At 71.9% G+C, this 57,671-nt stretch carries 46 protein-coding genes (2 of these 46 cut by a window edge); 8 read left to right on the top strand and 38 right to left on the bottom strand.

Annotated features, from left to right (window positions below):
- The 7 genes from cimA to AB852_RS29380 all read right to left on the bottom strand — a co-directional run.
- A protein-coding gene (gene cimA, locus AB852_RS29405; protein WP_073793264.1) for a citramalate synthase crosses the window boundary here: on the bottom strand, nt 1–903 show its 5' portion. It extends 699 nt beyond the left edge of the window; only the first 903 of its 1,602 coding nucleotides appear in the window; the start codon lies at nt 901–903; the stop codon falls past the left edge of the window.
- 571 nt (nt 904–1,474) lie between these two features.
- Nucleotides 1,475–2,086, bottom strand: coding sequence for a TetR/AcrR family transcriptional regulator (locus AB852_RS29400; protein ID WP_073793263.1), 612 nt, complete (start codon nt 2,084–2,086; stop codon nt 1,475–1,477).
- Nucleotides 2,087–2,512: 426 nt separating this feature from the next.
- Complete coding sequence (locus AB852_RS29395; RefSeq protein ID WP_073793262.1) at nt 2,513–3,598, bottom strand: branched-chain amino acid aminotransferase; 1,086 nt, start codon at nt 3,596–3,598, stop codon at nt 2,513–2,515.
- 354 nt (nt 3,599–3,952) lie between these two features.
- On the bottom strand, nt 3,953–4,993 hold the full coding sequence (locus AB852_RS29390; RefSeq protein ID WP_073793261.1) for a 3-isopropylmalate dehydrogenase: 1,041 nt from the start codon (nt 4,991–4,993) through the stop codon (nt 3,953–3,955).
- A gap of 113 nt (nt 4,994–5,106) precedes the next feature.
- Nucleotides 5,107–5,232, bottom strand: a complete 126-nt coding sequence (locus AB852_RS41420; protein WP_281257849.1) for a hypothetical protein — start codon at nt 5,230–5,232, stop codon at nt 5,107–5,109.
- 416 nt (nt 5,233–5,648) lie between these two features.
- The gene (locus AB852_RS29385) at nt 5,649–6,152 is read right to left on the bottom strand and encodes a hypothetical protein (protein ID WP_073793260.1); all 504 of its coding nucleotides are present in this window, start codon (nt 6,150–6,152) and stop codon (nt 5,649–5,651) included.
- Nucleotides 6,153–6,539: 387 nt separating this feature from the next.
- Complete coding sequence (locus AB852_RS29380) at nt 6,540–7,148, bottom strand: GNAT family N-acetyltransferase (RefSeq protein WP_073793259.1); 609 nt, start codon at nt 7,146–7,148, stop codon at nt 6,540–6,542.
- 153 nt (nt 7,149–7,301) lie between these two features.
- Between AB852_RS29380 and AB852_RS29375 the strand changes: the two genes are divergently transcribed.
- A complete protein-coding gene (locus AB852_RS29375; RefSeq protein ID WP_073793258.1) occupies nt 7,302–8,003 on the top strand; it encodes a nitroreductase family protein in 702 nt (233 codons plus the stop codon).
- Between the two features lie 173 nt (nt 8,004–8,176).
- Here AB852_RS29375 and pruA read toward each other — a convergent pair whose 3' ends face one another.
- Nucleotides 8,177–9,808, bottom strand: a complete 1,632-nt coding sequence (gene pruA / locus AB852_RS29370; RefSeq protein ID WP_073793257.1) for an L-glutamate gamma-semialdehyde dehydrogenase — start codon at nt 9,806–9,808, stop codon at nt 8,177–8,179.
- Nucleotides 9,809–9,851: 43 nt separating this feature from the next.
- The gene (locus AB852_RS29365; protein ID WP_073793256.1) at nt 9,852–10,778 is read right to left on the bottom strand and encodes a proline dehydrogenase family protein; all 927 of its coding nucleotides are present in this window, start codon (nt 10,776–10,778) and stop codon (nt 9,852–9,854) included.
- 194 nt (nt 10,779–10,972) lie between these two features.
- On the opposite strand from AB852_RS29365, the gene AB852_RS29360 reads away from it, so the two are divergent.
- Nucleotides 10,973–12,238 (top strand): PucR family transcriptional regulator, encoded by a 1,266-nt coding sequence (locus AB852_RS29360; protein ID WP_245876976.1) that lies wholly within the window; start codon nt 10,973–10,975, stop codon nt 12,236–12,238.
- Here AB852_RS29360 and AB852_RS29355 read toward each other — a convergent pair.
- Nucleotides 12,213–13,133, bottom strand: a complete 921-nt coding sequence (locus AB852_RS29355) for an NAD(P)-dependent oxidoreductase (protein ID WP_073793255.1) — start codon at nt 13,131–13,133, stop codon at nt 12,213–12,215. The two genes, AB852_RS29360 and AB852_RS29355, sit on opposite strands and share 26 nt — an antisense overlap.
- 64 nt (nt 13,134–13,197) lie before the next feature.
- On the opposite strand from AB852_RS29355, the gene AB852_RS29350 reads away from it, so the two are divergent.
- A complete protein-coding gene (locus tag AB852_RS29350) occupies nt 13,198–13,614 on the top strand; it encodes a MerR family transcriptional regulator (protein ID WP_073793254.1) in 417 nt (138 codons plus the stop codon).
- 61 nt (nt 13,615–13,675) lie between these two features.
- Here AB852_RS29350 and AB852_RS29345 read toward each other — a convergent pair whose 3' ends face one another.
- Nucleotides 13,676–14,359 (bottom strand): TetR/AcrR family transcriptional regulator, encoded by a 684-nt coding sequence (locus AB852_RS29345; RefSeq protein WP_073793253.1) that lies wholly within the window; start codon nt 14,357–14,359, stop codon nt 13,676–13,678.
- A 118-nt stretch (nt 14,360–14,477) separates the two neighbouring features.
- Between AB852_RS29345 and AB852_RS29340 the strand changes: the two genes are divergently transcribed.
- Nucleotides 14,478–16,061, top strand: a complete 1,584-nt coding sequence (locus tag AB852_RS29340) for an MFS transporter (RefSeq protein ID WP_079185009.1) — start codon at nt 14,478–14,480, stop codon at nt 16,059–16,061.
- An 86-nt stretch (nt 16,062–16,147) separates the two neighbouring features.
- On the opposite strand, the gene serA is transcribed toward AB852_RS29340, so the two are convergent.
- The 6 genes from serA to AB852_RS29310 all read right to left on the bottom strand — a co-directional run bounded on the left by serA (nt 16,148) and on the right by AB852_RS29310 (nt 27,841).
- Nucleotides 16,148–17,752: a phosphoglycerate dehydrogenase gene (serA, locus tag AB852_RS29335; protein WP_073793251.1), complete on the bottom strand. Its 1,605-nt coding sequence runs from the start codon at nt 17,750–17,752 to the stop codon at nt 16,148–16,150.
- Between the two features lie 809 nt (nt 17,753–18,561).
- Complete coding sequence (gene ilvC, locus AB852_RS29330) at nt 18,562–19,560, bottom strand: ketol-acid reductoisomerase (RefSeq protein WP_073793250.1); 999 nt, start codon at nt 19,558–19,560, stop codon at nt 18,562–18,564.
- 273 nt (nt 19,561–19,833) lie between these two features.
- On the bottom strand, nt 19,834–20,358 hold the full coding sequence (gene ilvN / locus AB852_RS29325) for an acetolactate synthase small subunit (protein WP_073793416.1): 525 nt from the start codon (nt 20,356–20,358) through the stop codon (nt 19,834–19,836).
- 39 nt (nt 20,359–20,397) lie between these two features.
- Complete coding sequence (locus tag AB852_RS29320) at nt 20,398–22,266, bottom strand: acetolactate synthase large subunit (protein WP_178391150.1); 1,869 nt, start codon at nt 22,264–22,266, stop codon at nt 20,398–20,400.
- A 246-nt stretch (nt 22,267–22,512) separates the two neighbouring features.
- Nucleotides 22,513–26,280: a putative bifunctional diguanylate cyclase/phosphodiesterase gene (locus AB852_RS41055; protein ID WP_425444193.1), complete on the bottom strand. Its 3,768-nt coding sequence runs from the start codon at nt 26,278–26,280 to the stop codon at nt 22,513–22,515.
- A gap of 583 nt (nt 26,281–26,863) precedes the next feature.
- Complete coding sequence (locus AB852_RS29310) at nt 26,864–27,841, bottom strand: 2-hydroxyacid dehydrogenase (protein ID WP_178391149.1); 978 nt, start codon at nt 27,839–27,841, stop codon at nt 26,864–26,866.
- An 85-nt stretch (nt 27,842–27,926) separates the two neighbouring features.
- On the opposite strand from AB852_RS29310, the gene AB852_RS29305 reads away from it, so the two are divergent.
- Nucleotides 27,927–29,024: an aldo/keto reductase gene (locus AB852_RS29305; RefSeq protein ID WP_073793247.1), complete on the top strand. Its 1,098-nt coding sequence runs from the start codon at nt 27,927–27,929 to the stop codon at nt 29,022–29,024.
- A gap of 290 nt (nt 29,025–29,314) precedes the next feature.
- Entirely contained in the window at nt 29,315–30,469 is a 1,155-nt protein-coding gene (locus AB852_RS29300) for a PQQ-dependent sugar dehydrogenase (RefSeq protein WP_073793246.1), read from the top strand.
- Between the two features lie 32 nt (nt 30,470–30,501).
- On the opposite strand, the gene AB852_RS29295 is transcribed toward AB852_RS29300, so the two are convergent.
- The 15 genes from AB852_RS29295 to AB852_RS29220 all read right to left on the bottom strand — a co-directional run bounded on the left by AB852_RS29295 (nt 30,502) and on the right by AB852_RS29220 (nt 50,814).
- Nucleotides 30,502–30,804: a DUF6191 domain-containing protein gene (locus tag AB852_RS29295; protein WP_073793245.1), complete on the bottom strand. Its 303-nt coding sequence runs from the start codon at nt 30,802–30,804 to the stop codon at nt 30,502–30,504.
- A 133-nt stretch (nt 30,805–30,937) separates the two neighbouring features.
- On the bottom strand, nt 30,938–34,150 hold the full coding sequence (locus tag AB852_RS29285; protein WP_079185008.1) for a helix-turn-helix transcriptional regulator: 3,213 nt from the start codon (nt 34,148–34,150) through the stop codon (nt 30,938–30,940).
- A 227-nt stretch (nt 34,151–34,377) separates the two neighbouring features.
- A complete protein-coding gene (locus tag AB852_RS29280) occupies nt 34,378–34,563 on the bottom strand; it encodes a hypothetical protein (RefSeq protein ID WP_073793244.1) in 186 nt (61 codons plus the stop codon).
- A 547-nt stretch (nt 34,564–35,110) separates the two neighbouring features.
- Nucleotides 35,111–35,800 (bottom strand): hypothetical protein, encoded by a 690-nt coding sequence (locus AB852_RS29275; protein WP_073793243.1) that lies wholly within the window; start codon nt 35,798–35,800, stop codon nt 35,111–35,113.
- Nucleotides 35,801–35,862: 62 nt separating this feature from the next.
- Complete coding sequence (locus tag AB852_RS29270; protein WP_073793242.1) at nt 35,863–36,417, bottom strand: GNAT family N-acetyltransferase; 555 nt, start codon at nt 36,415–36,417, stop codon at nt 35,863–35,865.
- Nucleotides 36,418–36,512: 95 nt separating this feature from the next.
- The gene (locus AB852_RS29265) at nt 36,513–38,747 is read right to left on the bottom strand and encodes an MMPL family transporter (RefSeq protein WP_073793241.1); all 2,235 of its coding nucleotides are present in this window, start codon (nt 38,745–38,747) and stop codon (nt 36,513–36,515) included.
- Nucleotides 38,748–39,085: 338 nt separating this feature from the next.
- Nucleotides 39,086–40,597, bottom strand: a complete 1,512-nt coding sequence (gene gatB / locus AB852_RS29260) for an Asp-tRNA(Asn)/Glu-tRNA(Gln) amidotransferase subunit GatB (RefSeq protein WP_073793240.1) — start codon at nt 40,595–40,597, stop codon at nt 39,086–39,088.
- A gap of 15 nt (nt 40,598–40,612) precedes the next feature.
- Nucleotides 40,613–40,852 (bottom strand): hypothetical protein, encoded by a 240-nt coding sequence (locus AB852_RS29255; RefSeq protein WP_073793239.1) that lies wholly within the window; start codon nt 40,850–40,852, stop codon nt 40,613–40,615.
- Nucleotides 40,849–42,342 carry an Asp-tRNA(Asn)/Glu-tRNA(Gln) amidotransferase subunit GatA gene (gene gatA / locus AB852_RS29250; RefSeq protein WP_073793415.1) on the bottom strand — a complete coding sequence of 498 codons (1,494 nt, stop codon included), beginning with the start codon at nt 42,340–42,342 and terminating at the stop codon, nt 40,849–40,851. The genes AB852_RS29255 and gatA overlap by 4 nt, the downstream gene beginning before the upstream one ends.
- Nucleotides 42,343–42,368: 26 nt before the next feature.
- Nucleotides 42,369–42,665, bottom strand: coding sequence for an Asp-tRNA(Asn)/Glu-tRNA(Gln) amidotransferase subunit GatC (gene gatC, locus AB852_RS29245; RefSeq protein ID WP_073793238.1), 297 nt, complete (start codon nt 42,663–42,665; stop codon nt 42,369–42,371).
- A gap of 627 nt (nt 42,666–43,292) precedes the next feature.
- The gene (locus AB852_RS29240) at nt 43,293–45,485 is read right to left on the bottom strand and encodes a putative bifunctional diguanylate cyclase/phosphodiesterase (RefSeq protein ID WP_073793237.1); all 2,193 of its coding nucleotides are present in this window, start codon (nt 45,483–45,485) and stop codon (nt 43,293–43,295) included.
- A gap of 275 nt (nt 45,486–45,760) precedes the next feature.
- Complete coding sequence (gene ligA, locus AB852_RS29235; protein ID WP_079185007.1) at nt 45,761–48,076, bottom strand: NAD-dependent DNA ligase LigA; 2,316 nt, start codon at nt 48,074–48,076, stop codon at nt 45,761–45,763.
- 17 nt (nt 48,077–48,093) lie between these two features.
- Nucleotides 48,094–49,107, bottom strand: a complete 1,014-nt coding sequence (locus AB852_RS29230; RefSeq protein ID WP_073793236.1) for a methionine synthase — start codon at nt 49,105–49,107, stop codon at nt 48,094–48,096.
- 440 nt (nt 49,108–49,547) lie between these two features.
- Nucleotides 49,548–50,240, bottom strand: a complete 693-nt coding sequence (locus tag AB852_RS29225; RefSeq protein WP_073793235.1) for an SDR family oxidoreductase — start codon at nt 50,238–50,240, stop codon at nt 49,548–49,550.
- A 34-nt stretch (nt 50,241–50,274) separates the two neighbouring features.
- Complete coding sequence (locus AB852_RS29220) at nt 50,275–50,814, bottom strand: LOG family protein (RefSeq protein ID WP_073793234.1); 540 nt, start codon at nt 50,812–50,814, stop codon at nt 50,275–50,277.
- Nucleotides 50,815–50,870: 56 nt separating this feature from the next.
- Here AB852_RS29220 and AB852_RS29215 point away from each other — a divergent pair, with 56 nt between their 5' ends.
- A complete protein-coding gene (locus AB852_RS29215; protein WP_073793233.1) occupies nt 50,871–51,197 on the top strand; it encodes a DUF427 domain-containing protein in 327 nt (108 codons plus the stop codon).
- Nucleotides 51,198–51,224: 27 nt separating this feature from the next.
- Here the strand turns inward: AB852_RS29215 and mnmA are convergent, their stop codons facing one another.
- Nucleotides 51,225–52,349 (bottom strand): tRNA 2-thiouridine(34) synthase MnmA, encoded by a 1,125-nt coding sequence (gene mnmA / locus AB852_RS29210; RefSeq protein ID WP_073793232.1) that lies wholly within the window; start codon nt 52,347–52,349, stop codon nt 51,225–51,227.
- A gap of 61 nt (nt 52,350–52,410) precedes the next feature.
- On the opposite strand from mnmA, the gene AB852_RS29205 reads away from it, so the two are divergent.
- Complete coding sequence (locus AB852_RS29205) at nt 52,411–53,130, top strand: N-acetylmuramoyl-L-alanine amidase (protein ID WP_073793231.1); 720 nt, start codon at nt 52,411–52,413, stop codon at nt 53,128–53,130.
- A gap of 19 nt (nt 53,131–53,149) precedes the next feature.
- On the opposite strand, the gene AB852_RS29200 is transcribed toward AB852_RS29205, so the two are convergent.
- From AB852_RS29200 to AB852_RS29180, 5 genes are all read right to left on the bottom strand, one after another.
- Nucleotides 53,150–54,313 (bottom strand): cysteine desulfurase family protein, encoded by a 1,164-nt coding sequence (locus AB852_RS29200; RefSeq protein WP_073793230.1) that lies wholly within the window; start codon nt 54,311–54,313, stop codon nt 53,150–53,152.
- A 125-nt stretch (nt 54,314–54,438) separates the two neighbouring features.
- Nucleotides 54,439–55,419 carry a helix-turn-helix transcriptional regulator gene (locus AB852_RS29195; protein ID WP_073793414.1) on the bottom strand — a complete coding sequence of 327 codons (981 nt, stop codon included), beginning with the start codon at nt 55,417–55,419 and terminating at the stop codon, nt 54,439–54,441.
- Nucleotides 55,420–55,450: 31 nt separating this feature from the next.
- A complete protein-coding gene (locus AB852_RS29190; protein ID WP_073793229.1) occupies nt 55,451–56,314 on the bottom strand; it encodes a thioesterase family protein in 864 nt (287 codons plus the stop codon).
- A gap of 65 nt (nt 56,315–56,379) precedes the next feature.
- Nucleotides 56,380–57,042, bottom strand: coding sequence for a trimeric intracellular cation channel family protein (locus AB852_RS29185; RefSeq protein WP_073793228.1), 663 nt, complete (start codon nt 57,040–57,042; stop codon nt 56,380–56,382).
- A 592-nt stretch (nt 57,043–57,634) separates the two neighbouring features.
- Nucleotides 57,635–57,671, bottom strand: the end of a protein-coding gene (locus AB852_RS29180) for an ABC transporter ATP-binding protein (RefSeq protein ID WP_073793413.1). 1,175 nt of this gene lie beyond the right edge of the window; only the last 37 of its 1,212 coding nucleotides appear in the window; its start codon lies off the right edge, out of view; it ends in the stop codon at nt 57,635–57,637.

Here is a 57,671-nt window from a genome sequence, read left to right as displayed (position 1 = left end):
CGCGGAGACGCCCACGTACGGCTGATGGGTGGCGGGCGTGAGGTTGACGACCTCAGCGATCGCGTGGGAGACCCGGGTCATCTCCTTGAGCTTGCCCTCGGGCAGCACCTGGCGGCCGTACTTCAGCTCCAGGGCGGCGACCACCGGGAAGAGGTTGGCGTTGCCGACGCGCTCCCCGTAGCCGTTCGCCGTGCACTGCACATGGGTGGCGCCCGCGTCGACGGCGGCGAGGGTGTTGGCGACCGCGCAGCCCGTGTCGTCCTGCGCGTGGATGCCGAGCCGGGCACCGGTGTCGGCGAGGACCGTGGCGACCACGGCGTGGATCTGGGCGGGGAGCATGCCGCCGTTGGTGTCGCACAGGACGACGACGTCCGCGCCCGCGTCGCTCGCGGTGCGGACCACGGCCTTCGCGTACTGCGGGTTGGCACGGTAGCCGTCGAAGAAGTGCTCGCAGTCGATGAACACCCGGCGGCCCTGGGCGACCAGGTGGGAGACGGTGTCGCGGACCATCTCCAGGTTCTCCTCCAGGGTGGTCCGCAGGGCCAGTTCCACATGGCGGTCATGGGCCTTGGCGACCAGCGTGATCACCGGGGCACCGGACTCCAGCAGCGCCCTGACCTGCGGGTCCTCGGATGCCTTGGCTCCGGCGCGGCGGGTCGCGCCGAAGGCGACGAGCTGGGCGCTGCCGAAGGTGATCTCCTGCTGGGCGCGGGCGAAGAACTCGGTGTCGCGGGGGTTGGCACCCGGCCAGCCGCCCTCGATGAACCCCACCCCGAAGTCGTCCAGGTGCCGGGCGATGGCCAGCTTGTCCGCCACCGTGAGGTTGATGCCCTCGCGCTGCGCTCCGTCGCGCAGGGTGGTGTCGAAGACGTGGAAGCTGTCGTCTGTGGGCTGACTGCTCATTGCGGGGTGACTCCTGTCGGGTGCGTGGCTCCGGAATACGTGGCTCCACTTGCCCCCATCCTCGCGTGCTGGTCGCCTCCGGCGGGGTTTGGGTCCCGGAAACGAAAAAACCCCTCGCGGGTGCGAGAGGTCTGCGCGCGGGTCTGGGGCACGGGGCCGCTGACTGCCGGTTGTGCCGGATCAGCGGTCCTGCGGACCGGCGCGCCTGTTGCCGATAATCATGGCGAACGAAAGCACGGGTGGCAGTGTGCCACAGTTCCTGGGCTGCCGTTCCCTGGTCTCACCACCTGGACGGATCGCCTTCGTTGGCGCCTGCGAGGTCCGTCCGGCGGGACGCACTTGTTTGCTGCGCCGTCGCTCGGCGGGTGCGCAGTTCCCCGCGCCCCTTGGGGGCGCTGCCCGCTTACCGTCGTTCTTCGGGTGCGGGCCGGTTCTCGTCTTTTGCGCAGTTCCCCGCGCCCCTTGGGGGGCGCTGCCTGCCTGGTGTTGTCGGTCGGGTGCGGGTGCGCCCTCGTCTGTGCGCAGTTCCCCGCGCCCCTGAGGCGCTGCCCGCTTGCGGTCGCTGTGCGGGTCAGGGGTGGGTGGGGGGCAGGGAGGTGTCCAGGTAGTCCTGGGTGTGGCGTAGGGCGCGGGCGCGGTCCGTGCCGCGCAGGCCGACCGCCACCGGGATGCTGAGCCCGTCGAGGAGGGCCCGCAGCCGCGTGGCGTACCGGTCGATGTCGAGGGAGCGGAAGTCGCCGTGCGAGACGCCTTCGGCGAGCAGGGCGACCAGGTCACGGTGCCAGGCGCTCTCGATGCGGACCTGCCGGTCACGGCTCTCGTCGTCGGCGCTCAGGGACCGGTTCCACACCTCCAGCCACAGCGTCCAGTGCGGGTCGCGGTGACCGTCGGGGAGATACAGGCCCACGAAGGCGTCGAGCCGTTCGCGAGGGGTGCCGGGATCGCTGAGGAGGCGGGCACGTTCGGCGCCGAGACGGCCCTCGCTCCACTCCAGGGTGCGCAGCAGCAGTTCGTCCTTGGTGCGGAAGTAGTACAGGAGGTGGCCGCTGCTCATACCGACCTCGGCACCGAGCGCGGCCATGGTCAGTTTCTCCAGGCCACGCTCGGCGATCATCGTCATGGCGGCGGCCAGTACGTCCTCGCGCGGCGGTGCGTGCTTGCGCGTACGGGCGTGACCGGCCATGTAAGTGCTCCTCGGGTGCTCGGGTCCGGGGTATGGCCCGCGGCAGGGCCGGTCGGAGGGACTGCACCCGCCCCCCGCGAAGATGGTACGGGCGCCCACAAGACCGGAGGCGCCCCAAAGGGGCGCGGGGAACTGCGCAAAGACGAGAACCGGCCCGCACCCGAAGAACGACCACAAGCGGGCGGCACCTCAGGGGCGCGGGGAACTGCGCAAAGACGAGGGCGACCCCGCACCCGAAGAACGACCGCAAGAGCGCAGCATCCAGGGGCGCGGGGAACTGCGCACCCACCGAGCGACGCCACAGGGACAAGCGCGCCCACCCGGACAGACCTGGGAAGCGCAAGCGAAGGCGACCCGCACAGGGACGAGGCGGCCCACCCGGACAGACCCCGAAGCGCAAGCGCGAGCGAAGGCGCCCCGGAGGGACTACCCCAGGTCGTGCATCCATCCGTAGGGGTCCGGGGCCGCCCCGGACTGAAGGGCGAGCAGCGCGCCGCGCAACCGCATCGTGACCTCCCCCGGCTCCCCGGCCCCCTGCGTCCACTCCCCCCGCCGCGACTTGACGGTCCCCACCGGCGTGATCACGGCCGCGGTCCCGCACGCGAAGACCTCCGTGAGCGCGCCGCTCGCAGCGTCCCGCGCCCAGTCCTCCGTGGAGATCCGCCCCTCCTCCGCGTGGTACCCGAGGTCCCGCGCGATGGTGAGCAGCGAGTCGCGGGTGATCCCCGGCAGCAGCGATCCGGTGAGCTCGGGCGTCACGATCCGGTCCCCGTACACGAAGTACAGGTTCATGCCGCCCATCTCCTCGACCCAGCGGTGCTCGACCGCGTCGAGCCAGACCACCTGGTCGCAGCCCTCGGCCGCCGCTTCCTTCTGGGCGACGAGCGACGCCGCGTAGTTGCCGCCGGTCTTGGCGGCGCCGGTGCCGCCCTTGACCGCGCGGACGTAGTCCTCGGAGAGCCACACGGAGACGGGCTTCACACCGCCGGGGAAGTAGGCACCGGCGGGTGAGGCGATGACGATGAAGAGGTACTCGGAGGCGGGCCGCACCCCGAGGCCGACCTCGGTGGCGAACATGAAGGGGCGCAGGTACAGGGACTGCTCCCCGTGGGCCGGCACCCACTCCTTGTCGTGGGTGACGAGCGCGTCGCACGCGGCGATGAACAGATCGGTGGGCAGCTCGGGCATCGCGAGGCGGCGGGCCGAGGTCTGGAACCGCTCGGCGTTGGCCAGCGGCCGGAACGTGGCGACGGTCCCGTCGGGGCGGCGGTACGCCTTGAGGCCCTCGAAGATGGTCTGCGCGTAGTGCAATGTCATGTTCGCGGGGTCGATCGAGAGCGGGGCGTAGGGCACCAGCTCGGCGTCGTGCCAGCCGCGGCCCTCGGTCCACTTGACGGTGACCATGTGGTCGGTGAAGTGGCGGCCGAAGCCGGGGTTGCGCAGGATCGCCTCGCGCTCCTCCTCGGACAGCGGATGCGAGGAGGGCTTCAGCTCGATCGTGGGCGTCGTCATGGGTCGTTGTCCTTCACCGTAGGTTGTGAGGGCCGAGCTCCCGCCTGTCCGTTCGGCTCACGCCCGCGCGTGACGATACTAGGACGTCCGAGCTTCACGGCATACGGGTCGGTACGTGACGTATGCGCGGCCCTGGTTCCGAGTATCGCGCGGTGCGGCCCCGTGACGGGAACGGCCCCGGGATCGATACCGGTACCGGCGGTCCGGCGGGGAGGGGCCGCCGGGCTGTCCGGTCCTGTCCGCGGGTGTCCGCGAGGACAGGAGAAGCCGCCGGGAACCTCACGGTCCGGCGGCTTCCGCCCCGGGGCGGACCCGGGGTTCCGGGGCCTGCCCCGGGACGTGTGACGCGCCGGGTCAGCCGGCTACGCGTGCGGCGAGCGCGTCACCGATCTCGTCGGTGGTGCGGGGGGTGCCGTCGCGCTCGGCGAGGTCGGCGGAGACGGCTTCCTCGATACGCGCGGCCTCGGCCTCCTGGCCGAGGTGGCGCAGCAGGAGGGCGACCGAGAGGATCGTCGCGGTCGGGTCCGCCTTGCCCTGGCCCGCGATGTCGGGCGCGGAGCCGTGGACCGGCTCGAACATCGACGGGAAGGTGCCCGTCGGGTTGATGTTGCCGGAGGCGGCGAGGCCGATCCCGCCGCTGACGGCGGCGGCCAGGTCGGTGAGGATGTCGCCGAAGAGGTTGTCGGTGACGATCACGTCGAAGCGCTCGGGCTGGGTGACGAAGAAGATCGTCGCGGCGTCGACGTGCAGATAGTCGGTGGTGACGTCCGGGTACTCGGCGGCGACCTTGTCGAAGGTGTTCTTCCAGAGGTGACCGGCGTACACGAGGACGTTGTTCTTGTGGACCAGCGTCAGCTTCTTGCGGGGGCGGGCGTTCGCACGCTCGAAGGCGTCACGGACGACGCGCTCCACCCCGTAGGCGGTGTTGAGGCTGACCTCGGTGGCGACCTCGGCGGGCGTACCGGTGCGCAGCGAGCCGCCGTTGCCGGTGTACGGACCCTCGGTGCCCTCACGGACCACGACGAAGTCGATCTCGGGGCGGCCCGCGAGCGGGGTCGCGGTGTTCGGGAAGAGCTTCGAGGGGCGCAGGTTGATGTAGTGGTCGAACGCGAAGCGGAGCTTCAGCAGCAGACCGCGCTCCAGGACGCCGGAGGGCACCGAGGGGTCGCCGATCGCGCCGAGCAGGATCGCGTCGTGCCCCTTCAGGGACTCCAGCTCCGCTTCGGGGAGGGTCTCCCCGGTGCGGTGCCAGCGCTGGGCGCCGAGGTCGTACTCCTTGGTCTCCAGCTTCACATCCTCGGGGAGGACGACTTTGAGGACCTTGAGCCCCTGGGCCACGACCTCCTGGCCGATACCGTCACCGGGGATCACTGCGAGATTGATGCTGCGAGACATGCGCCGCACCCTACTCCCCGTCCCATGTGATGACATGGCATGTCCGTCATTCGGACAGCCCGGTTCGGCGGTCCCGGGCGCGGGTCACGGGGACCCGCGGCGCGCCGGGCGTTTCAGTGTCCGGTGGAGCCGCCGTTGTCGCGGCGGTCCAGCGCGCGCTGGAGGGCGGCGGCGGCGTTCCTGCGCTCGGACTCGTTGGTACGGGGGTGACGGACTCGGCGGACGGTCGTGTCGTTCATGGTGATCTGCTCCTTGGCGTCCGTGAAGCACGGAGAGGGTCGCACGGGAATGAGGAGTCACCGAGATGAGGGCGGGGAGCTGACGCCGCGGGGGTCACCCGCGATGGCGGCGCTCACAACCGCGTCCGCTCGATCGAGCGGTGTGTTCGGCTCCTACAACGCTAAGGGAGGAGCGCGCTTCTGTCCCTACAAGTAGTCGGACTTCCTACTATCTGAGACGGGTTCAGTGTTCTCGCAGGTGGGAGAGGTGTGGGCCCCGCCACATCGGCGCCGGAACGGCGACGCGTGTGCCGCCGCGCCCCCGGATCGAGGGCGCGGCGGCACACGCGTGACGTTCAGTGCGGGCCGCTCCGTGCGGGGCGTGGCGGCCGGGCGGGGCCGGGGTGGCTACCGCGGCCCCGGTGACCGGTGACCGGTCAGTAGGCTTGCAGGAAGTACTTGGTGCGGAAGCCGCTGACCGAGCAGTCGAGGGTGCTCATCGTGCTCGTGTACGTGAAGCCCGAGGGAATGGAGCAGGCCCAGATCCCGGTGGCGGGCGCGCGCAGGAAGTACTTGGTACGGAAACCGCTGACCGAGCAGTCCAGGCTGTTCTGCACACTGCTGTAGGTGAACCCGGTGGGGATCGTGCACGCCCAGAGGCTGTCCGTGGGCGGCTGGACGAAGTACTGGGTCCGGAAGCCGGTCCCTCCGCAGCTCAGGGTGTTCTGGGTGTCGCTGTACGTGTAGCCGGGCGGGATGCTGCAGGACCAGAATCCCGCTGCCGCCCCGGTCGGGCCCGCGGCGGCGGCCGGGCGGCTGTCGGCGGGCCGCTCGGAGGAGGGTGCCGAGGCCGACGCGGCGGTCGGGAACAGCCCGGCGGCCACCATCGCGGCCGCGGCGCCGGAACCGAGCAGGAGCGTGCGGAGTCTCGATCGGATCATGGGTGAGGCACTCCTAGTTGGTCGCACTTCGGACGGAACCAACGGATCGGGCCGCCGGATCGTCCCTCGCTCCGGCGGCCGCAGAACGTGCGTCCGAATGCTCACAGCTGCCCAGGGCGGCCACAAGGGCGGGCCCGGGTGCCAGACCGCTTCCGGCCGTTCTCGGCGACCGGCCGCGCGGGTGTGCGCAGGTGGGACCGGTGCGGGGCGCGGCACCTCGACCCGAACCGCACATCCGCCGGAAGAGGCCCGAAGCGACCGGTGACAGGGCTCTTGCGCGGTGCATGCCGGCGGGGCCGGCGGGCCGGAGCGGTGCACAGGAGTCGTCGGTGGTCACCGGCGGCCCTCACCGACCGCCGGCCCCACCGGCACCTTCCGGGGCGCCTTCTAGATGTCGGCCCCGGGGCGCGGTTCGCGCCACATCGACCACAGCGCGGGTCCGCCGCCCGGCAGCCGCAGTTCCTCGCCGACGGTGAACCCGAAGGGCTCGTAGAAGGGGAGGTTGGCCGCCTTGGAGGACTCCAGCCGGACGGGCATCCCCGCCGCGTCGGCCTTGGCGAGACCCGAGCGCAGCAGCGCGGCCCCCTGTCCCTGGCCCTGGGCGGCGGGGTCGGCGCCGATCACCGCGAGGTACCAGTGCGGTTCCCGGGGCGGGTGCGCGGCGGCGGCCTCGACGGCCTCGCCGAACAGTCCGGCCCGCTCGCCCAGGATGTCCTGGAGTTCCCGCACGGTATCCGCGTCGGGCACGGCCTTGTCCCGCGCCTCGGCCGGCACCCAGAAGGCGGCGGCGGAGCCGGTGAGCTCGCAGACGCCGTTGTGGACGTACTGCCGGGTGAAGAGCGTGGTGAAGTACCGGACCAGCGACTCCTCGCGGGAGGCGTCGTCGGGGAAGAACCAGCGCATCATCGGGTCGTCGTGGAAGGCGCGGGCCAGGGAGCGGCTGATCGGTGCGGCGTCGGCGGCGGCCGCCGTCCTCGGCGTGTTCGTCGTCTGCATGCGTGCATTCTGCATGCAGTTGATCTTCGACGGTGCGGCGGGTCCGGCTCCCCGGTCGCCCGTACCCGTCCCGGCCTCGTCCGGGGGTGGCAGCCCCGGGCTATCCCCGAAGGCTGTCTCCCCCGCCGGGGCCGTGACCGGCAGACTCGGGCCATGACCGATGTGGCACAGCGCTGGAACCCGATCCATGGCGAGCCCTACCGGCCGGTGCCCTACCGGCCGGAGCGGATGCCCGCCGCCGAATCCGTCGCACGCGCCGCCGAGCTGCGGCGGCGGATGGACCAGCGGCGCACGGTACGGCGGTTCGCGCCGGACCCGGTGCCCCCGGAGGTGGTGCGTGACGCGATCGTGTGCGCGGGCACCGCCCCGTCGGGCGCCCATCAGCAGCCGTGGACGTTCGTACTGGTACGCGACCAGGAGGTGCGGCGGCTCATCAGGGACGCCGCCGAGCACGAGGAGCGGGTCTCCTACGACGGGCGGCTCGGTGAGGAGTGGCTCGCGGCGCTGCGCCCGCTGGGCACCGACGGGGTGAAGACGCATCTGACGGACGCGCCCGCGCTGATCGTGGTGTTCCAGCAGCGGTACTGGGTCGGCGCGGACGGCGCCCGGCACAAGCACTACTACGTGGACGAGTCGGTGGGCATCGCCGTGGGGATGCTGCTGACCGCGCTGCATCTGTCGGGGCTGGCGGCGCTGGTGCACACCCCGAGCCCGATGGGTTTCCTGCGGGAGGTGCTGGGCCGTCCGGCCAACGAGAAGGCGTTCGCGGTGATCCCGGTGGGCTATCCCGCCGCCGACTGCGAGGTGCCGGGGCTGGTCCGCAAGTCGCTGGACCAGGTGCTGGTGGAGATCTGAGCGGGCCCGAACATGGAGACCGCCCCGGACCCTGGCTGGGGGGCCGGGGTCCGGGGCGGTGCTTGTGGCCCGCGCGCGGACCGGGGGGTGGTCCGCGCGCGGGCGGGGCGGTGGCTGGGCTGGGAAGGGAGCCACCGCCGGAGGGCGGCCGGGTGAGGACCGCCCTGGTCGGGTCAGCCCATGTGCGGGTAGGTGTAGTCGGTCGGCGGGACCAGGGTCTCCTTGATGGCCCGGGTCAGGGTCCAGCGCTGGAGGTTCTGGGGGGCGCCGGCCTTGTCGTTGGTGCCGGAGGCACGGCCGCCGCCGAAGGGCTGCTGGCCGACGACGGCGCCGGTCGACTTGTCGTTGATGTAGAAGTTGCCCGCGGCGTACCGCAGCTTCTCCATCGTGTGGGCGACGACCGCGCGGTCACCGGCGACGACGGACCCGGTCAGCGCGTAGTCCGAGACGGACTCCATCTGGTCGAGCATCGCGTCGTACCGGTCGTCCTCGTACACATGGACGGCGAGGAACGGGCCGAAGTACTCGGTGGTGAAGACCTCGTTGGCCGGGTCGGAGCACTCGACGACGGTCGGGCGGACGAAGTAGCCCACCGAGTCGTCGTACGTGCCGCCCGCGACGATGGTGCAGGTGTCGTCGGCCTTGGCGCGGTCGATGGCGGCCTTGTTCTTGGCGAAGGACCGCTCGTCGATGACGGCGCCGATGAAGTTCGACAGATCGGTGACGTCACCCATGGCGAGTCCGTCGATCTCCGCCGCGAACTCCTCCTTGAAACCGGAGTTCCAGATCGAGGCGGGGATGTACGCGCGGGAGGTCGCGGAGCACTTCTGGCCCTGGTACTCGAAGGCGCCCCGGGTGAGGGCCGTCTTCAGGATGCCGCGGTCGGCGGTGGGGTGCGCGACGACGAAGTCCTTGCCGCCGGTCTCGCCGACGAGACGCGGGTAGGTGCGGTACTTGCCGATGTTCTCGCCGACCGTCTTCCACAGGTGCTGGAAGGTGGGGGTGGAACCGGTGAAGTGGATGCCCGCGAGGTCCCGGTGGTGCAGGGCGACCTCGGAGACGGCGATGCCGTCGCCGGTGACGAGGTTGATGACGCCCTTGGGCAGCCCGGCCTCCTCCAGCAGACGCATCAGCAGCACGGCGGCGTGGGTCTGGGTCGGGGACGGCTTCCACACCACGACATTGCCCATCAGGGCGGGCGCGGTCGGCAGGTTGCCCGCGATGGCCGTGAAGTTGAACGGCGTGATCGCGTAGACGAAGCCTTCGAGCGGGCGGTGGTCGAGGCGGTTCCACACACCGGGCGAGTTCGCCGGGGGCTGCTCGGCGAGCAGGTCACGGGCGTACTTGACGTTGAAGCGCCAGAAGTCGACGAGCTCGCAGGGGGTGTCGATCTCCGCCTGCTGGACGGTCTTGGACTGCCCGAGCATCGTGGACGCGGCGAGCGTCTCGCGCCAGGGGCCGGCGAGCAGGTCGGCGGCGCGCAGGATGATCGCGGCGCGGTCGTCGAAGGACAGCGCGCGCCAGGCCGGAGCGGCGGCCAGGGCCGCGTCGACGGCGTCCTGGGCGTCCTGCTTCGTGGCGTTGCGGTAGGTGCCGAGGACGGCCTTGTGGTTGTGCGGCTGGACGACCTGGAAGGTGTCACCGCCGCCCATCCGCCGCTCGCCGCCGATGGTCATCGGCAGGTCGACCGGGTTCTCGGCCAGTTCCTTGAGCTTCACTTCGAGGCGGGCGCGCTCCGGGGAGCCGGGCGCGTAGCCGAGCACCGGCTCGTTGACCGGGGCGGGGACCTGGGTCACAGCGTCCATGGGTTCCGTGTCTCCTAAAGGGTCGGGAGGGGTCGGGGAGCGCTCAGCCCTTGGTGAGGATGGAGCGGGCGAAGAACAGCAGGTTCGCGGGCTTCTCCGCGAGACGCCGCATGAAGTAGCCGTACCAGTCGGTTCCGTACGCGGTGTAGACGCGCATGCGGTGTCCCTCGGCGGCCAGCCTCAGGTGTTCCTCGCTGCGGATGCCGTAGAGCATCTGGAACTCGTACTCGTCCAGTTTGCGCCCGGCGCGCCGGGCGAGGTCCTGGGTGATGGAGATCAGGCGCGGGTCGTGGGACCCGATCATCGGGTACCCCTCGCCCTCCATCAGGATGCGCAGGACCCGGACGTACGCCTTGTCGATCTCGGCCTTGTCCTGGTGGGCGACGGTCGCGGGCTCCTTGTAGGCGCCCTTCACGATCCGTACCCGGCAGCCCTCGGCGGCGAGCCGGCGGGCGTCGTCCTCGGTGCGGAAGAGGTACGCCTGGATGACGCAACCGGTCTGCGGGAAGTCCTCACGCAGCGCGGAGTGGATGGCGAACATCGAGTCGAGGGTGGTGTGGTCCTCGGCGTCCAGGGTGACGGTGGTGCCGATCGCGGCGGCGGCTTCGACGACGGGCCGCACATTGGCGAGCGCCAGCTCGTGGCCGCCCTCCAGGGCCTGGCCGAACATGGACAGCTTCACCGACATCTCGGCGCGCTCACCGAGCCCGAGGTCTTCGAGCTGCCCGATCAGCTCCAGATAGGCGTCACGGGCGGCGAAGGACTGCTCGCGGGTGGTGATGTCCTCACCGACGACGTCGAGGGTGACCTCCAGGCCCCGCTCGGCGGCCTCGCGCACGATCGGGATCACCTGGTCGACGGTCTCACCGGCGATGAACCGGGCCACGACCTGCTTGGTGCCCGGTGCCGCCGACACGAAGCGGCGCATCCGGTCGCTGCGCGAAGCGGCGAGAATCACGGGACCCAGCACGGGCCACCTCCACGGAGAGAGACGAACAGACCGTGCCCGGGACGGTCCGGCACGGGGGCTGAACGCTGCGGGTACGGCGGAAGAACCTCCGTGAAACCTAGGGATCGCTCCGATCCTGGGCCATCGACAGCTGTCACGCATCCGTGCCCGCGATCTCAGACATCTGTATGAGGAAGGGGCGGATGTGCCGGATGATGGGAGTCGTGAAGGGCGACATGGACGACCACCAGGAGCTCGTCGACGAGATCTCGGCGCTGCTCGGAGCCCCCGCGACCCTGGAGAACCGGGACTTCCGGCTGATCGCGTTCGGCGCCCACGACAGCGACGACGACAGCGCCATGGACCCGGTCAGGACCCGTTCGATCCTCACCCGGGGTTCCACCGCGGCGGTCCGCGCCTGGTTCGAGGGGTTCGGCATCACCCGGGCGACCGGCCCGGTCCGGATCCCGGCGGCCCCGGAGGCGGGGGTGATGCGCGGCAGGATCTGTCTGCCGGTACGCCATCGGGGTGTCGTCCTCGGCTATGTGTGGCTGCTGGACGACGATCCCGGGCCGTCCGACGCGCGGCTCGCCGCCGCGATGGACGTCGCCGCGCGGATCGGCGTCCTGCTCGCGGACGAGGAACAGGCGGGCGCGGACCTCACCCGTGAGCTGCGGGCCGTGCTGACGGCGGAGCGCGGCTGGCAGCGGGACATGGCCACCTCCGCGCTGCGCACGGCGCTGGGCGCCCGCGCCGACGGGCTGCACACGGTCGTGTGCGTCGCGCCCTGGGCGGCCCCGGACGGCTCCGCACAGCCGCTGCCGTCCGCCCGCTCGCTGCCCGCCGCGACCGCGCTGTGCGCGCTGCCCTGGGGTCCGGACGGCCAGGCACTCGCCGTCCTGGTACGGCTGCGCACCCCCGACGACCCGGGTCCGGCCGTGGCGGTCGCCGCCCGGCTGCGGGACACGGTGGCGGGCCCGCCGCCCGGACGGCGGCCCGCCGCCTCCCGTACCCCGGCGGACGGCGCCCCGATGGCCGGGGTCGGTGACCTCCGCCGTGAGCTGGCGGATCTGGCGACCGCGTGGCAGGAGGCCGCGGCGGCGGCCCGGGCGGCGCTGGCCGAGCCCCGGTTCGGTCCGGTGGCCGAGTGGTCGGCCATCGGCCCGTACCGGCTGCTGACGGCCCTGCCCACCGGTGGCCCCGCCGACCCGGCGGCCCGGGAGCTGCTGACCCCCGCGCACCAGGAACTCGCCCGTACCGCCGAGGTCTATCTGGACCTGTCGGGCCAGGCGGGCCGCACCGCCGCCGAACTCGGCATCCACCGCCAGACCCTGTACTACCGGCTGTCCCGCGTCGAACAGCTCACCGGACTGCGCCTCGACGACGGCGAGGACCGGCTGCTGCTGCACATGGCCCTCAAGGCGGCCCGGCTGGAGCGCACCGGCGGGAGCGCCGTCAGACGGCCGGCAGCGCCTTCTTGAACACCTCGAAGAGGGCCAGGTAGTTCTGCTCGCCATGGCCCTCGGCCACCGCGCGCCGGGCGATGTCCCGCATCAGGAGCGGCTGTTCGGTATGGACGCCCTGCTCCGCGCTGGTGTGGGCGATGTGCTCCAGCGCGTTGAGGTTCATCTCCATGGTGCCGAGGTCACCGGGGTAGTGGGACCGGTCCAGATCGGGCGCCTGGGCGAGCAGGGACGCGGGGTCCACCACTGCGGGCATGAACCAGCCGAGCGCGAGTTCCGCGAACCCGGTGGCCGTGACACCGGCCGAACCGACCAGGGCGGTAGCGTGCAGCCAGCCGTTCATCGTCGCGTACATCATGGTGAGCAGCGCCGCGTTGTGGAGCACCGCGAGGCCCGGGTCGGTACCGAGGTAGCGGGGGTCCCCGAGGGTGGCGAGCGCGTCGCGGTGCCGGTCGAAGGCGTCGCGGGCCCCGCTGTACAGGAACACCGCGCCGGGCTCGCCGACAAGCGGCGGCGGCACCATGATCGCCCCGTCGAGGTAACCGGCGCCGTGCCCGGCGGCCCAGTCGGCGGCGGTACGGGCCTCGTCGGGGGTACCGGAGTTGAGATTGACGAGGAAGCTGTCCGCGAGGACGGCGGCGGCCGGGTCGAGGACGTCGTACAGGGTCGCGTAGTCCTTGAGACAGACGACGGTGACGGGACTGGCGGCCACCGCGTCGGCGGCGGTCGGCGCGCGCCGGGCGCCCCGGGCGACGAGGTCGTCGGCGCGTGTGGGGGTCCGGTTCCAGACGGTGAGGGAGTGGCCCCTGTCGAGCAGGGTTTCGGCGAGCGCGAGGCCCATCGGGCCGAGGCCGATCACGCTGACGGGGCCCGCGGGCTTGCTGTGCTGGGGAGTTGACGTCTGTGAGGTCATGCGTGGCACGCTAGGGTCTGACATCGATGTGAGAGTCAAACCGGACTTGTGTGGTGACCGTCACGTGCGTATGGGGGACTTTTCCCGACGGACCGGAGTGAGCCAGCGACTGCTGCGCTACTACGAGGAACAGGGGCTGCTCACGCCCCGGCGGCTGCCCAGCGGGTACCGCGAGTACGACGAGCCGGACCTCCGTACGGTCCGGGCGATCCGCGTCATGCTGGCCGCCGGGCTCACCACCCGTGTCATCGGTGAGCTGCTGCCATGCACGGTGGACGACGGCGAAGGCCCGGTGGTCGCCTGCTCCGGACTCCTCCCCGATCTGGAGCGGGAGCGCGACCGGCTCGACGACACGATCTCCGACCTGCTGGCCGCGCGCGAGGCGCTGGACTCCCTGATCCAGGTGACACCGGAGCGGGACGAGGCCACCGGCGAGGAGGTCTGCTGGGTGGACACCCCGCGGGAGGTCGCCGTCCCCTGATCCGCCGTCCCGTGAGCCGGTGATCCGGGAGCCGGTGAGTGGTGCTCCGGGAGCGGGAGGGTCAGGCGCCGCCGGTGTCCGTCGTACGCGCGGCGGTGTCCGGGTCGGCGGTGGTGTCCACGTCCGCGAGGGCGCCCGTCCCCGGGTCGGCGGCCGTGTCCGGTACGCCCCCGGCGTCCGTGATGACCCGGCGCAGCCCCTCGGTGAGTTCCTTGGCGCTGGGGGCGGTGGCCGGGTCGAACAGCCACTGCACCAGCAGCCCCTGGAGCAGCGTCACATAGAAGGCGCCCTGGCTGCGGGCCGCCGGGTCGTCGGGGTCGGGTTCCGGGCCGCCGACGAAGAGCGGCATCAGCCCGGTACGCGCGGAGCCCGTGGCGGCGGCGAGGTGTTCCCGTACGCCCGGCAGACCGTCGCCGAGGAACGAGACCTCCAGGCTGAGCCGCCAGATCCGCCGGTCCCGCGAGAACGTGTGGATCACGTTCTCCCAGGTCTTCTCGAAGCGTTCGAGCGAGCCGTCCCCGTCGGGTACGCGGTCCTCCCCCAGCCCCTCGAACGCGTCCCCGACCGCGCCGATCATCGCCACGTACGCCTGTGCCAGCAGGGCGTCCTTGGAACCGTAGTGGTAGCCGATGGACGCCAGATTGGTCCCGGACTCCTTGACGATGTCGCGCGCGGTCGTCCGTGTGAAGCCCTTCTCCAGCAGACAGCGCTTCGCGCCTTCGAGCAGATCCTCACGGTGTCCCATGGCGCGCAGCGTACCCCCGGACGACCGGCATGGACATCCGTCCCATACAAACGTTCCATACGTACGTATTAAACGCTCGTACTAGACAACCGTCTTACACGCTCGTACAGTCCTGCCCATGATGAATCCCGCACCCGGTGCCGCCGGGCCCGGACCCATGTCCGCGCCCCGGGCCGGACGCCGTGAGTGGACCGCGCTGGCGGTCCTGATGCTGCCCCTGCTGCTGGTCTCGATGGATGTGTCCGTGCTCTACTTCGCCGTCCCGGCGATCAGCGCGGACCTCGCCCCGAGCGGCACCCAGCAGCTCTGGATCTTCGACATCTACGCCTTCGTGCTCGCCGGCCTGCTGATGACCATGGGCTCCATCGGTGACCGCATAGGACGCCGCAGGCTGCTGCTGATCGGCGCGGTCGCGTTCGGCGCGGCATCGCTGGCCGCGGCCTACGCGAACAGCGCGGAGATGCTGATCGCCGCCCGCGCGATCCTCGGCATCGGCGGCGCCACCCTCATGCCGTCCACCCTGGCCCTGGTCCGCAGCCTGTTCCGGGACCCGGCCCAGCGCGCCAAGGCCATCGGGGTGTGGTCCGCGGTGATGACCGGCGGGGTCGCGCTCGGCTCGGTGATGAGCGGGGTCCTCGTCGAGTACTTCTGGTGGGGCTCGGTGTTCCTGGTGAACCTGCCCGCCATGGCACTGCTGCTCGTCCTCGCGCCGCTGCTGATCCCCGAGTCCAAGGACCCCGCCCCCGGCCGCTTCGACCTGCTGAGCGTGCCCCTGTCGATGGCCGCCGTGCTTCCCCTGGTGTACGGCCTGAAGGAGATCCCCTCCGAGGGCTTCGAAACCCCGTACGTACTGTCCCTGGTGGCCGGCCTGGTCTTCACCGTCCTGTTCGTGATCCGTCAGCGCACGGCCGCGTCACCGCTGATCTCCCCCGCGCTGTTCCGGGGCCGCGGCTTCGGCCCCGCGGTGACCCTGAACTCCCTCGCGATGTTCGCGATGATGGGCTCCGCGTACTTCACCACCCAGTACCTCCAGTCCGTGCTCGGCAAGAGCGCCCTGGAGGCCGCGCTGTGGTCGCTGCTGCCCTCGGTCGTGATCGGGGTCGTCGCGCCCCTCACCACCGCCGTGGTGCAGCGCGGTGCGCCCCGCGCCCATGTCGTGGCCGCCGGGTTCATGATCTCGGGGGGCGGCTTCCTGCTGCTCTCGCTGGCCGGCACGGACGACCTGTGGCTGGTGCTCGCCGGATCGGGCGTCCTGGCCTGCGGGATCGTCGCGGTGATGGCCCTGATGACGGATCTGGCCCTCGGCGCGACCCCGCCGGAGCGCGCGGGCTCGGCGTCCTCCCTGCTGGAGACCGGGCAGGAGTTCGGCGGCGCGCTGGGGATGGCGGTGCTCGGCTCGATCGGTACGGCCGTCTTCCGGCACCGGATCGAGGACGGCTCCCCCGCCGGTGTCCCGGACGCGGCGCACGAGACCCTCGGCGGTGCCCTCGTGGCGGCCGGGCACCTGCCCGGACCGGTGGGTGACGCTCTGGCAGCCGTCGCCCGGGAGGCCTTCACGGACGGCATGCGGGCCGCGGCGCTCGGCGGCGCGACGGCGCTGATGATCGCCACCGTGCTGGCCCTCACCCTGCTGCGACGGGGACCCGGCCCGGCCCACGCCTGCCGGGACAAGAACCACGAAGCCGGACGACAGGCCGTCTAGGGCCTCTCGTCCGGCTCGGGGAGAACTGGACGGGTCCGGTCGCCACAGGGGGGCGACCGGACCCGTCCGGGTCATACGGGGGCGGCTCAGCCGGTGAGGTTCACCGAGCGGGCGGACACCGCGCCGATCTCCTCGCCCAGCTCCGCGAGGACGGTGGGCGACACCGTGTCGTCGACGGTGAGGACCGCGAGGGCCTCGCCCCCGACCGCCGCACGCGAGACCTGCATACCGGCGATGTTGATACCCGCCTCACCGAGGACACGGCCGACCGCGCCGACGACACCCGGACGGTCCGCGTACTTCAGGACGACCATGTGGTCGGTGAGCGCCAGATCGATGTCGTGCTCACCGATCGCGACGATCTTCTGGTGGTGCTTGGGCCCGGCCAGGGTGCCGGAGACCGAGATCTCCTGACCGTCCCCGAGGGTGCCGCGCACGGTCACCACATTGCGGTGGTCGGGCGACTCGCTGGAGGTCGTCAGCCGGACCTCCACCCCGCGCTCCTGCGCGAACAGCGGGGCGTTCACATAGGACACCGTCTCGTCCACGACGTCCTCGAACACCCCCTTCAGGGCGCTCAGTTCGAGAACCTTCACATCGTGCTGGGTGATCTCGCCGTAGACCTCGACATCGAGCCGGACGGCGACCTCGCCCGCCAGCGCGGTGAAGATCCGGCCCAGCCGCTCGGCCAGCGGCAGACCCGGCTTGACGTCCTGCGCGATGACCCCGCCCTGGACGTTCACCGCGTCGGGCACCAGCTCACCGGCGAGCGCGAGACGCACGGAACGCGCGACGGCGATACCCGCCTTCTCCTGCGCCTCGTCGGTGGAGGCCCCGAGGTGCGGGGTGCAGACGACCTGGTCGAACTGGAACAGCGGGGAGTCCGTGCAGGGCTCCTTGGCGTAGACGTCCAGACCGGCGCCCGCGACCCGGCCCTCCTTCAGCGCCGAGTACAGCGCCTCCTCGTCGACGATGCCACCGCGCGCGGCGTTCACGATCCGGACCGACGGCTTCACCTTGTGCAGCGCGTCGTCACCGATGAGGCCCAGCGTCTCGGGCGTCTTCGGGAGGTGCACGGTGATGAAGTCCGAGACCGCCAGCAGCTCGTCCAGCGAGAGGACCTTCACGCCCATCTGCGCGGCACGCGCGGGCTGCACATACGGGTCGTACGCGACGACCTTCATGCCGAACGCGGACATCCGCTGCGCGACGAGCGCCCCGATGCGACCGAGGCCCACGACCCCGAGGGTCTTCTCCGCCAGCTCGACGCCGGTGTACTTGGAGCGCTTCCACTCGCCGTTCTTGAGGGCGGCGTTGGCCTGCGGGATGTTGCGCGCGGTGGCCACCAGCAGACCACAGGCCAGCTCGGCGGCCGTGACGATGTTGGAGGTGGGCGCGTTGACGACCATCACGCCGGCCTTGGTGGCCGAGGACACGTCGACGTTGTCGAGACCGACGCCCGCGCGGGCGACGACCCGCAGCTTGCGGGCCGCGGCGATGGCCTCGGCGTCGACCTTGGTGGCCGAGCGGATCAGGATGGCGTCGACATCGGCGATGGCGGGCAGCAGTTCGGCGCGGTCGGCGCCGTTGCAGTGCCGGATCTCGAAGTCGGGCCCCAGCGCGTCGACAGTCGCGGGCGACAGCTCTTCAGCGATGAGTACGACCGGTTTGCCGTTGGCAGCAGTGCTCACGTGAGTCCTCACAAGTCCATTGCGGACGGCCGTCCCGACGGCCGCAGGCGGTGGAGGGATGCTTGCCGCGTGGAAGACGCACGACGCTGTGGGCCTGACGCGTATGTGCTGTGCAGTGTAGTGGCGGAACGGGTCCCGTTTTCCGCCGCGCAGTAAGGATCACCCTTCCGTGGCTGGACGGACTGGACAATCCCGCGCCGTCGCCTGCGCTTCAGAGGTCCGCCCGCCTGGACGCGGGTCGCCTTCGCTCGCGCTTCTGGGTTTCTTGTGCCGGGCGTACTTGTTCGCTGCGCCGTCGCTCGGTGGGTTCGCGCAGTTCCCCGCGCCCCTTTGGGGCGCGTTCTGCTTGTTCTTCGGGTCGGTGCCGGTCGGGATTCTCCGTCCTCGATCCGACACGCTCGGTACGACGCTTCCTTGCCCGACTGAAGAGCATCGGAGTCTGCGAGCAGAGATTCCCGCCCACCCCCTCCCGCAGCCGAGCGCCTGCGAGAGGAGGAGGGTTTGAACCCCGGCCCCGGTCGCTGACAGCCCGCACCCTGATCGCCGGCCCCAGCTGGGCGCCCCCAAAGGGGCGCGGGGAACTGCGCAAAAACGAGGGCGACCCGCACCCGAAGAGCTACCGCAAGGGGGCAGCATCCAGGGGCGCGGGGAACTGCGCACCCACGAACGACGGCACAGGAACGAAGTACGCCCAGCCGGGCAGACCTAGGAAGCGCAAGCGAAGGCGACCCGCACAGGTACCCCGGGGCCGCCGCACGGCAAGACGCGGATACGGCCCCCGAAGGACACCGCACCCGCGCCGGACGGCGTTACGCCTCCTCGTCCACCCAGCTCATGAGCTTGCGCAGCTCCTTGCCGGTGGTCTCCAGCAGGTGGTCCTCGTCGGCCTTCTTGTACTTGTTGTACTCCGGCAGCCCGGCCTCGTACTCCTTCATCCAGTTGTTGGCGAAGGTGCCGTCCTGGATCTCGCCGAGGACCTTCTTCATCTCGGCCTTGGTGTTGTCCGTGATGATCCGCGGGCCGGTGACGTAGTCGCCCCACTCGGCGGTCTCGGAGATGGACCAGCGCATCTTCTCCAGGCCGCCCTCGTACATGAGGTCCACGATGAGCTTCAGCTCGTGCAGGCACTCGAAGTACGCGATCTCGGGCTGGTAACCGGCCTCGACCAGGGTCTCGAATCCGGCCTTGACCAGCGCGGACGCGCCACCGCAGAGAACGGCCTGCTCACCGAACAGGTCGGTCTCGGTCTCCTCGGTGAAGGTCGTCTTGATGACGCCCGCGCGGGTGCCGCCGATGCCCTTGGCGTACGAGAGGGCGAGCGCGAAGGCCTTGTCCGTGGCGTCCTGCTCGACGGCGACGATACAAGGAACGCCGCGGCCCTCCTCGTACTGGCGGCGCACGAGGTGGCCCGGGCCCTTGGGGGCGACCATGCACACGTCGACGCCCGCCGGGGGCTTGATGAAGCCGAAGCGGATGTTGAAGCCATGGCCGAAGAACAGCGCGTCGCCGTCCTTCAGGTTGTCCTTGATGGACTCCTCGTAGACCTTGCCCTGGATCGGGTCCGGCACGAGGATCATGATCACGTCGGCCTCGGCGGCCGCCTCGGCGGGCGTCACCACGCGCAGGCCCTGCTCCTCGGCCTTGGCCTTGGACTTGGAGCCCTCGTGCAGCCCGACGCGGACATCGACACCGGAGTCGCGCAGCGACAGCGCGTGGGCGTGGCCCTGGCTGCCGTATCCGATGACGGCGACCTTGCGCCCCTGGATGATGGACAGGTCGGCGTCGGCGTCGTAGAACAGCTCGGCCACTGGGATTCTCCTTGATTCTGCCGGTGCGGCGGTTGTGCGTCCCACCGTACGACCGGTGGGGGTGTCGGGGTTCCGGGGTCTCGCGATGCGGGCGCGCGCGTGGGGTGGTACGCGCGCGGGAGCCGTCGTGGGAGGGCGCCCGCGCGGGTGATGCACCACCCCACGCGCGCGGAGGGTCCCGCGCACATGAGGGTCCGGGTCCGGGCCGTGGGGCCCGGTCCGGGCCGCTCACGGCCCGGCACGACCGGCCTGGTGGGCCGGGTGGTGACGGTCTCAGGCCGATCGGTCCAGGGCCCGCAGCGAGCGGTCCGTGATGGAGCGCGAGCCCCGGCCGATGGCGATGGTGCCGGACTGGACGAGCTCCTTGATGCCGAACGGCTCCAGCATCTTGAGCATCGCCTCCAGCTTGTCACTCGATCCGGTGGCCTCGATGGTGACGGCCTCGGGTGAGACGTCGACCGTCTTGGCGCGGAACAGCTGGACGATCTCCACGACCTGGGAGCGGGTCTCGTTGTCGGCGCGGACCTTCACCAGGACGAGCTCGCGCTGGATCGCCGAACCGGGCTCCAGCTCCACGATCTTGAGGACGTTGACGAGCTTGTTGAGCTGCTTGGTGACCTGTTCGAGGGGGAGTTCCTCGACATTGACCACGATGGTGATGCGGGAGATGTCGGGGTGCTCGGTGACACCGACCGCGAGCGAGTCGATGTTGAAGCCGCGGCGGGAGAACAGCGCGGCGATCCTCGCGAGGATGCCGGGGGTGTTCTCGACCAGGACCGAGAGCGTGTGCTTGGACATGACGGTCATTCTCTTCCTGCCTCAGTCGTCTTCCGGGCCTCAGTCGTCCTCGTTGTCGCCGAAGTCGGGGCGGACATCGCGGGCGGCCAGGATGGTGTCGTTGGAGGTCCCGGCGGCGACCATCGGCCACACCATGGCGTCCTCGTGGACGATGAAGTCGACGACCACGGGGCGGTCGTTGATGGCGTTGGCCTCCGCGATGACCTTGTCGAGGTCGTCGGGGGACTCGCAGCGCAGCGCGACACAGCCCATGGCCTCGGACAGCTTCACGAAGTCCGGGACCCGGGTGCCTCCGGCGGGCTTGCCGGGGACGGCCTGGCCGTCGCCCTGGGCGTCGTCCGGCCCGCTGTGCAGGACGGTGTTGGAGTACCGCTGGTTGTAGAAGAGGGTCTGCCACTGGCGGACCATCCCGAGGGCGCCGTTGTTGATGATGGCGACCTTGATGGGGATGTTGTTGAGGGCGCAGGTGGTGAGTTCCTGATTGGTCATCTGGAAGCAGCCGTCGCCGTCGACCGCCCACACCGTGCGTCCGGGCTGCCCCGCCTTGGCGCCCATCGCGGCGGGGACCGCGTATCCCATGGTCCCGGCGCCGCCGGAGTTCAGCCAGGTGGCGGGCTTCTCGTACTGGATGAAGTGGGCGGCCCACATCTGGTGCTGGCCGACGCCCGCGGTGAAGATCGTTCCCTCGGGGGCGAGTTGGCCGATCCGCTCGATGACGTGCTGCGGGGACAGGGTGCCGTCCTCGGGCTGCGTGTAGCCGAGCGGGTAGTTGTCGCGCCAGCGGTTGAGGTCGTTCCACCAGGCGGTGTAGTCCCCGGTGTGACCGTCGGTGTGCTCCTTCTGGACGGCCTGGACGAGGTCGGCGATGACCTCGCGCGCGTCCCCGACGATCGGCACGTCCGCGGCGCGGTTCTTGCCGATCTCGGCGGGGTCGATGTCCGCGTGGACGATCTTGGCGTACGGGGCGAAGCTGTCGAGCTTGCCGGTGACCCGGTCGTCGAAGCGGGCGCCGAGGGCGACGATCAGGTCGGCCTTCTGGAGCGCGGTGACGGCGGCGACCGAACCGTGCATGCCGGGCATGCCGACATGCAGCGGGTGGCTGTCGGGGAACGAGCCGAGCGCCATCAGGGTGGTGGTGACGGGCGCGCCGGTCAGCTCCGCGAGGACCTTCAGCTCGGCGGTGGCTCGGGCCTTCATGACGCCGCCGCCGACGTACAGGACGGGCCGCTTGGCCTGGGTGATCAGCTTGGCGGCCTCGCGGATCTGCTTGGCGTGCGGCTTGGTCACCGGGCGGTAGCCGGGCAGGTCCTGGGCGGGCGGCCAGCTGAAGGTGGTCCGCGCCTGGAGGGCGTCCTTGGCGATGTCGACGAGGACGGGCCCGGGGCGGCCGGTGGAGGCGATGTGGAACGCCTCGGCGATCGTGCGGGGGATGTCCTCGGCCTTGGTGACCAGGAAGTTGTGCTTGGTGATCGGCATGGTGATGCCGACGATGTCCGCCTCCTGGAAGGCGTCCGTACCGATCGCGGCGGAGGCGACCTGACCGGTGATCGCGACGAGCGGCACCGAGTCCATGTGCGCGTCCGCGATCGGGGTGACCAGATTGGTGGCGCCCGGCCCGGAGGTGGCCATGCAGACCCCGACCTTGCCGGTGGCCTGCGCGTACCCGGTGGCCGCGTGACCGGCCCCCTGCTCATGGCGGACGAGGATGTGACGCACCCGCCGGGAGTCCATCATCGGGTCGTACGCGGGCAGGATCGCACCTCCGGGAATGCCGAACACCGTGTCGGCCCCGACCTCCTCCAGGGAGCGGATGAGGGACTGCGCGCCCGTGACGTGCTCGACGGCGGACTGTCCTCCGGATCGGGGCCGCGGATGCGGATGGTGGGCCCCGGTGGCCTGCTCGGTCATCGTCATTCTCTTCTCGATGCTGAGGGGGTTTTTGCGAGGGTTGTACGGAGTGGTGCGGGTCTGGGTCGCGTGGTCGGTGGGGCGCCGGTGCAACAAAAAACCCCTCGTGCCGTGAGGCAAGCGAGGGGAGCGCGCCGGGTGCGTTCGCCGGGTGTGTTGGGCTACCCGGCTTCAGCCGACGCGCTGTCCAAGTACGAGAATTCGGGTGCGCATGGCTCAGACCCTCTCCCCGGCACGCAACCCCTGTCAAGTGGGTGGGATCTGGGTCTCATTATGTGAGCGCCGGGGCAGGCCCCGGTGGTAGGGGGCGGACGGATTCGCGGGGTAGGGGGCGGGGCCCCGGGTCTCGTAGGCGGCGGGTCCGCGCGGCTCGTACCCGCCCTGGCCCCGGCCGTCGTACCCGCTGTCGTGACCGGTGGGCAGCAGGGTGTCGTACGCGGCGTGGACGCCTCCGGCGAGCACCGGCTCCCCGGTGGCGTCCAGCGCCACCGGGAGAGCTCTCGGCTCGCGGGACGCGTCGGCCGGCTCACGGACGCCGTCCCGTTCCTGATCGCGGTTCCCGCCCCGCGGCGGCTCGCCCGGGACGTCGCGGGGCACCGGGAAGCGGCCGGTCGACAGGGCGCGCCGCAGCCGGTACTCGTCCAGCGGCGCGGAGAACGCCATGCCCTGGCCGTGGGTGCAGCCCATGGCGCGCAGCACGACGACCTGTTCCGGCAGGTCCACGCCGTCGGCGACGGAGTCGAGGCCGAGGTCGGTGGCGATCCGCAGCAGCCCGCTGGTGATCTTGTGCAGCCGCGCGGACTCGACGACACCCTCCACCAGGCTGCGGTCGAGCTTGAGCACATCGACGGGGAGCCGCCGCAGGGCCGTGATGGCCGCGTGGCCGCTGCCGAAGCCGTCGAGGCCGATCCGTACACCGATCCTGCGCAAGGCCGTCAGACGGCGCTCCAGCTCGTCCAGCGGTACCGCGGGCTCGCTGCCCGCCAGTTCGATCATCAGCGCGCCGGAGGCGAGGCCGTGCCGGGTGAGCAGCGCCTCGATGGAGCCGAGCGGCATGGAACGGTCCAGCAGCCGCCCGGCGCCGACCCGGACGACGACGGTCGTGGGGTGACCGGCGCGGGCGCGGTCGGCGGCACCGGCGACGGCCTCCTCCAGCATCCAGCGGCCCAGCTCCGCGGTGCGGTCGGCGTCGTCGGAGACCCGCAGGAACTCCGCCGGGGTGAACAGCAGGCCCTGCGCGGACCGCCAGCGCGCGTGCGCGGCGACGGAGCCGATCAGTCCGGTGCTCAGGTTCACCACGGGCTGGTGGAGCAGCGCGAACTCCCCGTCGTGGAGGGCGGCCCGCAGCCGCCCGGCCAGCTCCGCCTTGCGTACGACGTCGGCCTGCATCTGTGGCGCGTACAACTCCACCCGGCCCTTCCCGGCGGCCTTGGCCCGGTACATCGCGAGGTCGGCGTTGCGCAGCAGCTCGCCCTCGCCGACGCCGGGCTCCGCGAAGGCGACCCCGATGGACGCGGCGACCCTTACGTCGTTCCCGCCGATCGGGTAGGGCCGGGACAGGGTCATCCGCAGCCGGTCCGCCAGCTCGAAGATGTGCTGTTCGCGCGCGGCCTGGTCGCTGGAGCCGTCCCCGACGATGAGGGCGGCGAACTCGTCGCCGCCGAGCCGGGCGGCGGTGTCGCCCTGGCGGACCGCGTCCTGGAGGCGGCGGGCGGCCTGGACGAGGAGCTCGTCGCCCGCCTGGTGGCCGATGGTGTCGTTGACGGCCTTGAAGCCGTCGAGGTCGATGAAGAGCACGGCGGTGCCGTGGTCGCGGTCGGCGGCGCGGCGCCCGCCGAGCGCCTGGCCGACCCGGCGGGTGAACAGCGCGCGGTTGGGGAGGTCGGTGAGCGGGTCGTGCTCGGCGTTGTGCTGCAACTGGGCCTGGAGCCTCACCCGCTCGGTGACGTCCCGGCTGTTGAAGAGCAGCCCGCCGTGGTGGCGGTTGATGGTGGACTCGACGTTCAGCCACTGTCCGGCGCCGGAGCGGAACCGGCACTCGATACGGGTCGTCGGCTCGTCGGCCTGGCGGGCGGCGACGAATCTGCGGATCTCGTGGACCACCGCGCCGAGGTCGTCGGGGTGGATCAGGGAGGCCAGCTCGGTACCGACGAGCTCGTCGGCCTCCCGACCGTAGACCCCGGCGGCGGCCGGACTGACGTACCGCAGGACGCCGTTGGGCGCGGCGATCATGATGACGTCGCTGGAGCCCTGGACCAGGGACCGGAAGTGGTTCTCCTTCTGGGCGAGTTCCTGGGTGAGGCTGATGTTGTCGATGAGCATGATGCCCTGCCGGACGACGAGGGCGAGGACGACCGTGCACGCGGTGAACAGGACGACGCGGTCGATGCTGCGGTCGCTGAGGACGTTGTAGAGGATTCCCAAGGTGCAGACCGTGGCGGCCAGATAGGGCGCCAGCGCGGCGAGCGAACCGGCGATGGGCCGGGTCGGGTACCGGCCGGGGCCGGATTGCGGGGAGTGGGAGGGGTGGATCACGGCGTGCGGGGCGTGGGACGGGACGGACGGCGGTGTGTGCGTGTGCGGGTCCGTGTGCATGCCTGTGTGCACCAGGGTCCGACGGGGCCGTTCCTGGCGTGGCCCGTCCGGTCCGGGACGGTCCTGGTACGGGCGGTCCTGGTACGGGTGGCCCTCTTGCGGTCGGTCCCCGGGTGGTCCGCCCTGGCGCGGCCGCTCCTGATGGGGTCGGTGCGGTCGGTCCTGGTGCGGTCGGTCCGGGTTCTGCTGGTCCTGGTGCGGTCGGCCGCGGGGCGGCCGGCCCTCTGGGGGCTCCTCCGTACGGGAGGGGGCCCCTTGCGGGTGCCGCACATGTCCGTGGTCGCCGTGCCCGTGGTGGCCGTCGCCGTGCCCTTGATGCGGATGCCCCTCGTGGGTGTGGTCGGTGTGCCGGTGGCCGTCGTACGTGTGGCCCTCGTGCGGGCGCTTCGGCCCGGTGGAGCCGACGCCCGGACCACCGGCCGGACCACCGGCCGGGCTGCCGCCCGCGACGGGCGCGCGCGCGTGGGGGACGCGGGGCGCCGCCGGGGAACGGACGGCGGACGCGGCACGTGGGTGGGGCAGCGGAAGCGTGAGCAGATGCGGGTGGATATGCGCGTGGGGGTCGTCGGCGTGCACCCGCAGCGATGCCCAGGGCGCGTAGGCGAGCAGCAGGGAACCGGCGAACCAGCCCGCGTCGAGCAGCTGCCCGGAGCGGTAACTGGCGTGCAGCATGGGGGAGCTGAACAGCGCGTCGCACACCACGGTCACCGCGAGGGCGCCGATGGCGGTGTTCACGGCGGAGCGGTTCACCGGGGTGCGCCGGAAGTGCAGGGCGAGCACGATGCTCACGAGCGCGATGTCGAGCAGCGGGTACGCCAAGGACAGTGCGATCTGGGCGACGCTCTTGCCTTCGAACTGGGCCGTGTGCGCGAGGGCGAGGCTCCACGAGAGGGTGAGCAGCGAACCGCCGATGAGCCAGGTGTCGAGCGCGAGGCAGATCCATCCGGCACGGCTGACGGGACGCTTGGCGAGCATCAGCAGACCCACGATGGCGGGCGGCGCGAAGCACAGGAAGAACACGTCGGCGAAGCTGGGGCTCGGTACGGGGACACGCAGCACGACCTCGTACCATCCCCATACGGCGTTGCCCAGGGCCGCCATCGCGGAGGACAACGCGAAGAGGTACCAGGCACCGCGGAGACGGCTGCTCAGCGTACGGGCGTACAGCAGGCAGGACACGGCCGCGGTCGAAGCGGCCACGCTGAGCCCGAAGTCGCCCATGAAGAGCGCGACGCCGGAGGAGCCCCAGCCGAGAGCGGCTCCGGCCGCGTAGCCGCCGCACAGCATGGCGAGCACGATCTGGGACACCAGCCCGGTCCCGCCGCCGGCCTGCGGCCCGCGGGGGATGACGGCGCCCTGGGCGCTCACCGGTCGCTCCCCGACCGGGCCGGGGCGCGGTCCTGGTGGGCGCGAGTACATCGGCGGCGGGGGCGGGGGTGTCCGGGCCGGCCGGTCTCGTCGCCGGGTGCCCGGCGGCGGGCCGATGCCCGCCAGGATCGTCGGCGGCTTCTCCGCCGCGCCGGATCGTCGGTCCACAGGCCGTGCGTCATCCGCCGCCCCCCCCTCACAGTCCACTGTCGTGTTCCCCCGCGCCGAACAATCCGCGACGCAGCCCCTGTTGGCGACGATACACCAGTCTCGTCACTCAGGGACATAGTTCCTCTACTCTCCGTGACGATCAGCGGTGATTCCGACACACGGGGCATTTGGGGGATCACGGAGGATGTCCACGCGCCGCGGTGCCACGGGCCACCGGGACGGACGGCGGACCCGCGGACCGTTCCCGGCCGGTCCGGGGCCCGTGGGGGCGCGGCCGGGCCCGTGCCCCGTCCGGCCCCGGCAGCCGCCGGACGACGGGATCGCGTACCGACCAGCATGCCGGGCGGGGCGTCCCGGGCGCACGGGCGGGAGCGGAGCGCACTGCGGAGAAGCGCGGGTCGCGCACGGCGCGCGGACAGGGGTGAGCGTCGCGCCAGGGGGCGCGCGCCGCGGATCGCGCGCGTCAACCGCCCTGGTTCGCGCCCGGTCGGCCAGGGTGGACGAGGACGACGTTCTCCAGGGGCTCCCCCGCCGCGTACCGGGTGAGCTGAGCGGCGAGGAGCCGCTTGGCGCGCGGCAGGAACGCCGTGGAGGGGCCGCCCATGTGCGGGCTGATCAGCACACCCGGCGCGTGCCACAGGGGGTGTCCCTCGGGCAGGGGCTCCGGGTCGGTGACGTCGAGGGCGGCGCCGAGCCGGCCGCTCCGCAGTTCCGCGAGCAGCGCGTCGGTGTCGACAACGGCCCCGCGCGCGATGTTCACGAGCAGCGCGCCGTCCTTCATACGGGACAGGAGGTCCCGGTCCACCAGGTGCCGGGTCTGTTCGGTCAGCGGGGTGGCGACGACGACCACGTCGGCCTCGGGCAGCAGTCCGGGCAGCTCGTCCAGGGCGTGCACCGGTCCATGGGCAGTGACGCGGGCGGACCGGGCGACCCTGATGACCCGGGACACCTCGAAGGGCAGCAGCCGGTCCTCGATCGCGGCACCGATCGAGCCGTACCCGAGAACGAGCACCGTCCGGTCGGCGAGCGCGGGCCGGAACCCTGACTCCCACGCCCCCTTGTCCTGCGACCGGACGAAGTCCGGGACCCCCCGCAGCGACGCGAGGATCAAGGTCAGCGCCAGCTCCGCCGTACTGGCGTCGTGCACCCCGCGCGCGTTGCACAGCCGCACCCCGGGCCGCACGGACTCCAGGGCGGGCAGGATGTCGTCCACGCCCGCGGTGAGGGTCTGGATCACCTCCAGGCGGCGCATCAGGGGCAGCGCACCGGTCTTCACGGACGGCCGCTTCAGGTAGGGCACCACGAAGAAGGAGCAGTCCGCGGGGTCGGCGGGGTACGGCGTACGCCCGTCCTCACCGCCGTCCCAGAAGTGGCAGTTCAGGCCCTTGGGCAAGCCCTCGATCTCGTCCGGCGGGAAGGGGAGCCACACATCACCAGTCATGGTCACGAGGCTAAGGGAAGCCGTTCGCGGCGCAGAGGTTAGTTTGGGGGACCGCTCGGACCACGCAGGGGGAGGATTCGTCGAGGTGGAGCGCAGGACGATCGGCGCGACGGCACTCGAAGTGGGCGCGATAGGGCTGGGGTGCATGCCGATGAACTGGGCCTACTCCGCCTCCCGGCGAAACGGCGAGGAGTCCCTGCGCGCGCTGCACACCGCCCTGGACCTGGGCTGCACCCTCCTCGACACGGCCGACATGTACGGGCCGTTCACCAATGAGCTGCTGATCGGACGGGTGCTGCGAGAGCGGCGCGCGGACGCCTTCGTCACCACCAAGTGCGGTCTGCTGGTCGGCGATCAGCACATGGTGGCGGACGGCCGGCCGGGGTATGTGCGCCGGGCCTGCGACGCGTCCCTGCGGCGGCTCCGTACCGATGTGATCGATCTGTACCAGTTGCACCGCGCGGACCCCGAGGTGCCGGTGGAGGAGACCTGGGGTGCGATGGCCGAGCTCGTCGGCGCGGGCAAGGTGCGGGCCCTCGGCGTGTGCGCGCTCGGTGCCCGCGCGGTGCGCGGGAGCGGCGGACGGATGTACGAGGGAACGATCCGTCAGCTGGACCGGATGCAACAGGTCTTCCCGGTCAGCGCCGTCGAGGCGGAGCTGTCGGTGTGGTCCCCCGAGGCACTGGACTCCCTGTTGCCGTGGTGCGAGGCCCGGGGCGTCGGTCTCCTGGCCGCGATGCCGCTCGGCAGCGGCTATCTCACCGGGACCCTCACCCCCGGCCAGGGATTCGAACCCGATGACGTCCGGGCCCATCACCCGCGCTTCACCGCGGAGGTGATGGCCGCGAACCAGCCGATCGTCGCCGGGCTGCGCCGTGTGGCCCGGCGCCACGGTGGGGACGGGGCGGAGGCGGGGCGGGGCGACGAGGCGGGGGTCGGGGCAGGGCGGGACGCCGGGGTGGGGACCGGGGTCGGGGCGGACGACGGGCCGGGGGGCGGGGTGACCCCGGCACAGGTCGCGCTGGCCTGGGTCCTGGAGCGGGGCAGACATGTCGTCGCGGTGCCGGGCACCAAACGGGCCCGGTGGGTGAGGGAGAACGCCGGGGCGGCGGGGCTGAGGCTGACCGAGGGCGACCGGGCGGAGATCGCGGCGCTCCCCCGGGCCCGCGAATCCTGGTACTGACGGGTTCCGTCCGTCCCCGAGGGGTGCTGTGACGGGGCCCGGACGGAGCTGAGGTGCGATGGTGGGTGCGGGGGATGCCGGGGACGGCCGAAGAAGTGCGCGGAGGAACCGGGCCGCTGAGCCGGGGAACGAACGGCCGACGGCCCGTCGGCCGGGGTGGCCGGGGTGGCCGGGGTGGCCGGGGTGGCCGTCGGATCGGATACCGCGATCGGGAACCTTCGCCCCCTCAGCGGTGTATCAGAAGAAGAACCGCAGCGTCGAAGGGACCGATTACCGTGCAACGTCCAGCTGTGACGGCCGTACTGACCGCCGCCGCGCTCCTGCTCGCCGCCGGATGTTCGGGGGACGGCGCAGACAAGCCCGCCGAGTCCGCCGCCCGCGCCACGGAGTCGAGCGGCGCCCCGCCGTCCGAGTCCGCCAAGGCATCCGGCGGCCGTACACCCCCGGCGAAGGGAGCGGTCGATGTGGAGCGCACCGTGACCGAGGGCCTCGGCTCGCCCTGGGGTCTGGCCCCCCTGCCCGGCGGGGACCTCCTGGTCTCCTCCCGGGACGAAGGCACGATCAGCCGGGTCGACAGCGGCTCCGGCAAGCGCGTCGAGCTGGGGTCCGTCCCCGGCGTGGCCGCCGCGGGCGAGGGCGGGCTGATGGGGATCGCCCTCTCCCCTTCCTTCGCGTCGGACCAGATGGTCTACGCGTACTTCACCACCGCGTCGGACAATCGCATCGCCCGCATGCTGTACGACGAGGGCAAGCCCGCGGGGCAGCAGCTGGGCGCTCCGGACACCGTCCTGCGCGGCATCCCGAAGGGTATGATCCACAACGGCGGCCGGATCGCCTTCGGCCCCGACAAGTTGCTGTACGCGGGCACGGGCGAGGTCGGCGAGACAGGACTGTCCCAGGACAAGAAGTCCCTCGCCGGGAAGATCCTCCGGATGACCCCCGAGGGCGAGCCCGCCCCCGGCAATCCGCTGGGGGACGATTCGTACGTCTACTCGTTCGGTCACCGCAATGTCCAAGGTCTCGCCTGGGACGAGGAGAAGCGGCTGTGGGCCTCCGAGTTCGGCCAGAACACCTGGGACGAGCTCAACCAGATCGTCGCGGGGGACAACTACGGCTGGCCGGAGGTCGAGGGCAAGGCCGGTAAGGACGGATTCCATGATCCGGTGGCCCAGTGGCAGACCTCCGAAGCCTCGCCGAGCGGAATCGCCTACGCCGAGGGGTCGATCTGGATGGCCGGACTGCGCGGCGAGCGCCTCTGGCGGATTCCCGTGAGCGGGACGGACGGCGGAGGAGAGCCCCAGGCGTTCCTCAAGGAGGAGTACGGCCGGCTGCGTACGGTGGTCGGCGCGGGCACCGACAAGCTCTGGCTGGCCACGAGCGAGACGGACGGCCGGGGCACACCCAAGAAGGGTGATGACAGAGTCCTGGAGCTGAAGGTGAAGTGAGCCGCGCCGAGGCGGTATGAGCGGGTCCGGGTTCAGCCCGCCGAAGCGGAATCCGGATCCCGCTCGTCGCTCCTGGCTCCGCCGCCGTCCGCGCCGTCCCGGCCGTTGCCGTTCCGTGCGTCCCGCTCACGGTCTTCGGAAGTGGCCTGGCCGGGCAGGTCGGCGCTCGCGGGCTGCGGTGGGACACGGATGGTGACCTTGCCGGAGGTGAGATCGATCGGGCCTTGGCCAGGATCTCCGTCGTTCAGGTCGACCCGGGTCAGTTCGAGGCGCTGACGTTCGTCCTCGGTGTGCTTGCGGCCGGGAGCGAAGAGCTCCTGGATCGGGTTGAACACACTGCCTCCCTGGGCGAGTTCCTCCCTCCCAGGGTAGGCGAGGCGAAAAGTAACGGACCGTGACGCAAATGCCACGTTCCGCCCAGGGAAAGGAGGCGTCGAGCGATGAAGGAGAGGGACCGGACTCCGTCGGTCAGCTGGCCGGGCCGGCGGTACGGGGCTCCGGAGGGAACAGGCTCAAGCGGTGGGCGAGGGCGGCGGCCTCGCCACGACCGGAGACATTGAGCTTGCCCAGGATGTTGGACACATGGACGCTCGCGGTCTTCGGGGAGATGAAGAGCTCCTCGGCGATCTGACGGTTGCTGCGCCCGGCGGCGACCAGCCGGAGCACATCGCGCTCCCGGCTGGTGAGGCCGAGAGCGGTGACGGGGTCGGCCGGGGCGGGCGTCCGGCGGCCGGTGAGGGCGAGCCGGGCCCGTCGGGCCAGTTGGGCGACAGCCTCGTCGAGAGGTCGGGCGTCCAGATGCGAGGCGAGGGCGGCGGCCTGCCGGAGCAGCTCCGTGGCCCGGTCCCGGTCGGCCTCGGGGCAGCTGATGCCCTTGGCGATGCCCCCGTCCGGGGCGGCGCCGGACCGGGAACCACCGTCCGCCGCGCTACCGCCCGTGTCACTGCCGCGCGTGTCACTGCCACCCGTGTCGCTGCCGCCCCGGCCGGAGACATGCGGGCCGACGGCATCCGGGGCGGTGGAGGTGCTGGTGGTGGGTGTGTGGGTCAGAAGGGACTCGGCGAGACGGTAGCGGACCTGGGCCAGGTCGTAGGGGCGTTCCAGCGGGCCGAACGCGGCCACGACGTCCAGCCAGTCGGCCGGGGTGGCGAGATCCTCGGCACGGCGGAGCTCGGCGCGTACCCAGCGGTCGTAGGCGAGCCAGACGGGGACGCCGGTGGTGAGGGACTTGGCGGCGGCGCGGATGCGGTCCAGGGCGGCGGCCCGTCCGGGCTGGGCGAGGGGCAGTCCCCTGGTGTCGGCCTCGGCGGTGGCGGCGGCCCGGAGCAGGGGCCAGCCGTAGCGCTGGGTGCCCGGCGGGAATCCGGCGGCGATCACCGCGTCGAGTTCGACGCGGGCGTCCAGGATGCGGCCCTGGTCGGCGGCGACACCGACGGCGATCCGGGCGATCGGTATGGAGTGCTGCGGCATCCGGTCGTGGCTGCCGTACTCGCGGCGGGCCGCGTCGAGCTGACGGCCGGCCTCGGTGCTGTCGCCGCGGGCCAGGGCGAGATGCGCGGCCTGGATGGCGGCGGAGCCGCGCGGTTTGTAGCTGTGTCCGGCGCGCTGGGTGCGGAGGATGGATTCGGCGGCCTCGGACCAGCGGCCCAGCGTGTAGAGGGATTCGGTGCGGTTGCTCCAGATCCAGGCCTCGGTCTCGCGCAGACCGAAGTGGCGGGCGAGTTCGATGCCCTCGTCGAGGAGGGTGACGGCCTCTCGGGACCGGCCGACGGCTTCGAGGGCGGAGGGGAGGTTGACATAGCTGCGGCCGACACCGCCGACGCCGAGTTCCCTGGTGCGTTCCTTGACGGCGTACATCTCGGCGAGCCCCGCTTCGACGTCGCCCGCGTCGACCATGAGACCGCCGAGGGTGAGGCGGGCGTTCAGCTCGATGTCGTGGGCGCCGACCATGCGGGCGTACTCGACGGCGCGTTCGGCGGCGGCGAGGCTGTCCGGGCCCGGTTCATGGATCATGGACCAGCTCGCGACGCGGGCGAGGACCTCGGCGTGGACGTTCGACGGCGGCAGCCCACGGACGAGCTCCTGCGCGGTGGCGAGCTCCTGCCGGCCGTCGCCGCGGGCGAGGGCCTGGACGAGCAGGGAGCGCTGGACCCAGAACCACGCGGCGCGCAGGGAGTCGGGGTCGTCCTCCAGGAGACGCAGGGCACGCTTGGTGATCTTCAGTGCCCGGTCCCGCTCTCCGCAGAGGCGTCCGGCGACGGCGGCTTCGGCGAGGAGGTCGTAGTAGCTGAGGGGGGTGGTGGCGGGGTCGCAGACGCAGGACAGCGAGTCCTCGACGTAGTCCCCGACCATGAGTCCGGCGCGGACGGCCTCGGGCGCCGGGTCCCACAGCTCCATCCCGCGCTCCAGAAGGCGCAGTTGTTCGGCGTAGGCGTGCCGGTGGCGGGCCTCCAGGGACGCGCCCAGGACGGCGGGCAGCGCCTTGGCCGGGTCGTGTGCGTGGTACCAGTAGCTGGCGAGGCGGGTGGCGCGTTCGTCGGCGGGGACAAGGGCGGGTTCGGCTTCGAGGGCCTGCGCGTAGCGGCGGTTGAGGCGGGAGCGCTCGCCGGGCAGCAGATCGTCGCTGACGGCCTCGCGGACGAGGGAGTGCCGGAAGCGGTAGCCGTCGCTGTCGGGCATGGACTGGAGGATGCTCGCGCCGACGGCGGACCGCAGGGCCTCGATGAGGTCGTCGTCACCGAGACCGGCGACCGTGGCGAGCAGTTCATGGCCGATGGTGGAGCCGCCCTCGGCGGCGACCCTGACGACCCGTTGAGCATGGTCCGGGAGCCGTTCGACACGCACCAGGAGCAGGTCGCGCAGCGAGTCGGAGAGCGGTGGGCAGCGGTCCTCGCCCGCGGCGACGGAGAGTTCCTCCACGAAGAAGGCGTTGCCGTCGGAGCGGTCGAAGACCTCGTCCACCAGAGTGGGCTCCGGTCGGGTGGCGAGGATGCCGGCCATCTGGGCGCCGACCTCGTCCCTGCTGAAGCGGTTCAGCTCGATACGGCGGACGGTGCGCAGCCGGTCGAGCTCCGCGAGGAGGGGGCGCAGCGGGTGGCGGCGGTGGATGTCGTCGGCGCGGTAGCTGGCGAGGACGATCAGGCGGCCGCTGCGGAGGGTGCGGAAGAGATAGGCGAGGAGATGGCGGGTGGAGGCGTCGGCCCAGTGCAGGTCCTCCAGGGCGACGACGACATCGCGGTCGGCGGCGACACGTTCCAGCAGGCGGGCGGTGAGCTCGAAGAGGCGGGCCATGTCCTCCTCGCCGTGCCGGCCGCCGGGGGCCTCGCCCAGCTCGGGCAGGAGCCGGGCCAGTTCCTCCTCCTGCCCGGCCGCGGCTGCGGCGAGTTCGTCGGGGAGGTGGCGGCGCAGGGCGCGCAGCGCGGTGGAGAACGGGGCGAACGGCAGCCCTTCGGCGCCGATCTCGATACAGCCGCCGGTGACGACGACGGCGTCCCGGGCGCGGGCCGCGCGCGCGAACTCCTCGATCAGCCGGGTCTTCCCGACGCCCGCCTCCCCGCCGAGCAGCAGGGCCTGCGGCTCGCCCGCGGCCGCGCGGGCGAGTGCGTCGTGCAGTACGCCCATCTCGTCGGCCCGGCCGATGAACACCGGGCTCACAGATCTGGTCTCCACACCGCCGAGCATCGCACAGGGGTACCGCACTCCCCCAGAGGGTTTCCCCCGCGACCCCATGGACCGGTGCCCCAGGCCGTGCCCGTCGGCGGACCAGCCTGGTTCGTCCTCCCCAGGACGCCGAAACGCCGCGGTCGGGACGCCGGTGTCCGGCGCCCCGACCGTGGTGCGGGCTCTCTTGGTGCTGTCGGTGCGGGTCCCCGTGACCGCCGCCTCACAGGCGGACGGGGCGGGCCCGTTCACGCGGCGCGTGTGAAACGCTCGGGACCGGGTTCGCCCGCACTCACCTGCCCCTCCGCCTCGTACTGCGCGAGGCGGGCCCGGTCGGCCTTGCGGGCCTTGCGTACGGCGCGGACCAGACGGTGGTGGGCGGCCTCACGGTGGAGGTCCGCGGCGTGCAGCTGGTGTATCTCGAACTCGAACATCTTGACCCCTCGGCCGGTTGCGGTATCGCTTTCCGCGATGCCTCAACTCTCGCGGCCCAGGGGGTTCCACCGCATGGGGCGTGTGCCGCATCTTGTGGGTGACCGGCACCTTAGTGTTCGCCGTCCGCCCCCACGAAACGCCTTAGACGGGGCTCAGACGTCCTAGACCCCGCCCCCTGCTCCCCGCCCGCCCCGGGGTTCCGTGCGCTGAGCCCACTTGTTCCCGTGCGGGTCGCCCGTGGGGTGCGCAGTTCCCCGCGCCCCTGGATGCTGCCCCGGTCCGTCGCATTTCGGGTGCCGGTTCGCCCTCGTCCTTTGCGCAGTTCCCCGCGCCCCTTGAGGGGCACTCCACTCCGCGCGCAGTCGAAAGAACCCACCGGACGCGCCCCGAAGGGGCGGGGGGAACTGCGCGAAACCACCGAGCGACGGCACAAGGAACAAGCGCGTCACGCCGGACGGACCTCGGAAGCGCAAGCGAAGGCGACCCGCACGGGAACAAGTACGCCCACCCGGGCCGGACCTCGGAGGCGCAAGCGAAGGCGACCCGTCAGCCTGCCGTCGGCAGGCTCAGGAGCACGTCCGTGTACTTGGCGACCGACAGCAGCAGTCCGATGACGCCGAGCGAGACACCCGCCCAGGCGACGGACCTGACCCACGGGGCCTGCACCGTACCGGGCGTGCCGAACAGGGGCCTGACGAGCGTCGCCGCACCGACGATCAGGGCGACCAGGGCGAAGATGCCGCCCACCAGGGCCGTGGCGTGCCAGGCGTCGCCGTAGACCTCCTGGATCTGCTGGGCGACCCCGGCCCCCGAGGACGACGCCTCCAGCTGACCGATGATCGACTCCCGCGCGGAGGCGACCGTGCCGATCCAGCCGCCGCTCAGTCCGACGACGCCGAGCGCGGCGGAGACCACGGCCGCGGCGCCCTGGCCAACGCCCGAGGGCGCCTTGGCCACGGGGGCGGTGAGGTCCTCGTCGTCGATGCCCTCGTCGTCGTCATCGACCAGGTCGGTGCCGTCGTCGGCCACGGCGTCCTGGACGGTACCGTCCGGCACCGTGCCGTCCTTCTCCACCGTGTCCGTGGCGTTCGCCGCGTCCGGGGTCTTCGTCATACGGTCGGCGTCACTCTTCGCGGCGGTTTCGGGGGCGGCCCCGGCGGCACCGGATCCCGCTTCGGTGCCCGTGGCCGCGCTGTCGGCGCCCGCGGCGGCGTTGTCTTCAGTCCTCGTACCCATCCGGGCACCGTACGGACGCCGTCTGAGAGGTTCCTTAACGACGCCCGGGACGGCCTCGGGATTCACGCCTGACGGGTACCCCATTCGGGTGCCAGGACGGACCACATCTCCATGTCGTGGCGAACGTCCCGGTACGGATAGCTCTCGCGCAGCACCCCTTCGCGGCGCATTCCGAGCCGTTCCGCGACCCGCAGGCTGGGCTTGTTGGCGGAGGAGGCGACCCATTCGACACGGTGCATGCCGCGGTCGTGGAAGGCCCAGTCGATGAGTACCCGGGCGCCCCGGGTGACCAGACCGCGACCGGCGGCGTCGGGTTCGAGCCAGCAGCCGAGCTCGCAGTTGCCGGTCCCCGCGTCGAAGAGGCGGAAGAGCAGACCCCCGACAAGGGTGCCGTCCAGCCACAGGCCGTGCATGCTGCCGCTGTCGGCGGCGCGCTTGTCGGCGTACGAGCGCAGCATGGCGCGAGCGGCTTCCGCGTCGTGGATACCGGTGCCGAAGGAGACGTGCTGTCCGATGAACGCGCGTCCGCGGTCCAGATGGGCCAGGAACTCCTCGGCGTGCCAGGACTCCAGCGGGCGCAGTTCCGCGCCGTCGTCACCGAGTGTTCTCGCGTACATTCCTCAGCTCCTCAGCCAGGGGTGGGACCGGTCACCGCCCCGGAGGGCACCCTTGGCCGGGCGCCGTCACACGGGGGTCGCGGTCGCTTTCGTCGTCATACGTCCGCGTGTGTCGGCGCGTCGCGCCGCGCGGGAATCGTCGCATGTCCCGCCGGATCACCGGTAGCGGCTTTCGGCGCCTCGATGCTGATACGGGGCAGCAGCCGGTCCAGCCGGCGCGGCAGCCACCAGTTGGCGCCGCCGAGCATATGCATCAGGGCGGGCACCAGGAGGGTGCGCAGGACGAAGGCGTCCAGGGCGACGGCCGCGGCGAGCGCGATGCCGAACATGGCGATGACCCGGTCGCCGGTGAGGACGAAGGCGAGGAAGACGGAGATCATGATGACCGCCGCGGAGTTGATCACGCGGCTGGTCTCCGCGAGTCCGACCCGTACCGCGCGGCGGTTGTCCCGGGTCTCCAGCCATTCCTCGTACATCCGGCTCACCAGGAAGACCTGGTAGTCCATGGAGAGCCCGAAGAGGACGGACACCATGATCACGGGGAGGAACGGTTCGATGGGCCCGGCGCGGCCGAGGCCGAGGAGTTCGCTGCCCCAGCCCCACTGGAAGATCGCGACGACGACGCCGAAGGCCCCGGCCACGGCGGCGATGTTCATGACGGCGGCCTTGACGGGGATACCGATGGAGCGGAAGGCCAGCAGGAGCAGCAGACAGCCGAGGGCGATGACGACCCCGACGAAGAGCGGGAGCTTGCCGACGATGATCTCGGCGAAGTCGTCGTATCCGGCGGTCACACCCCCGACGTGGACGTCGAGGGAGGTGCCGTGCTCGGCGCGGGGCAGGACCTCGGTGCGCAGCCGGTCGACGAGCGCGCTGGTCTCCTGGGACTGCGGCGCGGATCCGGGGACGACGGTGAGGACCGCGGTGTCACCGGCGCCGTTGTGGACGGCCGGGGTGACGGACGCGACGTTCTCGGTGCTGCGCAGGGTGGCGGCGAGGCCGTCGAAGGCGAGGCGGTCGTCGGCGCCGCGGAGTTCGGCGACGAGGGTGAGGGGGCCGTTGACCCCGGGGCCGAACCCGTCGGCGAGGAGGTCGTAGGCCTGGCGGGTGGTGGCCGTCTCCGGGTTGTTGCCCTGGTCGGAGGTGCCGAGGTGCAGCGAGAGGGTGGGCAGCGCGAGGACCGTGATCACGGCGAGGGCGAGAGCGCCGAGGAGTTTGGGATGCCGTTCGACGAAGGCGGACCAGCGGGCGGCGAGACCGGTGGGGACCTCGGGTGCGGGTCCGTGCTCGGCCAGCCGTCGGCGTTCGCGGCGGCTGAGCGCGCGGGGGCCGATCCAGGCGAGCAGCGCGGGCAGCAGGGTCACGGACGCGGCGACGGTCAGGACGACGGTGAGGGACGCGGCGATGGCGACCCCGTTGAGGAAGCCGAGCCGCAGGATCAGCATGCCGAGCAGGGCGATGCAGACGGTGGCGCCCGCGAAGACGACGGCGCGGCCGGTGGTGGCGACGGCCCGGACCGCGGACTCCTCGACGGACAAGCCGCGTTTGAGGCCCTGCCGGTGGCGGGTGACGATGAACAGCGCGTAGTCGATGCCGACGCCGAGGCCGATGAGCAGGCCGAGCATGGGGGCGAAGTCCGCGACGGTCATGGTGTGGCCGAGCAGCACGATCCCGCCGTAGGCGGTGCCGACGCTGACGAGGGCCGTGGCGATGGGCAGCAGGGACGCGGCGAGGGAGCCGAAGGCCAGGAAGAGGACGACGGCGGCGACGGCGACACCCACGGCCTCCGCGAGATGTCCGCCGAGCGGTTCGGTGAGGGCGACGGCGGTGCCGCCGAGTTCGACGCGGAGGTCGTCGCCCGCGGCCCGCTGGGCCGTGGTGACAACGGCGTCGGCGTGGGCCGCGGTCAGTTCACCGACCGGCCGGTCGAAGGTGAGGGTGGCGTAGGCGGTGCGGCCGTCGGCGCTGATCCGGGTGGCGCCGCCGGGTCCGTCGGCGCCCGGCTCACCGTACGGGCTGGTGACATCGGCGACGGTGGGCAGTGCCGCGACCTCGGCGAGGGTCCGGGTCATGGTCTGTTCGACGGCGGCGGCGCGTACCGTGCCGCGTTCGGTGTGCCAGACGATGGTGTCGCTGTCGCCGCCCGCGCCGGGGAAGCCCTGGGCGAGGAGCTCGGTGGCGCGGCCGGACTCGGTGCCGGGGACCTCGTAGTCGTTGGAGTACGCGGAGCCGGTGAGGGCCGCGGCGGCGGCCGTGGCGCCGAGGGCGAGGAGCCACAGGAGGACGACCACGAGGCGTCGGCGGACGCACCATCGCGCGAGTGCTGCCACCGATGTGCTCCCAAGCCTCGTCGGATCTTCCTCGGGAACAGCCGGTACCCCGGTACAGCCGCCGGGACCGGACCCCAGGGTCACACGGGGGACGAACGGTACCGCCACGAAGAACATATGAACGTGGGGCCACTCTCGCAGCAACAAGAGATCGTTTGTCCGGTTCGTGGCTCTCGTCACAGAAGTCGGCGGACGTGTCGGCGGAAGTGGGCCGAGGGCGGCGGACGGCCCGGACCTGGGAGGGTTCCGCCCCTGCGCGGGCCCGTACGGACGGCGGAGGGCGGCGCACCGTCACCCGGTGCGCCGCCCTCCGCTCGTACTCATCCGTCCGTCGGGGGTCAGCCCTCGACGCCGAGACGCTCCAGGATCAGTTCCTTGACCCGGGCCGCGTCGGCCTGCCCGCGGGTGGCCTTCATGACGGCACCCACCAGGGCGCCCGCCGCCTGGACCTTGCCACCGCGGATCTTGTCCGCGATGCCCGGGTTCCCGGCGATGGCCTCGTCGACGGCGGTGGTGAGCGCGCCCTCGTCGGAGACGACCTTCAGGCCCCGCTTCTCGACGACCTCGTCCGGCGTGCCCTCACCGGCCAGCACACCCTCGATGACCTGCCGGGCGAGCTTGTCGTTGAGGTCGCCCGACGCGACGAGCGCGGCGACCCGCGCGACCGCGGCGGGGGTGATCCCCAGCGCGTCCAGGGCCCGACCGGACTCGTTGGCGTTGCGGGCCAGCTCGCCCATCCACCACTTGCGGGCGGCGGCGGAGTCGGCGCCCTCCTCGATGGTCGCGGCGATCAGGTCGACCGCCCCGGCGTTGAGGATGGACTGCATGTCGTGCTCGGTGACGCCCCACTCCTCGCGCAGCCGGTTACGGCGTACGCGCGGCAGCTCGGGCAGCCCGGCCCGCAGTTCCTCGACCCATTCCCGGGCCGGGGCGACGGGCACCAGATCGGGCTCCGGGAAGTACCGGTAGTCCTCCGCCTCCTCCTTGATCCGGCCGGAGGTGGTGGAGCCGGTGTCCTCGTGGAAGTGCCGGGTCTCCTGGACGATGGTGCCGCCGGTGTTCAGGACCGCGGCGTGCCGCTGGATCTCGAAGCGGGCGGCACGCTCGACGGAGCGCAGCGAGTTGACGTTCTTCGTCTCGCTGCGGGTACCGAACTTCTCGCGGCCGTACGGACGCAGCGACAGGTTCACGTCGCAGCGCATCTGGCCCATCTCCATCCGGGCCTCGGAGACACCGAGCGCCCGGATCAGCTCACGCAGCTCCGCGACATACGCCTTGGCGACCTCGGGAGCGCGCTCACCGGCGCCGGTGATCGGCTTGGTGACGATCTCGATGAGGGGGATGCCCGCGCGGTTGTAGTCGAGGAGCGAGTGCGAGGCGCCGTGGATTCGGCCGGTGGCGCCGCCCACATGGGTCGACTTGCCGGTGTCCTCCTCCATATGGGCGCGCTCGATGTCCACGCGGAAGACCTCGCCGTCCTCCAGCTGGACGTCCAGATAGCCGTTGAAGGCGATCGGCTCGTCGTACTGGGAGGTCTGGAAGTTCTTCGGCATGTCCGGATAGAAGTAGTTCTTCCGGGCGAAGCGGCACCACTCGGCGATCTCGCAGTGCAGCGCGAGACCGATCTTGATCGCGGACTCCACGCCGATCGCGTTGACGACCGGCAGGGAGCCCGGCATGCCGAGACAGGTCGGGCAGGTCTGGGCATTGGGCTCCGCGCCCAGTTCCGTGGCGCAGCCGCAGAACATCTTGGTCCTGGTGCCGAGCTCGACATGGACCTCCAGGCCCATGACGGGGTCGTACGACGCGAGCGCGTCCTCGTACGACACCAGGTCGGTCGTGACAGTCACGGTGAAACTTCCCTCTCAGCCCAGCAGGACATCGTCGTCACCGAGGCGCTTGAGCTCCCGGTAGAGGATGGCGAGGCCGGTGGCGATGGCGGCGGCGGACACCGCGGCGTCGAGCAGCCGCAGCGTGTCGTTGTCCGAGCGGGCCTTCCTGGCCTGCTTGAGGACGCTGACGGCGCCGAACGCCGTGGTGGCCATGGACAGGTACGTGCCGGACCGGGACTTCTTGAAGCCCTTGGCCTTGGTCAGTGCGCTCACAGCGACGGTGCCTCCTCTAGCAGCGGATGACCCCAGCGTTCCACGAACGCCGCCTCGACGGCGGCACCGACCTTGTACAGCCGGTCGTCCTTCATCGCCGGGGCGATGATCTGGAGACCGACCGGCAGACCGTCCTCGGGCGCGAGGCCGCAGGGCAGCGACATGGCCGCGTTGCCCGCCAGGTTGGTGGGGATGGTGCACAGGTCCGCGAGGTACATCGCCATCGGGTCGTCCGCGCGTTCACCGATCGCGAAGGCGGTGGTGGGCGTCGTGGGCGACACGATCACGTCGACCCGCTCGAACGCCTTCTCGAAGTCCCGGGTGATCAGGGTGCGGACCTTCTGGGCGCTGCCGTAGTACGCGTCGTAGTAGCCGGAGCTGAGCGCGTACGTGCCGAGCATGATCCGCCGCTTGACCTCGTCGCCGAAACCGGCGTCACGGGTGATCGCGGTGACCTCCTCGGCCGAACGGGTGCCGTCGTCGCCGACCCGCAGCCCGTAGCGCATCGCGTCGAAGCGGGCCAGGTTGCTGGAGCACTCGGACGGCGCGATCAGGTAGTAAGCGGAGAGCGCCAGGTCGAAGGACGGGCAGTCCAGCTCGACGATCTCGGCGCCCAGCTCCTTCAGCAGCGCGACGGACTCGTCGAACCGCTGGACGACGCCGGCCTGGTAGCCCTCGCCGCGGAACTGCTTGACGACACCGACCCGCATACCCGCCACGGAACCGTTGCGCGCGGCCTCCACGACCGGCGGTACGGGGGCGTCGATGGACGTCGAGTCCAGCGGGTCGTGGCCGCCGATGACCTCGTGCAGCAGGGCCGCGTCGAGGACGGTACGCGCGCAGGGGCCGCCCTGGTCCAGCGAGCTGGAGAACGCGACCATGCCGTAGCGGGAGACCCCGCCGTACGTCGGCTTGACCCCGACCGTGCCGGTCAGGGCGGCGGGCTGACGGATCGAGCCGCCGGTGTCCGTACCGATCGCGAGGGGCGCCTGGTACGAGGCGAGCGCCGCGGACGAGCCGCCGCCGGAGCCGCCCGGGACCCGGGTCAGGTCCCACGGGTTGCCCGTGGGGCCGTACGCGCTGTTCTCCGTCGACGACCCCATGGCGAACTCGTCCATGTTGGTCTTGCCGAGGATCACGACGTCGGCGGCCTTCAGCTTCTTCGTGAGGGTCGCGTCGTACGGCGGGATCCAGCCTTCGAGGATCTTCGAGCCGACGGTGGTCGGGATGCCGTCGGTGGTGAAGATGTCCTTGAGCGCGAGCGGTACGCCCGCGAGGGGGCCGAGCTTCTCGCCCGCCGCGCGCTTGGCGTCCACCGCGCGGGCCTGGGCGAGGGCGCCCTCGCGGTCCACGTGCAGGAACGCGTGGACCTTCTCGTCCACGGCCTCGATCCGGGCCAGGTGGGCCTCGGTGACCTCGATGGCCGTCAGCTCGCCGGAAGCGATGCGCGCCGCTGTTTCGGCGGCGGTCAGCCTGATGATGCTGTTCATGTCGGGCTTGTCCTCAGGCATGGCGATCAGTCCTCCCCCAGGATCTGCGGGACCTTGAAACGCTGCTGTTCATGGGCCGGGGCACCGGACAGCGCCTGCTCGGGGGTGAGCGAGGGTCGGACCTCGTCCGCGCGCATGACGTTCGTCAGGGGCAGCGGGTGGGAGGTCGGCGGTACGTCCTGGTCGGCGACCTCGGCGACGCGGGCTACCGCGCCGATGATGTCGTCGAGCTGACCGGCGAAGTGGTCGAGTTCTTCGCTCTTCAGGTCCAGGCGTGCCAGCCGTGCGAGGTGGGCGACCTCCTCGCGCGTGATGCCAGGCATGCGTCGATCCTCTGGGGTGAGTGGTGGTTTTGAGGCCAATCCTATGGGGCGGGGGTGTCTCTCCGCGAAACCCCTTGGCGGGGGGCCCGCAGCACCGTCCCCCGGCCCGTCCTCCGACCCGGCCCGGCCGAGGCGCGCGCCCGGGTCCCCTGTGCTGGACGCGCTTGTCCCTGTGCCGTCGCTCGTGGGGTGCGCCGTTCCCCGCGGGTCGCCTTCGCTTGCGCTTCCGAGGTCTGTCCGGGTGGACGCACTTGTCCCGTACGGGTCGCTCGGTGGGTGCGCAGTTCCCCGCGCCCCTACAGGGGCGCCCAGCTGGGGCCGGCGATCAGGCTGCGGGCTGCATCAACCGGGGCCGGGGTTCAAACCCCCTCCTCGTGCACTCGCGCTGCTGCGGGAGGGGGTGGGCGGGAATCTCTGCTCGCAGACTCCGATGCTCTTCAGTCGGGTACGGGTACGTCGTACCGAGCGTGTCGGATCGAGGACGGAGAATCCCGACCGGCACCGACCCGAAGAACCGGCCGGATGCGCCCCAAAGGGGCGCGGGGAACTGCGCACCCCACGGGCGACGGCACAGGAACGAAGTACGCCCAGCCGGACAGACCCCGGGGCGCAAGCGAAGGCGAACCGTTACTCCTGGTCCTCCGCGGTGGACCGCACCGCGGCCTTCGGCCGCTGCCACCCGCGGGACCCCCGCGCCAGCAACCACGCCGTCGCCTCGTCGGACGGCATCGCCGCGGCGACGAGCCACCCCTGGACCGCGTCACAGCCGAGATCGCGCAACCGCTCCCACGTCTCGTCGTCCTCGACCCCCTCCGCCACGACGAGCAGCCCCAGCGAGTGCGCGAGATCCACCGTGCAGCGCACGATCTCCGCGTCCTCGTTGTCGAAGGCGAGCCGCGCGACGAACGACCGGTCGATCTTCAGCTCGCTGACCGGCAGCCGCCGCAGATGGACCAGGGACGAGTACCCCGTCCCGAAGTCGTCCAGGGACATCTTCACCCCGTGCCCGGTCAGCCCGGCCAGCGTGTCCGCGGCCCGCTGCGGGTCCTCCAGCAGCACATGCTCGGTGATCTCCAGTTGCAGGGCGGACGGCGGCACCCCGTGGCGCGCGAGCCGCGCGGCGACCGATCCGGCGAAGCCGGGGGTGTGGACGTCACGGGGCGACACGTTCACCGCGACGGGCACCCGCAGCCCCTGCGCACGCCAGCGGGCGACCTGCCCGAGCGCGATCTCCAGCACGTACTCCGTGAGGTGCGGCATCAGCCCGGACGACTCGGCGATGGCGATGAACTCGTCCGGGGGGACCCGCCCGCGTTCCGGGTGCACCCAGCGCACCAGGGCCTCCAGCCCGGCGACCTGTCCGTCGAACCGCACCTTGGGCTGATAGTGCAGTTGGACGTCCCCCGCGTCCAGCGCGCGCCGCAGGTCCCCGAGGAGGCCGAGCCGGTCGGGGGTGTTGGAGTCGCGCTTCGACTCGTACACCTCCACCCCGGTGCGGTCGCGCTTGGCCTGGTACATGGCGACGTCGGCCCGCCGCAGCAGCCCCTCCGCGTCGAGGGCGTGGTCGGGGAAGACGGCGAGTCCGGCGCTGGCCTCCAGGACCAGGGTGAGTCCGTCGAGGTCGAGCGGGGAACCGAGGGCGGTGACGACCGAGCGGGCGACCCGGGTCGCGGAGGTCGTGGAGTCCGCGATGGGCAGCAGTACGGCGAACTCGTCGCCGCCGAGCCGCGCGGCCTCCGCGCCGCGGGGCAGCGCGAGCCGGAGCCGGTCGGCGATCTGGAGCAGCAGCCGGTCACCGGCGAGATGGCCGAGGGTGTCGTTGACGGACCGGAAGCGGTCGAGGTCGATGAGCATGAGCGCGGAGCGCGCCCCGATGCGTTCGGCGTCGTCGAGCGCGGCCCAGGTGCGTTCGAGCAGCCACTGGCGGTTGGGCAGTTTGGTCAGCGGGTCGCGGAGCTGTTCCTCGGCGCGGGCGCGGGCGATCCACAGGGTGGAGTCGAGCGCTATCAGCGGGACGACGAACAGGGGCAGCAGGATCGGCATGGCGATGGCCACGACACAGATGAGCGGTGCGATGCCGAGCAGCGCCGCCCCCACGAGGGCCTGCCGCATCAGGGCGGTACGGGCGACCGTCGGCAGTCCGGACGCCTGCGGGGCGTGGACGTACCAGAGCAGCAGCCGGGTGACCGCCAGATAGGTCGCGGCGGCGAGGACGACCTCCAGCGCGGCGTAGAGGTCCCAGGTCTCGGGCAGCCATGGCTCCTCGACGGTGGGCACCAGACCGCACGCGCCGAGCGCGAGCGCGCCCGCGCCTATGCCGAGGATGTCGACGGCACCATGCAGTAATCCCTGCCGCCAGCGGTTGCGGCGGGCCACCCCGACGAGGACGACGACGGTGAGACTGACCATCCCGGCGGGAATCCAGCCGTAGAGCAGCAGCACCGCGAGGGTCAGGGCGGAGCCGGAGCCCGTGCCGCCCCACCAGCGGCCCCGGCCGAGTGCGACGAGATGGCCGACGATGAGTCCGGTGAGGACGGCGAGGGACCAGCCGGCCTTGCCGGTGGGGAACAGCGCCCGGTTGCCGCTGATCGCGCTGTAGGCCCCGGCGCCGAGGACGAGCGCGGCGAGGGGGACGACCGCGACGGCGAGGAACGGCCAGGACCCGTGGTGCGGTCCCGGTTCGGTGTCGGGGTAGGTGCGGGTGGCCTGGGTGACAGGCATGTCGGGGTGAGTGGGCGGCCTGCGGCCGATGAGCCAGGCACCGGGCGTCCGGCGGGCGCGCACGCGTCCGTCCGGGGCGGCTCTCTCGCTCGATTCCATTACCGTCCCTCTCACTGCCGGCGGTGGCCGCGCCACGCGTCGCCCCGCCGTTCACCGCCATCGAACCCGCGTCTGATGACCCACCACGCAGCGGGGCGCGGCAGGCGCATAACTCAACAGTAGGCCGCGGAGGGCCCCCAAGGGCAGCGGTCGGCCACGGTTGCCCGAATGCGACCGGGGCACCCCTAAGCATCTGATATGCGCCGAACGGGTGTTCTTGCGGGGCGCGCACCGGAGCTGAGGTGCCCTCAGGAGGCATCGGCGGGTCGGCGGGGTCACTCCCCGGCGGGGGTCTCCTCCGTGCCGCCCGCGGGGGTCCCGGCGGGGGCGTCGGGGCTCTCCTGCGCGGGTTCCGCCGGGGTCTCGGCCGGTGTGTCGGCGGAGGTCCCTGCCGGGGTTTCCTCCTCCGGCGGAAGGGCTGCCTCCGCCGCGGCCTCGGGGCCCTGTTCGAGGAGGACCGCGAAGCCCTCCTCGTTCAGAACCGGCACCTTCAGTTGCATGGCCTTGTCGAACTTCGATCCCGGATTGTCACCGACCACGACGAACGCCGTCTTCTTGGACACCGATCCGGTCACCTTGGCGCCCTGGCTCTGGAGCGCTTCCTTGGCCCCGTCACGGGTATGACCCGTCAGCGTGCCCGTGACGACGACGGTGAGGCCTTGGAGGGGCCTGGGGCCCTCGTCCTCCCCGGCACCCGCGTCCTCCATCCCGGCACCGGCGGCCTTCCACTTGCGCACGATCTCCTGGTGCCAGTCCTCGGCGAACCACTGCTTGACGGCCGACGCGGTGGTCCCCGCGACCCCGTCGGTCGCGACCAGCTGCTCCTCGGTGGCCTCGGCGAGCCGGTCGATGGAGCGGAACTCCCGGGCGAGCGCCTCGGCGGCGACGGGTCCGACATGACGGATCGACAGCCCGGTGAGGAAGCGGGCCAGCGGGCGGCTCCTGGCGGCGGCGATGCTCTCCAGCATCGCGACCGCGTTCTTCCTGGGCTCGCCCTCCTGGTTGGCGAAGACCGTGGCGACCTTCTCCTCACCGGTCTCCGGGTCCCGCTTGGGCAGTCCGCTGTCCGGGTCGAGGACGTACGCCTTGATGGGCAGCAGCTGCTCGATCGTCAGGTCGAAGAGATCGCCCTCGTCCTTGAGCGGCGGCTCGGCGGGCTCCAGCGGCTTGGTGAGGGCGGCGGCGGAGACATAGCCGAAGTGGTCGATGTCGAGGGACTTGCGGCCGGCGAGGTAGAACAGCCGCTCCCGCAACTGGGCGGGGCAGCCGCGGGCGTTCAGACAGCGCCAGTCGATGTCGCCCTCCTTCGCGGGCTCCAGCTTCGTGCCGCACTCGGGGCAGTGGGTGGGCATCTCGAACTCGGGGGCGTCCGGGTCGCGGAGCTCGGGGACATGGCTGAGGATCTCGGGGATCACGTCCCCGGCCTTGCGGATGACGACGGTGTCCCCCACGCGGACGTCCTTCGCCTTGACGACGTCCTGGTTGTGGAGGGTCGCGAACTCCACCTCCGAACCGGCGACGACGACCGGCTCCACCTGCGCGTAGGGGGTGGCGCGGCCGGTGCGGCCGATCCCGATGCGGATGTTGATCAGCTTGGTGTTGACCTCCTCCGGCGGGTACTTCCAGGCGATGGCCCAGCGGGGCGCGCGGGAGGTGGAACCGAGGCGGCCTTGGAGGGGGATCTCGTCGAGCTTGACGACGACACCGTCGATCTCGTGCTCCATCGAATGGCGGTTCTTGCCGTAACGGGCGATGAACGCGCGGACACCCTCGACGGAGTCCGCGACCTCGTTGTGCCGGGCGGTGGGCAGACCCCAGCCGCGCAGCAGCTCGTACGCCTCGGAGAGGCGGCTGATCCGCAGGCCCTCGTGGGCGCCGATGCCATGGACGACCATGTGCAGCGGGAGCGTCGCGGTGACCTTGGGGTCCTTCTGGCGCAGCGATCCGGAGGCGGAGTTGCGCGGGTTGGCGTACGGCTTCTCACCGGCCTTCACCCGGCGTTCGTTCAGCGCCTGGAACGCCTCCATGGGGAAGTACACCTCGCCGCGGATCTCGACCAGCGCGGGGATGTCGTCGCCCTGGAGACGGTGCGGGATCTCGGCGATCGTGCGGACGTTGGGCGTGATGTCCTCGCCGGTGCGGCCGTCGCCGCGGGTGGCGGCACGGGTCAGTCTGCCGTCCTCGTAGGTGAGGTTCACGGCGAGCCCGTCGACCTTCAGCTCGCACAGGAAGTGGTAGTCCGTGGTGCCCACGTCCCGGGCGATGCGCTCGGCCCAGGCGTCCAGCCCGGCGTCGTCGAAGGCGTTGTCGAGGGACAGCATCCGCTCGCGGTGGCGCACCTCGGCGAGATCGGTCTCGTAGGCGACGGAGACCTGCTGGGTGGGCGACTCGGGGGTGCGCAGCTCCGGGTACTCGTCCTCCAGGGCCTCCAGATCCCGCATCAGCCGGTCGAACTCGGCGTCGCTGACGACGGGCTGGTCCTTCACGTAGTACTTGAAGCGGTGGTCCTCGATCTCTCCGGCGAGACGGGCGTGCTGCTGCCGCGCCTGCACGGGCACCGATCCGGGCTGTGCGTCCTGGTCGCCGGCCACGTCATTCCTCCCGATGGTCACTCTGGGTCGTCCGCGAGGGATCTCGCCGCCCGGACGCAGTGGGCGAGCGCGCCCCGGGCGTACTCGGGGGAGGCGCCCGCGAGACCGCAGGCCGGGGTGAGCGTGACGGACTCGCTCAGCGACCCCGGCCGCAGCCCCAGCCTGCGCCACAGCGTCCTGACACCCATGACGCTACCGGCAGGGTCTGACAACGGGCCGTCGGTACCGGGCACGACACCGGCGATCAGCTGCGTCCCCGACTCGACCGCTTCCCCGATCACATCGTCGTCACGCTCGGTGAGGAGGGCGAAGTCGAAGGAGACCCCGGCGGCTCCGGCGCGGTGCAGCAGCGCGAAGGGGACGTCGGGGGCGCAGGAGTGCACGACGACGGGACCGTCGTGCACGGCGAACAGGTCGCGCAGGGTTCCCTCGACGGTCTGCCGGTCCGGGGCCCGGTAGGTGCGGTAGCCGCTGGCGCTGCGGATCTGTCCGCGCAGCACGGCGGTGAGCGACGGCTCGTCGTACTGGAGGACGATCCGGGCGCCCGGAACCCGGCGGCGGACGTCCGCGAGGTGTTCGCGGAGTCCCTCCGCGAGTGATCCGGCGAGGTCCCGGCAGGCGCCGGGGTCGGACAGGGCCGCCTCGCCGCCGCGCAGTTCCAGGGCCGCGGCGAGCGTCCACGGTCCGACCGCCTGGACCTTGAGCGGGCCCTCGTAGCCCTGGGTGAACTCCTCCAGGGCGTCGAGGTCCTGCCGCAGCCAGGTGTGGGCGCGGCGGGTGTCCCGGCCGGGGCGGTCGCCGATCCGCCAGCCGCTGGGCTCCACGCGCGCGTAGACCTCGACGAGGAGTCCGGCGGTGCGGCCGATCATGTCGGCGCCGGGGCCGCGGGAGGGCAGTTCGGGGAGGAACGGGGTGCCCTGCCCCTCCCCGAAGGTGCCGACGACGGTCTTCGCGGCCTCCCTCGGGTCCGTGCCGGGCAGGGAGCCGATGCCGGTGGCCGGGCCGAGGCGGGAATCCTTGTTGTCGTTCACCCGGCGAAGCGTACGGGGTGGGTTCGGCCCGACGTGGTGGTGGTTGCTGCACGTTCCCGGCGTCCCGGCTTTCGCCGTGCCCCGGTGCGTGCCTGTGCCACGTGCGCGGTTCCTGGCGGCCCTGGGGTTCCACCTGTCGCCGCACTTCGTACCCGTGCCGGTTCCACGGGGGTGCGCGGTTCCCCGCGCCCCTGGCGGGGCGGTTCTGACCGTCGCTGTTCCTGCGCTCGTCGCCCGTGGGGCGCAGTTCCCCGCGCCCCCAGGGTTCCACCTGTCGCCGTACTTCGTACCTGTGCCGGTTCCACGGGGGTGCGCAGTTCCTCGCGCCCCTGGCGGGGCGGTTCTGACCGTCGCTTGTTCCTGTGCGGGTCGCTCGTGGGGCGCAGTTCCTCGCGCCCCTGGCGGGGCGCGTCTGATCGTCGCTGTTCCTGTGCGGGGGGTCAGTGGGGGGTGGGGCGGACGGAGAGGTCGTTGATCTCTGCGTCGCGGGGGAGGTCCAGGGCGGTCAGGACCGTGGTGGCGACCGTGTCCGGGGACATCCAGCGGGCCGCGTCGTAGTCCTTGCCCTCCTGCTGCTGGACCTTGGCCTGCATGGCGCTCGCGGTGCGGCCCGGGTAGACGGAGGTGACCCGTATGCCGTGCTGCTGCTCCTCCTCGCGGAGGGCGTCGGCCAGCGCGCGCAGGCCGTGCTTGGAGGCGGCGTACGCGGACCAGTCGGCCCGTGCGCGCAGCCCCGAGCCGGAGTTGACGAAGATCACCTGTCCGGAGGTGACCCGGAGCTGGGGCAGGAAGTGGCGGGTGAGTTCGGCGGGTGCGACGAGGTTGACGTTCAGGTGGTGGCGCCAGGCCTTCGGGGTCAGCTCGCCGACGGGGCCGAGCTCGATGACACCCGCGATGTGCATCAGGGAGTCGATCCGGTCGGGGAGCGTCTGGTGGGAGAAGGCCCAGGAGAGCTTGTCGGGGTCGGCGAGGTCGCCCACGAGGGTGCGGGCGCCCGGGAAGCGGGCGACCAGTTCCTTCGCGCGGCCCGCGTTCCGCGCGAGGAGGACGAGCTCGTCCCCGCGCGCGTGCAGCCTGCGCGCGACGGCCTCGCCGATGCCCGACCCCGCCCCGGTGATCACATGTGTCGCCATGGGCCCATCGTCGCATCCGTCACCGGCAGCGGGCTCAGCGTGTGCCGAAGGACTCCTCCAGGTACGCGAGGGCGCCCACGGGTTCCTCCGCGAAGAAGACCAGCTCGGTGAGCGGGAGCGGCAGGAAGCCCTCGTCGTCCATGCGGCGGAACTGCTCCTTGAGCCCGTCGTAGAAACCGGCCGTGTTGAGCACGACGACGGGCTTCGTGTGGTGACCGTGCTTGCGCAGTTCGAGGATGTCGGTGGCCTCGTCGAGGGTGCCCATACCGCCGACCATGACGACGATCCCGTCGGCCTGCTCCAACATCCGGGCCTTGCGTTCGGCGAGGTCGCGGGCGACGACCATCTCGTCGGTGTCGGTGCGCGCGAACTGCGCCAGGAACTCCACGGACACCCCGAGCAGCCGCCCTCCGGCCTCACGCACACCGTCCGCGACGACCTTCATCAGGCCGGCGTCCGAACCGCCCCACACCAGGGTGTGGCCGCCCTTGCCGAGGAGTTCCGCGAACTGCCGGGCGGGGCCGGTGTAGCGCTCGTCGAGGTCCGCGGCGGAGAGGAAGACACAGATGTTCATGCCGCGACACGGTAGTACGCGGGAAGAAGCCGCCGCCGCGAGGTGCTGCACCTCACATGACCCGAGGACACACGATCACGATCGAACAGGGCTCCGCACTGGTGCGCGTCGTCAAGGACGGCCGGCTCCTGGCGGAGAGCCGCCGACCTCTGCTGCTGCGCGAGACGGGCTGTCCGGTGCGGTACTACCTGCCGCCGGAGGACGTCCGTACGGAGTTGCTGACCCCGTCGGACACGCACACGTACTGCCCGTTCAAGGGGACGGCGTCGTACTGGTCCCTCCCGGACGCCCCCGACCTGGTGTGGGCGTACCCGGAGCCGAAGGAGGCCGTGGCGGCCGTCAAGGACCATCTGTGCTTCTACGAGCCGGAGGTGACCGGCTAGCGGCCTTCCCAGGGCCCCTGCGGGCGGTCAGGAGACCGGGGCGCCCGCCCGGTCCGTCGACGCGATGGTGGCGGAGCCGACGACGCGGCTGCCGTCGTACAGGACGATCGCCTGGCCGGGGGCCACCCCGCGTACCGGCTCGGTGAAGGTGACGTGCAGGGTGCCGTCGAGGAGTTCCGCGGTGACCTCGGTCTCGCCGCCGTGGGCGCGCAGCTGGGCGGTGTACGTGGCGCTGCCGGTGGGCGCCGTGCCGCACCAGCGGGGGCGGATCGCCGTGAGCGACGCGACGTCGAGGGAGGCCGCCGGGCCGACCGTGACGGTGTTGTCCACCGGAGAGATGTCCAGCACGTAGCGGGGCTTGCCGTCGGCGGCGGGGTGGCCGATGCGCAGGCCCTTGCGCTGGCCGATGGTGTAGCCGTAGGCGCCCTCGTGGGTGCCGACCTTGGTACCGGACTCGTCGAGGATGTCGCCCTCGGCCTTGCCGAGGCGGGAGGCCAGGAAGCCCTGGGTGTCCCCGTCGGCGATGAAGCAGATGTCGTGGCTGTCGGGCTTCTTGGCGACCGCCAGGTCACGCCGCTCGGCCTCCGCGCGGATCTCGTCCTTCGTGGTGAGCGTGTCACCGAGGGGGAACAGGGCGTGCGCGAGCTGGCGCTCGTCCAGCACCCCGAGGACGTACGACTGGTCCTTGGCCATGTCCGAGGCCCGGTGCAGTTCCCGGGTGCCGTCGGGGTGGGTCACCACGCGCGCGTAGTGGCCCGTGCACACCGCGTCGAAGCCGAGGGCGAGGGCCTTGTCCAGGAGCGCGGCGAACTTGATCTTCTCGTTGCAGCGCAGGCAGGGGTTGGGGGTGCGGCCCGCCTCGTACTCCGCGACGAAGTCCTCGACGACGTCCTCGCGGAAGCGGTCCGCGAGGTCCCACACATAGAACGGGATGCCGATGACGTCGGCCGCGCGGCGCGCGTCACGGGAGTCCTCGATGGTGCAGCAGCCACGCGCGCCCGTGCGGAACGATTGCGGGTTCGCGGAGAGCGCGAGATGCACTCCGGTCACGTCGTGCCCGGCCTCGACGGCGCGGGCTGCGGCTACGGCGGAGTCCACACCGCCGGACATGGCGGCGAGGACACGGAGGGGACGCTGCGGGGTCTCAGTCATAACCCTTCCAGAGTACGGGGCGCCGGGGAACCGCAGGCCGCGAGTACGCGTTGTGCTTCGCATGGGGGTTCGTAAGAAGGCACAGGGGACCGAGGGCCAGGGTCCGCACATCGGTCGGCGCGGCCTGTTGATCGGCGGCGCCGCGGCGGTCGTCGGCACGGGCGTGGTCATGCGCGAGGAGCTGTCGGAGCTGTGGTGGCGGGCGCCGGGCGTCACGAAACCACGGGTGGACGGCGCCGTCGACTTCACGGGAGCGCGCTGGGTGGCGGCGTCCTCGGGGAATCTGCGGCGGGCGGACCGCCCCGACGACTACCGGGTCGACCGGGTGATCATCCATGTCACGCAGGGCAGCTTCGACAGCGCGGTACGGGTCTTCCAGAACCCTTCGCACGGCGCGGCCACGCACTACATCGTCCGCAAGGACGGGCACATCACCCAGATGATCCGGGAGCTGGACGTCGCGTACCACGCGGGCAACCGCGACTTCAATCAGCGCAGCGTCGGTATCGAGCACGAGGGGTGGGTCGACAAGCCGTCGTCCTTCACCGCCAGGATGTACCGGGCGTCGGCGCGGCTCACCGCGGGGATCTGCGCGCGGTACGACATACCGGTGGACCGGGAGCACATCATCGGGCATGTGGAGGTCCCGGAGGCCACCCACACCGATCCCGGTCCGCACTGGGACTGGGACCGGTACATGCCGCTGGTGCGCGCCGAGCGCAAGCGGCTGGCGAGCTCCGGCAGGACACCCGACCCGGGCGCCACCCGGGCGGCCGAGTAGCGCGCCCGGGACCGCCGGGTCAGGTCAGTCCGGCCGATCTGGCGCGTTCCACGGCGGGGCCGATCGCCTTGGTGACGGCTTCCACGTCCGCCTGGGTGCTGGTGTGGCCCAGCGAGAAGCGCAGGGTGCCCCGGGCGAGGTCCGGGTCGGTGCCGGTGGCGAGGAGGACATGGCTGGGCTGGGCGATGCCCGCGGTGCAGGCGGAGCCGGTGGAGCACTCGATGCCCTGGGCGTCGAGCAGCAGCAGCAGGGAGTCGCCCTCGCAGCCGGGGAAGGCGAAGTGCGCGTTGGCGGGGAGCCGGTCCACCGGGTCGCCGCCGAGGACCGCGTCGGGCACGGCCCGGCGCACCCCGTCGATCAGGTCGTCGCGCAGCGCGCCGATCTCCGTCGCGAACCATTCCTGGCGTGCGGTCGCGATCCGCGCGGCGACGGCGAAGGCCACCACCGCGGGCGCGTCCAGCGTCCCGGAGCGTACGTGGCGTTCCTGGCCGCCGCCGTGGAGCACCGGGACGGGCGTCCACTCGCGGCCCAGGAGCAGCGCGCCGATCCCGTAGGGGCCGCCGATCTTGTGGCCGGAGACGGTCATCGCGGCGAGCCCGGAGTCCGCGAAGCCGACGGGCAGCTGGCCGACGGCCTGGACGGCGTCCGCGTGCAGCGGAATCCCGTACTCGGCGGCGACGGCGGCGAGTTCGCGTACGGGCATGACCGTACCGATCTCGTTGTTGGCCCACATCACCGTCGCGAGCGCCACGTCCGCCGGGTTGCGGGCGATGGCCTCGCGCAGCGCTTCGGGGTGGACCCGCCCGTACCGGTCGACGGGCAGGTATTCGACGGTGGCGCCCTCGTGCTCGCCGAGCCAGTGCACCGCGTCGAGCACGGCGTGGTGCTCGACGGGTCCGGCGAGGACGCGGACGCGGGCGGGGTCGGCGTCCCTGCGGGCCCAGTACAGGCCCTTGACGGCGAGGTTGTCGGCCTCGGTGCCGCCGGAGGTGAGGACGATCTCGCTGGGGCGGGCGCCGAGGGAGTCGGCGAGGGTCTCGCGGGCTTCCTCGACGGCGCGGCGGGCGCGGCGTCCGGCGGCGTGCAGCGAGGAGGCGTTGCCGGTGACGGTCAGCTGGGCTGTCATCGCCTCGATCGCCTCCGGGAGCATCGGAGTGGTCGCGGCGTGGTCGAGGTAAGCCATGGTGGACCGATTCTACGAGCCGGGGCCGGGGGGATGTCGGCGGGCCGCCCCTGGTCCGCTTCGCGGTGCTTCGAGCGGTGTTCCCGGTGGCGGCGCGGGGCGGCGTCCCAGGGCGCGGGCCGGGGTCAGACGCCGTCCGTGGCACCGCCGTAGCGGGTGGTGAGCGCATGGGTGGCGCGGGCCAGTTCCGCGCGGACCTCGGGGGGTGACAGGACCTCCACGTCGTCCGCGAAGGCGAGGGTCAGCCGCGCTTCGGCGGGGGAACGGTAGGTGAGCTTCACCGTCAGCCACTCCCCCGTACCGTCCGGCGGGAGTTCGCGGACCGCGCCGCCGCAGAGCGTGAGGAAGAGGTCGAGTCGGGAGCGGCGGACCCGGGCGGTGACCTCGATGCCGCGGGGGCGGTCCTCGACCGTGCGCCGCAGGGTGTCCCAGGTGTCGGCGAGGGTGGCGCCGGGGCGGCGTTCGACGGGATCGTCGAGGACGGTCGCGGCGCGTATCCGGTCGGCGCGGAAGAGCCGGGGGTCACCGTCCTGGTCGGCCACGAGGTACCAGACGCCCGCCTTGGCGACCAGTCCGTACGGGTCGACGGTACGGGTCCGGTGGTCCGTCGCACCGCCGTGCCGGTAGCTCAGCCGCAGCCGGCGGTCCGTGAAGACGGCGTCCTGGAGCGCTCCGAGGTCCACCGGGCCGCCCTCGCGGGGCGGTCCGGGGTACCAGCGGGTGGCGTCGACGAGGACCCGGCTGTTGACGAGTTCGGCGGCGGGCCGGTGGGGGGCGGGCAGCGCGGCCATGACCTTGAGCAGCGCGGAGGCGAGGGCCTCGTCGAGTCCCAGCGCGGTGTGGGCGCCCTGCGCGGCGACGACGAACAGGGCGCGGGACTCGTCGGCGGTGAGTCCGGTGACATCGGTGCGGTAGCCGTCGAGCAGGGCGATCCCGCCGTGCCGGCCGCGTTCGGTGTACACGGGCACCCCGGACGCGGAGAGCGCCTCGACGTCCCGGTAGATGGTGCGCACCGACACGTCCAGCCGCTCGGCGAGCTCGGGCGCGGGGACCCTGCCCCGGGTCTGGAGCAGCAGCAGGATCGAGAGCAGCCGGTCGGACTTCACGTCCCCCAGCATCGCGTACCGGGGTGCGCGGTCAGTCCAGCTTGGCGCGGGCCAGCTGGCGGGACTGGGCGACGAGCCGGTCCGCGCTGTCCCAGACCTCGGCGTCCTCCTCCAGGAATCCGCCCGCGAGATTGCGGGTGGTGACGGAGACCCGCAGCGGGCCGGGGGCGGGACGGCAGCGGACATGGGCGGTCAGCTCGACCGTGGGGACCCAGCCCTTCAGTCCGAGTTCGAAGGCGGTCGGCGGCAGGGCGTCCACGGCGAGCAGCAGCGACAGCGGGTCAGGGTCCCGGCCGTCGGCGAGCCCGAGCCAGGCCCGCATCTCACCGCGTCCGGAGGGCGCGCCGAGGACCCAGCCGAGGGTCGCGGGGTCGAGCTTGAGCGCGAGCCGTTCGGTGATGGCGGAGCTGCCGGGCAGGGGAGTGTCGCCCGGGGCGTCCTCGGGGCCGAGGCACTGGTCGTACGGGGGCAGCTGGGGCGGCTTGGCCGAGGTGCGGACATCGTCGGGAAGGGCGCCGAGGTCTCCGTACGCGGCGAGGACCCGCATCCGTTCGACCTCGTGGCCGTCGTCGTCGAGCTGGAAGAGGGACGCCTGGCCGGTGGAGAGGGTGCGGCCGGTGCGGACCGTCTCGGTGCGGATGACGGCGGGGCCGGGGCGGGACGCCGTGAGGTAGTGGGCCGAGACGGTGAAGGGGTCGGGGTGGGGCAGGGCGTGGGCGAGGGCGCGGCCGACGAGGGCGAGCAGATAGCCGCCGTTGACGGCGGAGATGATCGTCCAGCCGGGCGACAGCTCGGTGTCGTAGACGCCCGGGTCGGCGGGGCCCCGGGGCACGACCGCGGTGTCCCGGTCGAACTCGCTGTCGCCGATCGCTGCCTCTACCCGTGTCTCTGACATGCCGGTACGCTACAACAGGTCCATACTAAGCGGTAGCTTTTCGCCGGTCCCGGACCGTCGGCCGCTCACTCGTCGATCTCCACGGCCGTCGAGCGGCGGTTCCAGGCGCGGGGCGCGCGCCAGTGGAAACGCAGGGCGAGCAGCCGGATGGCGAAGGTCGTGACCACGGCGATCGCGCTGGTCAGGACGTTGAGCATGTCGTACTGGATGAACAGGGCGGCCATGCACGCGCCGACCATGGCGGGTACCGCGTACAGGTCCCGGTCCCAGCGGACCAGGGACGGGACCTCGTTGGCGATCATGTCCCGCAGCACACCGCCGCCGACGGCCGTGGCCAGTCCGAGCGCCGCCGACGCGGTGAGCCCCAGGCCGTACTCGTACGCCTTGGTGGTGCCCGTCACCCCGAAGAGGCCGAGGCCCGCGGCGTCGAAGACGTTCACCCCCGTCTGGATGCGTTCCACCTGCGGGTGCAGGAAGAAGACGAGCGCCGCGGCGACCAGGGGGGTCAGGAAGTAGCCGAGGTCGGTGAACGCCGCAGGGGGGACGGCGCCGATCACCAGGTCCCGGAAGAGCCCGCCGCCCAGGGCGGTGACCTCGGCGAGGACGGCTATGCCGAACACGTCGAAGTTCTTGCGTACGGCGAGGAGCGCGCCGGAGATGGCGAAGACGAAGATCCCGGCGAGGTCCAGCGCGTGCTGGACGGAGGGGGTGAACAGGTCTTGGAGCACGGGCCATTCTCCCCCATATCCCCCGCAGACCGCCTTCGCTTGCGCTTCCGAGGTCCGTCCGGCTGGGCCTACCTGTTCCCGTGCGGGTCGGACGGGGGTGCGCAGTTCCCCGCGCCCCTGGGTGCTGCCCCATTGCGGTCGCTTGTCGGGTGCGGGCCGTCCTCGTTTTTGCGCAGTTCCCCGCGCCCCTGAAGGGGCACCCCTCTCCTCGTGCAGTCGCGGGACTCGCGTAAGGGGGTGGGCGGGAATCTCTGCCCGCAGACTCCGATGCTCTTCAGCAGGGCAAGGGGGATGTCCGACCGAGCGCGTTGGAGCGAGGACGGAGAATCCCGACCGGCACCGACCCGAAGAACAAGCCGGGTGCGCCCCAAAGGGGCGCGGGGAACTGCGCACCCCACGAACGACGGCACAGGGACAGGTAGGCCCAGCTGGACAAACCTCGGAAGCGCAAGCGAAGGCGACCTGCGGGGAACTGCGCACCCCCGTCCGACCTGCACAGGAACGAAGTGCGCCCCGCCGGACAGACCCGAAAAGCGCAAGCGAAGGCGACCCGCCCCCGGCGGTCACCGGAGGCGGGGCGGGAGCCACCCGCTCACGCGTCGTCCGCGGCCGCCTCCGACGGAGTCCGG

Source organism: Streptomyces uncialis (genome assembly GCF_001905345.1).
GTDB lineage: Bacteria > Actinomycetota > Actinomycetes > Streptomycetales > Streptomycetaceae > Streptomyces > Streptomyces uncialis.
This window is presented reverse-complemented; position numbering and strand designations above follow the sequence as displayed.

Coding starts and splice junctions, on each gene's coding strand:
- AB852_RS29400 (WP_073793263.1), bottom strand. CDS start 2,086: ATGGCCGGTCACGCCCGTACGCGCAAGCACGCACCGCCGCGCGAGGAC.
- AB852_RS29395 (WP_073793262.1), bottom strand. CDS start 3,598: ATGACGACGCCCACGATCGAGCTGAAGCCCTCCTCGCATCCGCTGTCC.
- AB852_RS29390 (WP_073793261.1), bottom strand. CDS start 4,993: ATGTCTCGCAGCATCAATCTCGCAGTGATCCCCGGTGACGGTATCGGC.
- AB852_RS41420 (WP_281257849.1), bottom strand. CDS start 5,232: ATGAACGACACGACCGTCCGCCGAGTCCGTCACCCCCGTACCAACGAG.
- AB852_RS29385 (WP_073793260.1), bottom strand. CDS start 6,152: ATGATCCGATCGAGACTCCGCACGCTCCTGCTCGGTTCCGGCGCCGCG.
- AB852_RS29380 (WP_073793259.1), bottom strand. CDS start 7,148: ATGCAGACGACGAACACGCCGAGGACGGCGGCCGCCGCCGACGCCGCA.
- AB852_RS29375 (WP_073793258.1), top strand. CDS start 7,302: ATGACCGATGTGGCACAGCGCTGGAACCCGATCCATGGCGAGCCCTAC.
- pruA (WP_073793257.1), bottom strand. CDS start 9,808: ATGGACGCTGTGACCCAGGTCCCCGCCCCGGTCAACGAGCCGGTGCTC.
- AB852_RS29360 (WP_245876976.1), top strand. CDS start 10,973: ATGGGAGTCGTGAAGGGCGACATGGACGACCACCAGGAGCTCGTCGAC.
- AB852_RS29355 (WP_073793255.1), bottom strand. CDS start 13,133: ATGACCTCACAGACGTCAACTCCCCAGCACAGCAAGCCCGCGGGCCCC.
- AB852_RS29345 (WP_073793253.1), bottom strand. CDS start 14,359: ATGGGACACCGTGAGGATCTGCTCGAAGGCGCGAAGCGCTGTCTGCTG.
- AB852_RS29340 (WP_079185009.1), top strand. CDS start 14,478: ATGATGAATCCCGCACCCGGTGCCGCCGGGCCCGGACCCATGTCCGCG.
- ilvN (WP_073793416.1), bottom strand. CDS start 20,358: ATGTCCAAGCACACGCTCTCGGTCCTGGTCGAGAACACCCCCGGCATC.
- AB852_RS29320 (WP_178391150.1), bottom strand. CDS start 22,266: ATGACCGAGCAGGCCACCGGGGCCCACCATCCGCATCCGCGGCCCCGA.
- AB852_RS41055 (WP_425444193.1), bottom strand. CDS start 26,280: ATGTACTCGCGCCCACCAGGACCGCGCCCCGGCCCGGTCGGGGAGCGA.
- AB852_RS29310 (WP_178391149.1), bottom strand. CDS start 27,841: ATGACTGGTGATGTGTGGCTCCCCTTCCCGCCGGACGAGATCGAGGGC.
- AB852_RS29285 (WP_079185008.1), bottom strand. CDS start 34,150: ATGCTCGGCGGTGTGGAGACCAGATCTGTGAGCCCGGTGTTCATCGGC.
- AB852_RS29280 (WP_073793244.1), bottom strand. CDS start 34,563: ATGTTCGAGTTCGAGATACACCAGCTGCACGCCGCGGACCTCCACCGT.
- AB852_RS29275 (WP_073793243.1), bottom strand. CDS start 35,800: ATGGGTACGAGGACTGAAGACAACGCCGCCGCGGGCGCCGACAGCGCG.
- AB852_RS29270 (WP_073793242.1), bottom strand. CDS start 36,417: ATGTACGCGAGAACACTCGGTGACGACGGCGCGGAACTGCGCCCGCTG.
- gatA (WP_073793415.1), bottom strand. CDS start 42,342: ATGAACAGCATCATCAGGCTGACCGCCGCCGAAACAGCGGCGCGCATC.
- gatC (WP_073793238.1), bottom strand. CDS start 42,665: ATGCCTGGCATCACGCGCGAGGAGGTCGCCCACCTCGCACGGCTGGCA.
- AB852_RS29240 (WP_073793237.1), bottom strand. CDS start 45,485: ATGGAATCGAGCGAGAGAGCCGCCCCGGACGGACGCGTGCGCGCCCGC.
- AB852_RS29225 (WP_073793235.1), bottom strand. CDS start 50,240: ATGGCGACACATGTGATCACCGGGGCGGGGTCGGGCATCGGCGAGGCC.
- AB852_RS29220 (WP_073793234.1), bottom strand. CDS start 50,814: ATGAACATCTGTGTCTTCCTCTCCGCCGCGGACCTCGACGAGCGCTAC.
- AB852_RS29215 (WP_073793233.1), top strand. CDS start 50,871: ATGACCCGAGGACACACGATCACGATCGAACAGGGCTCCGCACTGGTG.
- mnmA (WP_073793232.1), bottom strand. CDS start 52,349: ATGACTGAGACCCCGCAGCGTCCCCTCCGTGTCCTCGCCGCCATGTCC.
- AB852_RS29205 (WP_073793231.1), top strand. CDS start 52,411: ATGGGGGTTCGTAAGAAGGCACAGGGGACCGAGGGCCAGGGTCCGCAC.
- AB852_RS29200 (WP_073793230.1), bottom strand. CDS start 54,313: ATGGCTTACCTCGACCACGCCGCGACCACTCCGATGCTCCCGGAGGCG.
- AB852_RS29190 (WP_073793229.1), bottom strand. CDS start 56,314: ATGTCAGAGACACGGGTAGAGGCAGCGATCGGCGACAGCGAGTTCGAC.